The sequence below is a fragment of the Gordonia sputi NBRC 100414 genome (assembly GCF_000248055.1).
In the GTDB taxonomy this organism is placed as follows: domain Bacteria; phylum Actinomycetota; class Actinomycetes; order Mycobacteriales; family Mycobacteriaceae; genus Gordonia; species Gordonia sputi.
Genome location: NZ_BAFC01000072.1, coordinates 1 through 57,671, shown reverse-complemented (window position 1 = coordinate 57,671; position 57,671 = coordinate 1). Strand labels below are relative to the sequence as shown.

The 57,671-nt window shown below is 66.2% G+C and carries 49 protein-coding genes, 1 tRNA gene, 1 other RNA gene and 2 pseudogenes (1 of these 53 running past the window's edge); 33 read left to right on the top strand and 20 right to left on the bottom strand.

What is annotated here, in order from left to right; translation table 11 throughout:
- Positions 1–353: the 5' portion of a CHAP domain-containing protein gene (locus GOSPT_RS12070; RefSeq protein WP_082933503.1), read on the bottom strand. It extends 328 nt beyond the left edge of the window; the window shows 353 of its 681 coding nt (coding positions 1–353); the start codon lies at positions 351–353; its stop codon lies off the left edge, out of view.
- Positions 354–440: 87 nt separating this feature from the next.
- On the opposite strand from GOSPT_RS12070, the gene GOSPT_RS12065 reads away from it, so the two are divergent.
- From GOSPT_RS12065 to GOSPT_RS12035, 7 genes and pseudogenes are all read left to right on the top strand, one after another.
- Positions 441–2,015: a leucyl aminopeptidase gene (locus tag GOSPT_RS12065; protein ID WP_005206470.1), complete on the top strand. Its 1,575-nt coding sequence runs from the start codon at positions 441–443 to the stop codon at positions 2,013–2,015.
- Between the two features lie 198 nt (positions 2,016–2,213).
- A complete protein-coding gene (gene sucB / locus GOSPT_RS12060; protein ID WP_005206469.1) occupies positions 2,214–3,995 on the top strand; it encodes a 2-oxoglutarate dehydrogenase, E2 component, dihydrolipoamide succinyltransferase in 1,782 nt (593 codons plus the stop codon).
- 7 nt (positions 3,996–4,002) lie between these two features.
- A complete protein-coding gene (locus tag GOSPT_RS12055; protein ID WP_005206468.1) occupies positions 4,003–4,887 on the top strand; it encodes a TIGR01777 family oxidoreductase in 885 nt (294 codons plus the stop codon).
- A gap of 8 nt (positions 4,888–4,895) precedes the next feature.
- Positions 4,896–5,627 (top strand): lipoyl(octanoyl) transferase LipB, encoded by a 732-nt coding sequence (lipB, locus tag GOSPT_RS12050; RefSeq protein ID WP_005206467.1) that lies wholly within the window; start codon positions 4,896–4,898, stop codon positions 5,625–5,627.
- Positions 5,624–6,661, top strand: a complete 1,038-nt coding sequence (lipA, locus tag GOSPT_RS12045; RefSeq protein WP_005206466.1) for a lipoyl synthase — start codon at positions 5,624–5,626, stop codon at positions 6,659–6,661. Before lipB ends, lipA begins: the two co-directional genes overlap by 4 nt.
- Before the next feature lie 102 nt (positions 6,662–6,763).
- On the top strand, positions 6,764–7,507 hold the full coding sequence (locus GOSPT_RS12040; protein ID WP_005206465.1) for a DUF4191 domain-containing protein: 744 nt from the start codon (positions 6,764–6,766) through the stop codon (positions 7,505–7,507).
- Between the two features lie 18 nt (positions 7,508–7,525).
- Positions 7,526–7,723 (top strand): annotated as a pseudogene (locus GOSPT_RS12035) (nuclear transport factor 2 family protein); the annotation flags it as partial.
- Here the strand turns inward: GOSPT_RS12035 and GOSPT_RS12030 are convergent.
- Positions 7,710–8,207: an RDD family protein gene (locus tag GOSPT_RS12030; RefSeq protein WP_039855816.1), complete on the bottom strand. Its 498-nt coding sequence runs from the start codon at positions 8,205–8,207 to the stop codon at positions 7,710–7,712. The pseudogene GOSPT_RS12035 and the gene GOSPT_RS12030 sit on opposite strands and share 14 nt — an antisense overlap.
- Before the next feature lie 403 nt (positions 8,208–8,610).
- Between GOSPT_RS12030 and glnA (GOSPT_RS12025) the strand changes: the two genes are divergently transcribed.
- From glnA (GOSPT_RS12025) to GOSPT_RS12015, 3 genes are all read left to right on the top strand, one after another.
- Positions 8,611–10,044 carry a type I glutamate--ammonia ligase gene (gene glnA / locus GOSPT_RS12025; protein ID WP_005206462.1) on the top strand — a complete coding sequence of 478 codons (1,434 nt, stop codon included), beginning with the start codon at positions 8,611–8,613 and terminating at the stop codon, positions 10,042–10,044.
- Between the two features lie 169 nt (positions 10,045–10,213).
- The gene (locus tag GOSPT_RS12020) at positions 10,214–10,900 is read left to right on the top strand and encodes a DUF4189 domain-containing protein (protein ID WP_005206461.1); all 687 of its coding nucleotides are present in this window, start codon (positions 10,214–10,216) and stop codon (positions 10,898–10,900) included.
- 88 nt (positions 10,901–10,988) lie between these two features.
- Complete coding sequence (locus tag GOSPT_RS12015; RefSeq protein ID WP_049698283.1) at positions 10,989–11,174, top strand: hypothetical protein; 186 nt, start codon at positions 10,989–10,991, stop codon at positions 11,172–11,174.
- Positions 11,175–11,206: 32 nt separating this feature from the next.
- Here the strand turns inward: GOSPT_RS12015 and GOSPT_RS12010 are convergent, their stop codons facing one another.
- A complete protein-coding gene (locus GOSPT_RS12010) occupies positions 11,207–12,046 on the bottom strand; it encodes an MFS transporter (protein ID WP_245548713.1) in 840 nt (279 codons plus the stop codon).
- Positions 12,047–12,446: 400 nt separating this feature from the next.
- On the opposite strand from GOSPT_RS12010, the gene GOSPT_RS12005 reads away from it, so the two are divergent.
- Complete coding sequence (locus tag GOSPT_RS12005; protein ID WP_005206458.1) at positions 12,447–13,799, top strand: anaerobic C4-dicarboxylate transporter family protein; 1,353 nt, start codon at positions 12,447–12,449, stop codon at positions 13,797–13,799.
- Positions 13,800–13,817: 18 nt separating this feature from the next.
- On the opposite strand, the gene GOSPT_RS12000 is transcribed toward GOSPT_RS12005, so the two are convergent.
- From GOSPT_RS12000 to GOSPT_RS11980, 5 genes are all read right to left on the bottom strand, one after another.
- Positions 13,818–14,447 carry a biliverdin-producing heme oxygenase gene (locus GOSPT_RS12000; RefSeq protein WP_005206457.1) on the bottom strand — a complete coding sequence of 210 codons (630 nt, stop codon included), beginning with the start codon at positions 14,445–14,447 and terminating at the stop codon, positions 13,818–13,820.
- Complete coding sequence (locus tag GOSPT_RS11995; protein ID WP_005206456.1) at positions 14,444–15,394, bottom strand: endonuclease/exonuclease/phosphatase family protein; 951 nt, start codon at positions 15,392–15,394, stop codon at positions 14,444–14,446. The genes GOSPT_RS12000 and GOSPT_RS11995 overlap by 4 nt, the downstream gene beginning before the upstream one ends.
- Before the next feature lie 59 nt (positions 15,395–15,453).
- Entirely contained in the window at positions 15,454–18,462 is a 3,009-nt protein-coding gene (locus GOSPT_RS11990; protein WP_197501414.1) for a bifunctional [glutamine synthetase] adenylyltransferase/[glutamine synthetase]-adenylyl-L-tyrosine phosphorylase, read from the bottom strand.
- A gap of 57 nt (positions 18,463–18,519) precedes the next feature.
- Positions 18,520–19,860 (bottom strand): type I glutamate--ammonia ligase, encoded by a 1,341-nt coding sequence (gene glnA, locus GOSPT_RS11985; RefSeq protein ID WP_039855829.1) that lies wholly within the window; start codon positions 19,858–19,860, stop codon positions 18,520–18,522.
- A gap of 85 nt (positions 19,861–19,945) precedes the next feature.
- Entirely contained in the window at positions 19,946–21,463 is a 1,518-nt protein-coding gene (locus GOSPT_RS11980; protein ID WP_005206453.1) for an alpha/beta fold hydrolase, read from the bottom strand.
- 258 nt (positions 21,464–21,721) lie between these two features.
- Between GOSPT_RS11980 and panB the strand changes: the two genes are divergently transcribed.
- The 3 genes from panB to GOSPT_RS11965 all read left to right on the top strand — a co-directional run bounded on the left by panB (position 21,722) and on the right by GOSPT_RS11965 (position 25,215).
- A complete protein-coding gene (gene panB / locus GOSPT_RS11975) occupies positions 21,722–22,606 on the top strand; it encodes a 3-methyl-2-oxobutanoate hydroxymethyltransferase (RefSeq protein ID WP_005206452.1) in 885 nt (294 codons plus the stop codon).
- A 97-nt stretch (positions 22,607–22,703) separates the two neighbouring features.
- Positions 22,704–23,672, top strand: a complete 969-nt coding sequence (gene pip / locus GOSPT_RS11970) for a prolyl aminopeptidase (protein ID WP_005206451.1) — start codon at positions 22,704–22,706, stop codon at positions 23,670–23,672.
- 46 nt (positions 23,673–23,718) lie between these two features.
- Positions 23,719–25,215: a CYTH and CHAD domain-containing protein gene (locus GOSPT_RS11965; protein WP_005206450.1), complete on the top strand. Its 1,497-nt coding sequence runs from the start codon at positions 23,719–23,721 to the stop codon at positions 25,213–25,215.
- A 65-nt stretch (positions 25,216–25,280) separates the two neighbouring features.
- Here the strand turns inward: GOSPT_RS11965 and GOSPT_RS11960 are convergent, their stop codons facing one another.
- Complete coding sequence (locus GOSPT_RS11960; protein WP_005206449.1) at positions 25,281–26,729, bottom strand: RNB domain-containing ribonuclease; 1,449 nt, start codon at positions 26,727–26,729, stop codon at positions 25,281–25,283.
- Positions 26,730–26,903: 174 nt separating this feature from the next.
- Here GOSPT_RS11960 and rnpB point away from each other — a divergent pair.
- Positions 26,904–27,307: RNase P RNA component class A (rnpB, locus tag GOSPT_RS22830), an RNA gene on the top strand.
- 115 nt (positions 27,308–27,422) lie between these two features.
- Here the strand turns inward: rnpB and GOSPT_RS11955 are convergent.
- The 4 genes from GOSPT_RS11955 to cobC form a co-directional block, all read right to left on the bottom strand.
- Positions 27,423–28,082, bottom strand: a complete 660-nt coding sequence (locus tag GOSPT_RS11955; RefSeq protein ID WP_005206448.1) for a histidine phosphatase family protein — start codon at positions 28,080–28,082, stop codon at positions 27,423–27,425.
- Positions 28,083–28,090: 8 nt separating this feature from the next.
- On the bottom strand, positions 28,091–28,828 hold the full coding sequence (locus GOSPT_RS11950; protein WP_005206447.1) for a zinc ribbon domain-containing protein: 738 nt from the start codon (positions 28,826–28,828) through the stop codon (positions 28,091–28,093).
- 72 nt (positions 28,829–28,900) lie between these two features.
- Positions 28,901–30,073: a Nif3-like dinuclear metal center hexameric protein gene (locus tag GOSPT_RS11945; RefSeq protein ID WP_005206446.1), complete on the bottom strand. Its 1,173-nt coding sequence runs from the start codon at positions 30,071–30,073 to the stop codon at positions 28,901–28,903.
- Complete coding sequence (gene cobC / locus GOSPT_RS11940) at positions 30,057–31,154, bottom strand: Rv2231c family histidinol phosphate aminotransferase CobC (RefSeq protein ID WP_005206445.1); 1,098 nt, start codon at positions 31,152–31,154, stop codon at positions 30,057–30,059. Before cobC ends, GOSPT_RS11945 begins: the two co-directional genes overlap by 17 nt.
- Before the next feature lie 91 nt (positions 31,155–31,245).
- Here cobC and GOSPT_RS11935 point away from each other — a divergent pair, with 91 nt between their 5' ends.
- The 3 genes from GOSPT_RS11935 (at position 31,246) to GOSPT_RS11925 (ending at position 33,474) form a co-directional block, all read left to right on the top strand.
- Positions 31,246–31,932, top strand: a complete 687-nt coding sequence (locus GOSPT_RS11935; RefSeq protein WP_005206444.1) for an HAD hydrolase-like protein — start codon at positions 31,246–31,248, stop codon at positions 31,930–31,932.
- Complete coding sequence (locus tag GOSPT_RS11930; RefSeq protein WP_005206443.1) at positions 31,925–32,401, top strand: low molecular weight protein-tyrosine-phosphatase; 477 nt, start codon at positions 31,925–31,927, stop codon at positions 32,399–32,401. Before GOSPT_RS11935 ends, GOSPT_RS11930 begins: the two co-directional genes overlap by 8 nt.
- A 65-nt stretch (positions 32,402–32,466) precedes the next feature.
- Positions 32,467–33,474, top strand: coding sequence for an SURF1 family cytochrome oxidase biogenesis protein (locus GOSPT_RS11925; protein WP_005206442.1), 1,008 nt, complete (start codon positions 32,467–32,469; stop codon positions 33,472–33,474).
- Here GOSPT_RS11925 and GOSPT_RS11920 read toward each other — a convergent pair whose 3' ends face one another.
- The gene (locus GOSPT_RS11920) at positions 33,475–34,461 is read right to left on the bottom strand and encodes a cobalamin biosynthesis protein (RefSeq protein ID WP_039855808.1); all 987 of its coding nucleotides are present in this window, start codon (positions 34,459–34,461) and stop codon (positions 33,475–33,477) included.
- 22 nt (positions 34,462–34,483) lie between these two features.
- On the opposite strand from GOSPT_RS11920, the gene GOSPT_RS11915 reads away from it, so the two are divergent.
- Positions 34,484–35,308 (top strand): spermidine synthase, encoded by an 825-nt coding sequence (locus GOSPT_RS11915; RefSeq protein ID WP_005206440.1) that lies wholly within the window; start codon positions 34,484–34,486, stop codon positions 35,306–35,308.
- 116 nt (positions 35,309–35,424) lie between these two features.
- Here GOSPT_RS11915 and GOSPT_RS11910 read toward each other — a convergent pair whose 3' ends face one another.
- Positions 35,425–36,249: a maleylpyruvate isomerase family mycothiol-dependent enzyme gene (locus GOSPT_RS11910; protein WP_005206439.1), complete on the bottom strand. Its 825-nt coding sequence runs from the start codon at positions 36,247–36,249 to the stop codon at positions 35,425–35,427.
- A gap of 286 nt (positions 36,250–36,535) precedes the next feature.
- A complete protein-coding gene (locus GOSPT_RS11905; RefSeq protein ID WP_039855823.1) occupies positions 36,536–37,855 on the bottom strand; it encodes a family 1 glycosylhydrolase in 1,320 nt (439 codons plus the stop codon).
- Positions 37,856–38,099: 244 nt separating this feature from the next.
- Between GOSPT_RS11905 and GOSPT_RS11900 the strand changes: the two genes are divergently transcribed.
- The 6 genes from GOSPT_RS11900 (at position 38,100) to GOSPT_RS11875 (ending at position 43,438) form a co-directional block, all read left to right on the top strand.
- Positions 38,100–39,083 (top strand): CE1 family esterase, encoded by a 984-nt coding sequence (locus tag GOSPT_RS11900; protein ID WP_141630875.1) that lies wholly within the window; start codon positions 38,100–38,102, stop codon positions 39,081–39,083.
- 55 nt (positions 39,084–39,138) lie between these two features.
- Positions 39,139–40,107: a helix-turn-helix transcriptional regulator gene (locus GOSPT_RS11895; protein ID WP_039855806.1), complete on the top strand. Its 969-nt coding sequence runs from the start codon at positions 39,139–39,141 to the stop codon at positions 40,105–40,107.
- An 85-nt stretch (positions 40,108–40,192) separates the two neighbouring features.
- Positions 40,193–41,293, top strand: coding sequence for an NAD(P)H-binding protein (locus GOSPT_RS11890; RefSeq protein ID WP_005206435.1), 1,101 nt, complete (start codon positions 40,193–40,195; stop codon positions 41,291–41,293).
- Complete coding sequence (locus GOSPT_RS11885; RefSeq protein ID WP_005206434.1) at positions 41,293–42,003, top strand: CPBP family intramembrane glutamic endopeptidase; 711 nt, start codon at positions 41,293–41,295, stop codon at positions 42,001–42,003. The genes GOSPT_RS11890 and GOSPT_RS11885 overlap by 1 nt, the downstream gene beginning before the upstream one ends.
- Positions 42,004–42,233: 230 nt before the next feature.
- Positions 42,234–42,305, top strand: a tRNA-Val gene (locus GOSPT_RS11880).
- Positions 42,306–42,466: 161 nt separating this feature from the next.
- On the top strand, positions 42,467–43,438 hold the full coding sequence (locus tag GOSPT_RS11875) for a GmrSD restriction endonuclease domain-containing protein (RefSeq protein WP_005206433.1): 972 nt from the start codon (positions 42,467–42,469) through the stop codon (positions 43,436–43,438).
- Between the two features lie 40 nt (positions 43,439–43,478).
- Here GOSPT_RS11875 and GOSPT_RS11870 read toward each other — a convergent pair whose 3' ends face one another.
- Entirely contained in the window at positions 43,479–44,354 is an 876-nt protein-coding gene (locus GOSPT_RS11870; protein WP_005206432.1) for an aldo/keto reductase, read from the bottom strand.
- Positions 44,355–44,503: 149 nt separating this feature from the next.
- Between GOSPT_RS11870 and glgX the strand changes: the two genes are divergently transcribed.
- Positions 44,504–46,657 carry a glycogen debranching protein GlgX gene (gene glgX, locus GOSPT_RS11865; RefSeq protein WP_005206431.1) on the top strand — a complete coding sequence of 718 codons (2,154 nt, stop codon included), beginning with the start codon at positions 44,504–44,506 and terminating at the stop codon, positions 46,655–46,657.
- A gap of 29 nt (positions 46,658–46,686) precedes the next feature.
- Here the strand turns inward: glgX and GOSPT_RS11860 are convergent, their stop codons facing one another.
- The 3 genes from GOSPT_RS11860 to GOSPT_RS11850 form a co-directional block, all read right to left on the bottom strand.
- Complete coding sequence (locus GOSPT_RS11860; protein ID WP_005206430.1) at positions 46,687–47,241, bottom strand: peroxiredoxin; 555 nt, start codon at positions 47,239–47,241, stop codon at positions 46,687–46,689.
- Complete coding sequence (locus GOSPT_RS11855; RefSeq protein WP_005206429.1) at positions 47,238–47,699, bottom strand: DUF3052 domain-containing protein; 462 nt, start codon at positions 47,697–47,699, stop codon at positions 47,238–47,240. Before GOSPT_RS11855 ends, GOSPT_RS11860 begins: the two co-directional genes overlap by 4 nt.
- Positions 47,700–47,863: 164 nt before the next feature.
- Positions 47,864–48,478 carry an Rv2240c family protein gene (locus tag GOSPT_RS11850; RefSeq protein WP_231894794.1) on the bottom strand — a complete coding sequence of 205 codons (615 nt, stop codon included), beginning with the start codon at positions 48,476–48,478 and terminating at the stop codon, positions 47,864–47,866.
- Positions 48,479–48,669: 191 nt separating this feature from the next.
- On the opposite strand from GOSPT_RS11850, the gene aceE reads away from it, so the two are divergent.
- The 7 genes and pseudogenes from aceE to GOSPT_RS24130 all read left to right on the top strand — a co-directional run.
- Positions 48,670–51,564: a pyruvate dehydrogenase (acetyl-transferring), homodimeric type gene (aceE, locus tag GOSPT_RS11845; RefSeq protein ID WP_051993867.1), complete on the top strand. Its 2,895-nt coding sequence runs from the start codon at positions 48,670–48,672 to the stop codon at positions 51,562–51,564.
- 93 nt (positions 51,565–51,657) lie between these two features.
- Positions 51,658–52,908, top strand: coding sequence for a PucR family transcriptional regulator (locus GOSPT_RS11840; RefSeq protein ID WP_174273058.1), 1,251 nt, complete (start codon positions 51,658–51,660; stop codon positions 52,906–52,908).
- Between the two features lie 195 nt (positions 52,909–53,103).
- Positions 53,104–54,000 (top strand): ACP S-malonyltransferase, encoded by an 897-nt coding sequence (locus tag GOSPT_RS11835; RefSeq protein ID WP_005206425.1) that lies wholly within the window; start codon positions 53,104–53,106, stop codon positions 53,998–54,000.
- Positions 54,001–54,159: 159 nt separating this feature from the next.
- Complete coding sequence (gene acpM, locus GOSPT_RS11830) at positions 54,160–54,471, top strand: meromycolate extension acyl carrier protein AcpM (protein ID WP_005206424.1); 312 nt, start codon at positions 54,160–54,162, stop codon at positions 54,469–54,471.
- Positions 54,468–55,739 carry a KasA/KasB family beta-ketoacyl-ACP synthase gene (locus GOSPT_RS11825; protein ID WP_005206423.1) on the top strand — a complete coding sequence of 424 codons (1,272 nt, stop codon included), beginning with the start codon at positions 54,468–54,470 and terminating at the stop codon, positions 55,737–55,739. The genes acpM and GOSPT_RS11825 overlap by 4 nt, the downstream gene beginning before the upstream one ends.
- A gap of 134 nt (positions 55,740–55,873) precedes the next feature.
- A complete protein-coding gene (locus tag GOSPT_RS11820) occupies positions 55,874–57,325 on the top strand; it encodes an acyl-CoA carboxylase subunit beta (RefSeq protein WP_005206422.1) in 1,452 nt (483 codons plus the stop codon).
- 114 nt (positions 57,326–57,439) lie between these two features.
- A pseudogene (locus GOSPT_RS24130) lies at positions 57,440–57,671 on the top strand (L,D-transpeptidase); the annotation flags it as partial.

The following is a 57,671-nucleotide window of genomic DNA, read 5'->3' as shown; positions in this document are numbered from 1 at the left end:
CACGATTCGTCGACTCCCTCGGAGTACGTCGTGCCCGCCGCGTTGCGGTCGTACTCGGAGTGCACGACGTCGACGATCCGCGCGCGCACCGGATCCGCTCCGCTGGTGTCGACCGCGGGGAACGCCTGCCGTGACGAACCCACGCCGACCTTCGCGTCGGCACGCGAGAGCGGATCGTCGTCGCCAGAAGCGGCGCGTAGTCCGACCACCGCCCCGGCAGCGATCACCACCACGACCACCGCCCCGGCAGCGATCACCACCACGACCACCGCGACGAACCACCATCGACGACGACGTGTGGCAACCCCGGCCGTCGCGCGCTGCCCGGTGCGCCTCGTCGTACCCACGCTCATCGGGTCACTCTAAGCAGGGTTGCCGGTGTCGGACCCGCTCTGGGGAGATCGTGTCGGTCCGCGGAATGACGTGGCAGAGTTGAGCGGGTGAGTAAGAACGAGAGCGTCGACCGGACACGCGGTCCCAAGATCCAACTGGCAACCTCCCTCGACAAGAACGACGAGGTGCTCGTCATCGGGCTCGTATCACCCGAGAGTCCCAACCCCGAGGACCCGAACTCCAAAAACACAGACTCCAAGGACACGGACTCCGACGCGGCGCCCACCCTGTTCATCGGCGACGGGCTCCTCGACGACGCGCAGGCGTCGGCCGTCAGCGATGCGCTCGTCGCGGTCGGCGCCAGCGGCGCACACGGTGATGTGGCCACCGTTCCCGCACCTGAGTCGCTCGGCGTCGACGCCGTGGTGGCCGTCGGCCTCGGCTCGTCCGACGACGTCGAGAATCCCGAGAAGCTCCGCCAGGCCGCGGGCATCGTGGCCCGTGCACTGAACGGTCGCGAGCGAGTCGCCACCACTCTCGCCGCCGGAGGCATCGAGCCCGTCGCCGAGGGCTTCTTCCTTGGCGCATACCGGTTCGACGAATTCCGTTCCGCCAAAACGCTTCCCACAAAGACTCCGCCGACCACGGTGCGCCTGCTCGTCGAGAACACCGGCAAAACCGCCACCGCGCAACTCGACCACGCCGTCGCCGTCGCTGATGCCACCGCGATCGCCCGCGACTTCGTCAACACCCCGCCGAGCCACCTCTACCCGGAAGAGTTCGCCGAGCGCGCACGCTATCTCGGTAGCAGAGTCGGCTTGAAGGTCGAGATCCTCGACGACACGGAGCTGGAGAAGGGCGGGTACGGCGGCATCATCGGCGTCGGCAAGGGCAGTTCACGCCTGCCGCGACTGGTCCGGCTGACGCACACGGGAAAGAAGGACGCCAAAAAGGTGGCCCTCGTCGGCAAGGGGATCACCTTCGACACCGGCGGCATCTCGATCAAACCCGCAGCCAACATGGATCACATGACCTCCGACATGGGAGGTGCCGCCGCCGTCATCGCGGCCACCATCCTGGCCGCTCGCCTCGACGTCGACGTCTCGGTCACTGCGACCGTGCCGATGGCCGAGAACATGCCGTCGGGTACCGCGCAGCGCCCCGGCGACGTACTCACCCAGTACGGCGGAACCACCGTCGAGGTCTTGAACACTGACGCCGAGGGCCGCCTGGTCCTTGCCGACGCGATCGTGCGCGCATGCGAGGACGAACCCGACTACCTCATCGACACCGCGACGCTCACCGGCGCCCAGATGGTCGCACTCGGGGCACGTACACCGGGTGTGATGGGCACCGAGGAGTTCCGCGACCGCGTCGCCGAACTCTCGCAGGAAGTCGGCGAGAACGCGTGGCCGATGCCGCTCGCCGCGGAGCTACGCACCGACCTGAAGTCGCGAGTGGCCGACCTCGCCAACGTCACCAACCACCGCAACGGCGGCATGCTCGCCGCGGGCCTGTACCTGAAGGAGTTCGTCGCCGACGGCGTGCAGTGGGCCCACATCGACGTCGCCGGACCGGCTTTCAACTCCGGAGCACCGTGGGGTTACACCCCCAAGGGCGGAACCGGCGTCCCGGTCCGCACCATCGCGCGCGTGATCGAGGACATCGCCGAGAACGGCTGAGCGCACCCCTATCCGCCACCGTCCCCGACTCGCCAACGCAGTTGCGTCGACACGCCACATGGCGCGGGCCGGTGGCGGGTAGGGTTTAGCGCGTGGGCATCGGCCACCCGCCGACGCCCGTGTCCCGGAGGCGCACACACCACCGCGACAGACCACACATAACCCAGACACGTATGTCGAGTCGAGGAGTCAACAACGATGGCCTTCTCCGTCCAGATGCCAGCCCTTGGTGAAAGCGTCACCGAAGGAACAGTCACGCGGTGGCTGAAGGAGGAGGGAGACACCGTCGAGGCCGACGAGCCATTGCTCGAAGTCTCCACCGACAAGGTCGACACGGAAATCCCCGCTCCGACATCAGGTGTGCTGACGAAGATCGTCGCCCATGAAGACGACGTCGTCGAGATCGGCGGCGAACTGGCAGTCATCGGCGAAGCGGGCGAAGAAGCACCGTCGGATGATTCCGATTCGTCGGGCGATTCCGATTCGGCTGCCGGCACCGAGCCCGAGCAGGCCGCAGAACCAGAGCAGGAGCCCGAGGCGCCGTCAACCGACGCCGACGCCCCCGCCGAGAAGCCCGTCGCGCAGGCGGCGCCGAGCGGATCGACATCCGGAACCGATGTCCTCATGCCGGAGCTCGGTGAGTCGGTCACCGAAGGCACCGTCACCAACTGGCTCAAGCAGGTCGGCGACGAGGTCGCCGAAGATGAGCCGCTTCTCGAGGTCTCCACCGACAAGGTCGACACCGAGATCCCATCTCCTGTCGCGGGCACACTGATCGAGATCGTCGCCAACGAAGACGATGTCGTCGAGATCGGCGGCAAGCTCGCGGTCATCGGCGACAAGTCCGCGGCCGGCGCAACTCCCGAGCCCGAACCCGAGCCGGAGTCCGAGCCCGCCAAGGCAGAGTCCGAGCCCCAACCGGAGCCAGAGCCCGAAAAGGCTGCTCCGGAACCCGAGCCCGCCAAGGCCAGCACCGCCCCCGCGGCCAAGGAACCCTCCGATCCACCGACCGTCGAATCCACGCCGTACGTGACCCCACTGGTCCGTAATTTGGCCTCCGACAACGACATCGACCTCAACTCCATCAAGGGCACCGGTGTCGGAGGCCGTATCCGCAAGCAGGACGTGCTCGCGGCGGCAGAGGCCAAGAAGGCTCCCGCACCCGCTGCTGCTCCTGCCGCGTCGTCGACGCCGGCTGCTGCCGCGGCGTCGAGCCCGTCGGGCCACGGACCCGAGGTCCGCCCCGAGCTCGCCAAGCTGCGTGGAACCACGCAGAAGATCAACCGCATCCGGCAGATCACGGCGAAGAAGACGCGCGAGTCCCTACAGGAGAGCGCACAGCTGACCCAGGTCTTCGAGATCGACATGTCGAAGGTCGCGACCCTGCGCAAGGCTGCCAAGGAGTCGTTCAAGGCGGCCGAGGGTGTGAACCTCACCTACCTGCCGTTCATCGCGAAGGCCGTCGTCGAGGCGCTCAAGGCGCACCCGAACGTCAACGCGTCGATCGACGAGGAGAAGAAGGAGATCACCTACTACGACAAGGTGCATCTCGGAATCGCCGTCGACACCGAGAACGGACTGCTGTCCCCGGTGATCCACAACGCCGACGACCTCTCGCTCGCCGGTTTGGCGCGTGCCATCGCCGACATCGCGGCACGCGCTCGCTCGAACGGCCTCAAGCCCGACGAGCTCGCGGGTGGCACGTTCACCATCACCAACATCGGCAGCCAGGGCGCGCTCTTCGACACACCGATCCTCGTTCCGCCGCAGGCAGCGATGCTCGGCACGGGCGCGATCGTCAAGCGTCCGGTCGTGATCACCGGCGACGACGGTTCGGAGTCGATCGCGGTCCGCTCGATGTCGTTCTTCCCGCTGACCTACGATCACCGCCTCATCGACGGCGCCGACGCGGGCCGCTTCCTGACGACCATCAAGAAGCGCCTCGAAGAGGGCGAGTTCGCAGCGGAACTCGGGCTGTAAGGCTCGCATGCTGATTGCCGTCGCGGGTTCCCACGGGCTGATCGGTTCGGCTCTGGTCACCTCGCTGACCGATGCCGGCCACACTGTCCGACGCCTGGTTCGTCACGAACCACTGTCCGACGACGAATTCGGTTGGGACCCCGAGACTCTCGGGGTCCCAACCGAAGCCCTCGACGGTGTCGACGCCGTGGTCAGTCTCGGCGGGGTCGGGGTGGGCAACCAGTTGTGGACGGGTCGGTTCAAACAGGAGCTGCGCGACACCCGGATCACTCCGACCGAGGTGATCGCCGAAGCCGTGCGGAAGGCGGGAGTCCCCACCTTTCTCAGCGCCAGTGCGTCGGGCTACTACGGCGACACCGGCGAACACGCGGCGATCGAGTCCGACGGCCCGGGAAGCGGTTTCCTCGCCGACCTCGTCGTCGACTGGGAGGACGCAGCGGTGCGCAACGCGGGCGAGAACACTCGCGTCGTGTTGTTGCGCACAGCTCCGGTGCTCTCCGGCTCCGGCGGGCTGCTCGCCAAGCTGCGGCCTCTGTTCAAACTCGGCCTCGGCGGCACCATCGGGAGTGGGCGCCAATACTTTTCCTGGATCACGCTTGTCGACGAGATCCGCGCCATCGAGTTTCTCCTCTCGTCGACGATCAGTGGACCGGTGAACCTCGCGGCTCCCGGCGCAGTACCGTTCGCCGACTTCGTGTCGGCGTTCGGTCGGGCCGTGCACCGTCCGACACTCGCGCGAGTGCCCGGTTTTGCCGCGAAGTTCGTGGGCGGCGAGATGGCGCAGGAAATGATTCTGTTCAGTCAGCGCGTTGCACCAGGAGTGCTCAGCGACAACGACTTCACCTTCACCCACCCGGACATCGACTCCGGACTGGCCTACGCGAATCGGTAGGGCTCCCCATGCCACGCGAATCCATCCGTACGGATTCTGAGACTCCTTTCGAGGTACGCACCCTCGGCGTCGTCGACTATCAAGACGCGTACGAGACCCAACACGCACTCGCTGCCGAGCGTGCCGACGGCACGCTCGACCACGACCTCCTCCTGTTACTCGAACACCCCTCCACGTACACGGCGGGCAAACGCACTGAGCCGTCCGACCTGCCGACGAACGGCGCGAGCGTCGTCGACGTCGACCGCGGTGGGCGCATCACCTGGCACGGCCCCGGCCAGCTCGTGGGCTACCCGATCGTCGCTCTCGCGCAGCCGCTCGACGTCGTCGACTACGTACGACGCATCGAGTCGGCGCTGATCGCGGTCTGTGCGCGGTTCGGCGTCACCGCCGGACGCGTCGACGGCCGGTCGGGAGTGTGGGTCAGCGACGACGCGGGCGAACGCAAACTCGGCCAGATCGGTATCCGCGTGGCGCGCGGAATCACCCTGCACGGGTTCGCACTCAACGTGAACCCCGACATGAGCGCATTCGACGCCATCGTCCCCTGCGGCATCGCCGACGCCGGCGTCACCTCGCTCGCGCTGGAAGCGGGCCACGAAATCACCGTCGACGAAGTGCTCGTCGACGTCGTCGACGCGGTGCGCTCGGCGTTCGACCACCGCGACGTCGGCGCCGATGTGATCGGTGTAACGGACCCGCAGTCGACCGTCGAGCCGGGCGTAGCATCGGTGCGGTGACCGTGTCTGATTCACAAGCCTCCACACCCACCGCCCCCGACGGCCGCAAGCTGCTGCGTCTCGAGGTCCGCAACGCGCAGACCCCGATCGAACGCAAACCCAAGTGGATCAAGACGCGCGCGACGATGGGCCCCGAATATTCGGAGCTCAAGGGACTCGTGAAACGCGAAGGGCTGCACACGGTCTGCGAAGAAGCGGGATGCCCCAACATCTACGAGTGCTGGGAAGACCGCGAGGCCACCTTCCTGATCGGTGGCGAACAGTGCACCCGACGCTGCGACTTCTGCCAGATCGACACCGGTAAGCCGGCAGAACTCGACCGCGACGAACCCCGCCGCGTTGCCGAGAGTGTGCAGGCGATGGGCCTGCGGTACTCGACGATCACCGGCGTCGCACGCGACGACCTCCCCGACGAGGGCGCCTGGCTCTACGCCGAGACCGTGCGAGCCATCCACCGCCTCAACCCCGGCACCGGCGTCGAGAACCTGATCCCCGATTTCCACGCCAAGCCCGAGCTCCTCGACGAGGTATTCGACGCACGTCCCGAGGTGCTGGCACACAATCTCGAGACCGTCCCCCGCATCTTCAAGCGCATCCGGCCCGCGTTCCGGTACGAGCGCTCCCTCGACGTCCTCACCCAGGCTCGCGATTTCGGGCTCGTCACCAAGTCGAATCTGATCCTCGGCATGGGCGAGACACCCGAAGAGGTCCGCGAGTCCATCGTCGACCTACACGAGGCGGGCTGCGACATCCTCACCATCACGCAGTACCTGCGCCCCTCGCCGCGGCACCATCCCGTCGAGCGGTGGGTGAAGCCGGAGGAGTTCGTCGAGCATTCCGACTTCGCGCGCGAGGTCGGATTCGCCGGTGTGATGGCCGGACCGCTGGTCCGCTCGTCGTACCGCGCCGGGCGACTCTACGCGCAGGCGATGGCTCACCACGGCCGCGAAATCCCCGCCGCGATGGCTCATCTCGCCACCGAGGGGTCGGCGAGCCAGGAAGCGTCGAGCGTCCTCTCCCGCCTCGCGCACTGATTTCCGACGAGCGCCCACCCCGTCGGCGCCGCAAACGCCGACGCCTGAGTGCTCGGCCAACCCCCGGCGTGCCGGTCGGTGGTCGGACGTATCCTAGAGGGCATGGCAAAGGCGTCTGCAGCAAGCAAAGAGGAAAAGGCCGCGGCGAAAAAGGCTCGTCGTAAGGCCTCGCGCGAGCGTTACACGCAGCTCTGGCAGGCGTTCCAGATGCAGCGTAAAGAAGACAAGCGGCTCATCCCGTACATGGTCGGCGTCTTCCTGCTGGTCGTCGCGGTGTTCGTCGTTCTCGGTCTCGTGCTCGGTAGCCCGTGGCTGTTCATCCCGGTCGGCGTCATCCTCGGACTGCTCGCCGCGTTCGTGCTGTTCGGGCGTCGTGTCCAGAAGACCGTGTACACGCGTGCCGAGGGACAACCCGGCGCGGCCGGTTGGGCGTTGGGCAACATGCGCGGACAGTGGCGGGTCAGCCAGGCCGTCGCGGGCACCAGCCATCTCGACGCCGTGCATCGCGTGATCGGCAAGCCCGGCGTGATCCTGGTCGCCGAGGGTTCTCCCACACGGGTGCGCTCGCTGCTGGCACAGGAGAAGAAGAAGGCTGCACGCGTCGTCGGCGACACCCCCATCTATGAGGTGTACGTCGGCAACGACGACGACCAGGTACCGCTTTCCAAGCTCGAACGCCACCTCAACAAGCTGCCCCGCAACATCGACGGCAAGCGCATCGACGCCCTCGAAGGGCGGCTCAGCGCGTTGAGCAGCCGCGGCTCCGGACCCGCGATGCCGAAGGGCCCGCTGCCCGCGAACGCGAAGACGCGCAGCATGCAGCGCACCGCGCGTCGTCGTAGCTGAGGCGGTCCGCACCACCACCATGCACTGCTTTTGGCAAAGGTGTCGGGCAAGACCGTGTCCGGTTGCGACTTCCTCCGCCTCGACGACGACGGCAGAATCGTCGACTTCACGGTGATGGTGCGGCCACTGTCAGCGGCAGTCGCACTGTCCGAGGCGATGGGCGCCCAGTTCGATCGGATTCGCACAGAGGCGACGGCAGAGCTCAGCGGGTCCTGATCATCGCCGTGCCGGTCGCGCGATCATGCAGCGCGCGGCCGTTGTAGTCGTTCATGAGCGCGGGCACGATGAACACGATGAGCACCTGGCGCGCCAGCGCACGGATCGGGCCCACTGCCGCGAAGTGCTCGGAGCCGCTGACCTCCGCGGAGGTGCGATCGGGGCCGTAGTCGACGCGGGCCACCCGTGTACCCACGGCGAATTGCCCCGGCGTGAAGCCGAACAACGTCACCGTGACGACACCGACGACAAACCACACCGCCAGGATGACCGTGCCCATGTCGGGTGAACCGAAGCGGACGAACAACAACGAGAGTCCACCCGCGATCAGCCAGTCGACCATCAATCCGGCGACGCGATGCCAGCCACCCGCGAGCGAACCCGGACCGGTCTCGGGAAGCCCGAGGTCGGCGCCACGGTATTCGACGTCGACGTCCTGGCCGGCCTGCGGCCCCGACAGCCATGATCCGGTAGCGCGACCCATCGCAGGCACCCTCTCTCCTCGTCCGCCGACGGGGTGAACCCCGCCGGAATTTACGCCCGACGAGCGGTGCAGCGCGCTCGTCTCTGCACGTCAGTGTATGCCCCGCACAGGAGGGCACCGGCAGCCCCGCACACGACGGCACCGGCGCTCACCGTCGAGCATCGGTACGCATGGTCGACGAGTGGTCAGATTCACCACGCGCGCAAGGCCGGAATCAGGAATAGTTATGGTGTCCCACGTCCGCGGTGTGTAACACAGGAGAAACACGTCCTTGACGCGCGGGCAACGTCCGATCCATACGGTCTGAGCTGAGATCCGCTGCTGTCTCTCGGTGGCGGACGAGCGTGTCGGGTGACCGTCTCGTGGCCACCCGCCGGCGAAATAGTGAAGGAGTCACCGCACGGTGTACAGCAGCAAAGAAGAACTACTCGAGGGCATCAAGAAGGAAGGTGTCGAGTACGTCGACATCCGATTCTGCGACCTGCCCGGCGTGATGCAGCACTTCTCCATCCCGGCGACGGCGTTCGACGAGAGCGTCTTCGAAGACGGCCTCGCCTTCGACGGTTCGTCTGTCAGTGGATTCCAGTCCATCAACGAGTCGGACATGATGCTGCTGCCCGACCCGGCAACTGCTCAGATCGATCCCTTCCGCAAGGCCAAGACGATGAACGTCAGCTTCTTCGTCCACGACCCGTTCACTCGTGAGGCCTACAGCCGCGACCCGCGTAACGTCGCCCGTAAGGCCGAGGACTACCTGGCCTCCACCGGCATCGCCGACACCTGCTTCTTCGGTGCTGAGGCCGAGTTCTACATCTTCGACGGCGTGTCCTACGGCTCGGAGATGAACGGCACCTACTACGAGGTCGAGTCCGAGTCGGGCTGGTGGAATGCCGGTTCGCCCGTCGACCCCGACGGCTCGCCGAACCTCGGTTACAAGGTGCGCCCCAAGGGCGGCTACTTCCCGGTGGCGCCGTACGACCACTACGTCGACCTGCGCGACGAGATGTCGACCAACCTGACCAACGCGGGCTTCGAGCTCGAGCGTGGCCACCACGAGGTGGGCACCGGCGGCCAGGCCGAGATCAACTACAAGTTCAACACGCTGCTCCACGCAGCCGATGACGTGCTGCTGTTCAAGTACATCATCAAGAACACCGCATGGGCGAACGGCAAGTCGGTCACCTTCATGCCGAAGCCGCTCTTCGGAGACAACGGCTCGGGCATGCACGCTCACCAGTCGCTGTGGAAGGACGGCAAGCCGCTGTTCCACGACGAGGCCGGCTACGCGGGCCTGTCGGATCTGGCTCGCTACTACATCGGCGGCATCCTGCACCACGCTCCGTCGCTGCTGGCGTTCACCAACCCGACCGTCAACTCCTACAAGCGTCTGGTGCCGGGCTACGAGGCTCCGATCAACCTGGTCTACAGCCAGCGCAACCGGTCGGCCTGTGTGCGTATCCCGATCACGGGCAACACCCCGAAGGCCAAGCGCCTCGAGTTCCGCTGCCCCGACAGCTCGGGCAACCCGTACCTCGCCTTCGCCGCGATGATGATGGCCGGACTCGACGGCATCAAGAACAAGATCGAGCCGCACGAGCCCGTCGACAAGGATCTCTACGAGCTTCCTCCGGAGGAGGCCAAGAGCATCCCGCAGGCACCGACCTCGCTGAGCGCCGTCATCGACAAGCTCGAAGAGGATCACGAATACCTCACCGCCGGTGGAGTGTTCACCGAGGACCTGATCGAGACCTGGATCGCGCTCAAGCGTGAGAACGAGATCGAGCCGGTCCAGATCCGCCCGCACCCCTACGAGTTCGCGCTGTACTACGACTGCTGAGTCCCAGCACAACAGCACCGCACACCGCCCGCCCGACGACTCGTCGGGCGGGCGGTGTGCGTCGGGAGTCATCGACTGTGCGTTCTGGCGTCATTCACACGGCCAGACCCCGACGCCGACAACCGAACTCGGCATCGGCGCACGGACGACGCCGTGCAATGCTGTTCGCATGACCTACCCCGGATCGGGACCGAACGGACCGTGGCCGCCGCAAGGTCCTCCTCCCCAGGGCCCACCACCGCAGGGCCCGTATCCGTTCGGTCCCGGTGGTCCGGGAGCCGGAGGATTCGGGGGACCCCCGCAGCCTCCACGGCGCGGGAACGGCACGCTCGTCGCCATTCTCGCGGCCGTGGGTGTGCTGGTGATACTCGCGATCGTTGCGGTGGTCGGCGTGGTGATCTGGGCATCCAATCGCTCCGACGACTCGTCGACCGTCGCGTCGTCGACGAGTACCACGACCACGACGACCGATGACTACAGCGCGCCGACCACCCGCGACTACGATTCGACGGCCAATCCCGTCCTCCCTCCGCCCGCAGCCCCCACCACCACAGCCATCGACTATTACGGCGCCATCGCGGTGTCGACGCAGACCAACCAGATCGGTTATGCCGTCAACTCGCTGACGCGGGCGGACGCCGAGCGTCAAGCTCTCGATCAGTGCGGGGTTTCGAGTTGCCAGGCGGCCATCTGGTGGCGCAACGCCTGCGGCGCCATCGTGCAATCCCAGACCGACCTGTCGTGGGGATGGGCGTGGGCTACAACCGAACAGGCCGCCAGCGACGCAGCCACCACGAGGCTGACGGGTGGTTCGCCGAAGGTGATCTTCAGTCACTGCACCACCAACGCGGGCTAACTCTGCTGCCCTGGTGATGCACTTCACAGCGGGTAATGGGGCCTTCGTACCCTCACACCAAGTGCCAACTACACGTAATCTCTTGGTCATGACCCGCATGCTTTTTGTTGAAGATCTCGTGCCAGGTGACCGCATCAGCATCGACGGGATCAAGGCCGTCGTACGCAAGCAGGTGCCCCACGGCGAGACCCAGCGACTCATCGAACTCGCACACAGCTCCGACAGCCGCACCGACATGATCGTCGACGTCGGCGTCAAGATCGAAGTCTTCTGAGTCACTGCTCCTGAGCTGTCACTGCTCCTGAGTCACCCCACCTGTTCGTTCACGCTCTTGTCGGTGGCCTGCATGTCCGACGTCGTCGTCATGCAGACCACGAGCAGCGCCGTGGCCAGAAGCACTCCGCAGCCAACCCACGCCGCGGCCGACGCCCCATCGACGAAAGCTCCGCGGGCGGCATCGAGCACACTCGATGCCCGGTCCTCGTCGAGATGTCGCGCGGTTGCCGTTGCGCCCGCGAGGCTCGTGCCCGCCTCCCCGACTGCCGGCTGCGCCGGAAAAGCCATGCGATACACCAGGTTCAGCACACTTCCGAGCAGCGCGATACCGACCGCTCCACCGAGTTCGCTCGACGTCTCCAACAGCCCCGACGTCGCACCCGCACGGTCGGCAGGCGCGACACCCATCACGTAGTCGGCGATCAGCGACGATGCCGAAACGATCCCCGTCGCGAGCAACGTCGACCCGATCAGTGCGACGAGAAGCGTGTGCACCCCGAGCAATCCCGCGAGCACCCCGAATCCTGCTGCTCCTGTCAGCAATCCGGCGATCATCACCGTCGGTCTGCCCCATCGCACCGAGGCGACGGCTGCCAGTGGTGCGGCCACAGCGACCAACGCGCTGGGCGCGATACTCCACAGCGCGGCCTTCAGCGGCGAGTAGCCGAGCACCGACTGCAGATACTGCGTCACGATGATCGAGTTCCCGAGCAGCGCGAACATACACACGACGTTGGTCCAGATCGACACAGTGAAGCGCCGATCGTCGAAGAGGTCGAGGTCGATCATCGGGTCGTCGAGCCGTCGTTGACGCGCAACGAAGACCGCACCGAGCGTGAGTCCGACGACGAGTGCGACCGCCCCGTCCACCGACCATCCTTCCGCGGCGAACTCCTTGACCGCACCGGCCTGGTCAGACCTGCCGCGCAATAGGCGTCTTTGTCTGTATGCCAGAAAAGGAAACTCGTGACCGAATCCCGTGGATGGGTCGAGTGCACTCGGCGAATCATTTGAATTAATTCATAAATCCAATCGGCACGAAATACATACGCGCACAACATCGTTGACTCCTGCGACTCGGACAGCCGCGGATTCGTGACCAATTCAATGCGATTCCGCGCCTCGCCAAGGGATCGGCCTATTCCCCATGGCGATTGGTCTTATGGTGTGTGAACAACACAAGATCATGCATCTCGAATTGAGCTCAAGTGGCTCGACTCCAGCCACATACCCATGCCCGCGGCCGTGTGCCCGGCCGGAGGAAACACCCGTGTACGCGCTATACGTCATCGTCCAGATCCTGCTGTTTCTGATCCCTTTGGCACTAGGAGCCAAGTACGGCCCGATGGCGCTCATCGGTATGTCCGGCGTCTCGGTTTTCATCCTCGTCGAGTTCATGCGTCTGCGGCCGGCATCCCCACCGCTGACCGCCATTTTCATTGTGCTGGCGGTTATTTCGGCCAGTGCAGCGATGTCTGCGGCCGGCGGCATGGACTATCTCGTCGGCATCGCCGAGAAGGCGTTGCGGGCCCATCCCACACAGATACCCGTCGTCGGACCGCTGGTGGTGTGGCTGTTCACCGTGCTGTCAGGTACCGGCAACATCGCCTTCGCGCTGATCCCGATCATGTACGAGGTCTCGTACGCGGCCAAGATCCGGCCGGAACGAATCCTCTCGACGGCAACCACCGTCTCCCAACTCGCACTGCTGGCCAGCCCGGTGGCAGCGGTGACGTACATCTTCCTCACACTGACCGAGGGCACGGGCAACACTCTGGGCAAGATTCTGCTCGTCACCGTCCCCAGCACACTCATCGCGACGATCCTGACTTCGTTGCTCATGTCGCGGTGGGGGAAGAATCTCGACGACGACCCGGAGTATCAGCGGCGCTTGGCGGCCGGCGAGGTGGAACCACCCAGGCCGGCCGGCGAGGAGGTCGATCGCGAGCTGCCGCCGCGAGCGGCGTGGAGCGCCTACATCTTCCTGGTCGGCGTGATCATCGGTGTCGTACTGGGACTGTTCCAGTCTCTGCGCCCGCACTACGAGAAGTCGCTGTCCGACGGGACCTTTGAAGAGGCGACCGTGTCGATGACCTTCCTGATCCCGATCATCATGTTCGCCGTCGCCGGTTTGATCATGATCGTCTGCAAGATCAAGACGAAGCGAGTGCTGGAGGAAGACATCATCGGTACCGGCCTGATCGCGGCACTGTTGCTGACCACGGTGCCGGTACTGGCGGGCACCATTTTCAACGACCACACAGACGAGATCGTCTCGTTCGTCAACAGTGCCATCGGGCTGTCCGTCGTGCTCTTCGCCTTCATCCTGTTCGCGTTGACAGCGCTGATCCAGAGTCAGTCGGCAACCGTCGCGATCATCGTCCCGGCGGCACTCACGGCAGGTCTGGGTGTCGGACCTATGGCTGGCATGCTCGGCGCCACGGTCGGCAACAACGTACTCGCGTCGATGAGTGGCCTCGGCCAAGCCTGCATCCTGACCGACAAGACCGGGTCGACCAAGCAGGGCTCATTCCTGATCAACGGCTCGTTCCTGGTGCCGATGCTCTTGTGCGCGGTGTTCTCCGTCGCCGCAGGCCTGCTCATACAAGCAGTGGTGTACTGACCGGGCCTCCGGGATAGATCACGCTGCGGTCGCGTCCCCGTCGAGATCGGCAAACAGTTCCTGATTCAACTCGAACGCCGAGATCGCTTCCGCCACAAGGTTGTCGACGTCGTCCTCGTCGATGTCGAGCGCATCGATCCGGTCGCGATAGGCGTCCTTGTAGCGCTTGAGCTTGTCGATGCCGTCGAACGCGTAGAAACTCAGCGTCGACGCGTCGAGGCCGTAGTGTTCGCGCATGCGATGAGCGACAACCTGTCCGCCCGACAGATCGCCGAGGTACCGCGTGTAGTGGTGCGCGACGTACCGTGCCGGGTCGTGGACCGTCGCCTCGATCGTGTCGACATACCGTTGCACGGCAGGCAGTGGCGTGATCATCTCCGGGTCGATCCCGAGTGCGACGAGGTCGGAGCGGAGCCTTTCGGTCCGACGCAGGCGGTCGTCGAGCACGGCGTCGGCAATCGGGTCTCCGGCCAACGCCGAGCCGACCTCTTCGAGCGCGCGGTAGACGAAGTACAACTGCGCTGCCAGCCGTCCGTACTGGTCGGCGTCGAGGCGGCCCGACAGCAGATCGTCGATGAAGGTGGCACTCTCGGCCTGCTGGTGTGCGACGGCGGTTGCCTCGCGCAGCCGTTGGGAGATGGTCGTCATGATGCAACCAGTGATACCACCACGCCCCGGTGATCGGAACCGCGGAGGTCGAAGGTATCAACCGACGACGCGATGAATCCGCGGACGACGACGTGATCGAGCGCGAGGAACGGCGTGCCGCCCCACTTGTCCGTCGGATAGGTGGGCACGAAACCCGCGCCGGATTGCTCTGTGGTGTCGGCGAATCCGTTCTGGAGGAAGTCGCGGTAGCGCACCTGATCCCACGTCGCGTTGAAGTCGCCCGCCATGATTGCCCGCCCCGCCGGAATCGACTGCATCCGAGCGTGCAGCAGGCCCATGTCGCGTACCCAGACATCCGTGCGGCCTCGCAACGGGGCTCCTGGATGCATCGCGAACACCTGGGTGTCGCGTGCGCCGGGCAGATCGGTGCGCGCCTTCAGATTGTGCAGCGCGGTGTTCGGATCGATCTCTCCCTGCCCGGTCAGCGGCGTACGACTGAAGATCGCGGTTCCCATCGCGAGCGTGCCGGGCGAAGCATACGAGTACGGCAACTCCCGGCCGACACCACTGGCCTGCAATCGCGTGAGCGACTCGGGCGTCACCTCCTGAAACGACGCGAAATCGACGCCTTCGCGCGTCACCACATCGGCAAGTTGGTCGACGTCGGCGCCGCCGAACAGCAGGTTGGCCGTCAGCACGGTGAACCGCTCCCCCGCGGGCGGCGACTGCCCGACCCACAACGGCAACTGTGTGAAGCACAACGCCAGTACCGCGGCGATCGCCACCGGCAGAGTCAACCAGCGTCGGAACACGACGAACACGACGACGGCGAGCACTCCGGGCACGATCGCGAACGGCACCGCGCTGGTGAGGAAGATGGTCAGTTCACCGCGCGAGCGAGAGTAGTGCAGCCAGACCGCGACACCGACTGCGACCACCATGGCCCAGCCGACGAGCAGCAGTGCGAACCTGAAGAACCGGCGCATCAAGCCCCACCAACTCTCATCAAGCCCCACCAACTCTCATCGAGCCCTACAAACTCTCATCAAGCGCCGAAGACCTTGAGTACAACGGCTTTTGCGCGGCGGGTGACCCGGAGGTAGTGGTCGAGGAACTCGGCCGCCTGATCCTCCGGCCAGCCTGCAGCAAATGCTATCTGCCGCAACTGCTTTCCCGGGCCGGGGAGCTGATCGACGGGTTTGCCGCGCACCAGGACCAGGCAGTTGCGTGCCTTGGTCGCGGTGATCCACGCGTCCTTGAGCAGCGCGACGTCGTCTTCGGCGAGCAGTTCCGCCGACCCGATCGCGTCGAGCGACTGCAGCGTCGACGTGTTGTGCAGCGACTGGTAGCGGTGTCCGTACTTCAGCTGCAGCAGTTGGACGGTCCACTCGATGTCGGCGAGTCCACCGCGGCCGAGCTTGGTGTGGGTGGCCGGATCTGCTCCGCGTGGCAACCGCTCGGCATCGACACGAGCCTTGATTCGACGGATCTCTTTGACAGAGTCAGCGGAGACGCCACCTTCGGGGTAGCGGATGCGATCGGCCATGTGCAGGAACTCGATTCCGAGATCCTCGTCGCCCGCGACCTGGTGTGCGCGAAGCAGTGCCTGCACCTCCCACGCCTGGGCCCACTGCTCGTAGTACGCGGCGTAGGCGGCGAGCGTGCGCACGACGGGTCCGTTGCGCCCTTCCGGGCGCAACCCTGTGTCGACGATCAGCGGCGGGTCGTCGCTGGGCGTTCCAAGCATCGAGCGGACCACCTCGGCGATGGTCTGCGCCCACCGCACGGCCTTGGTCTCGTCTTCGCCGGGATTCGGTTGGCAGACGAAGAGCACGTCGGCGTCGGAACCGTAGCCGAGTTCGCCACCGCCGAGCCGACCCATACCGATCACCGCGATCCGCGCGGGTGCCGCGCGGCCCTCGACGCGTTCGGAATCCTGGATCGCAAACGTCAACGCGGCGTTGAGAACTGCGGCCCAGACACTCGACAGCGCCTCGCACACCTGCGGTACGTCGAGCAGGCCGAGAACATCCGCGGACGCAATACGCGCGAGTTCGGCACGCCGATGCGACCGCGCTGCCGCAACCGCTCGACGCAGGTCGGGCTGTCGCACTGTCGACGCGACGAGTCCCTTCGCCACGTCCTCCGGACGTACCTCGCACAGTCGTGGGCCGTCGGCACCGTCGGTGTAGAGATTGATCACCTCAGGCGAACGCATCAGCAGGTTGGCGATGTACTCCGACGTGCCAAGCACATGCATCAGACGAGCCGCGACGACTCCGTCGTCACGCAGCAGACGCAGGAACCAGTCGTTGTCCATCACGTCGCACAGCCTGCGATAGTTCAGCAGACCGGCGTCGGGATCCGGTGTGTCACCGATGTATTCGAGCAACTGCGGCAGGATCAAACGCTGCACCTGACCACGTCGACCCGACGCGGATGCCAGCGCACGGATATGACTGAGTGCCCGCTCGGGCTGCGCATAGCCGAGCGCGGAGAGGCGCCGCTGCGCCGACTCGTCTGTCAGCGTCAGTTCAGTGGTGTCCAGGCGGACCGCGGCTTCGAGCAGCGGGCGGTAGAAGAGCTTCTGGTGCAGTCGTCGCACACGGAGGCTCTGATGCTTGATCTGCCTGCGCAGCACCGACGTTGCGTCGAGGTCGCCCTCCCGCCTGATGTGCGCGGCGCGGGCAAGCCACCTCATGTTGTCGTCGTCGTCGAGCTCCGGGAGCAGGTGGGTTCGCGACATGCGCTGCAACTGCAGCCGGTGTTCGAGCAGCCGGAGGAACTGATACGACGCATTGAGGTTGGCGCCGTCGTCGCGGCCGACGTATCCACCCGCCGTCAGCGCATCGAGTGCCTCGACGGTCGAACGGACCCGCAGCGACTCGTCGACGCGGCCGTGGACCATCTGCAGCATCTGCACGGCGAACTCGACGTCGCGAATACTGCCGCTGCCGAGCTTGAGGTTGCGGTCGCGTTCTTCTTCGGGCACAAGCGATTCCACACGACGTCGCATCGCCTGGACCTCGGGCACGAAGTCGTCGCGCTCGGATGCCTGCCACACCATCGGGTTGATGGCGTCGTGATACCGCTGCCCGAGTTCCATGTCGCCGGTCATCGGTCGCGCCTTCAGCTGCGCCTGGAACTCCCACGTCTTCGCCCACCGGTTGTAGTAGGCGACGTGCGAATCGAGCGTGCGGGTGAGCGCCCCGGACTTGCCTTCTGGGCGCAGCGCGGCGTCGACCTCGAAGAAGGCCAACGACCCGACGCGCATCATCTCCCCCGCGATGCGTGCCGACGTTCCGTCTGCCGGCTCACTGACGAACACCACGTCGACGTCGCTGACGTAATTCAGTTCTCGTGCACCGCATTTGCCCATAGCGATCACCGCGAGCCTGACCGGGATCGGCTTGTCGCCACACACCTCGCGGAATGCGACGGCCAGCGCCGCGGTCAGCGCGGCGTCGGCGAGGTCGGCGAGGAGCGCTCCGATCTCGGGAAACCAGATGACCGGTTCGTCCTCGACCGTCGATGCGACATCGTGCGCCGCAACCTGCAAGACGAGGTTGCGGTAGGCCGCCCGCAACGCCACCACGGCCTTCGGGCCGCTGAATCCCGCGCGGTAGATCTTGTTGCCCCGCTCGGTCTCGCCCGGCTCGGCGACCGCGTCGACGGCCGCGAGCATCTGCCGGTTGATCTCGTCGGTGTCGGGGAGTTCGGCCGGAATCAGACGACGCCACGCCTCCGGCTCGGCCACCATGTGGTCGCCGAGGGCGTCCGACGACCCGAGGACCGCCAGGAACCGACCGCGAAAGCCCTTGTCCGTGCGCAGCAGCGTGTCGATTTCCGACCAGTCGTCGCCCACCTGCGATCGCATCCGGACGATCGCGCGCAGCGCGAGGTCGGCGTCGGGTGAGCGCGACAACGCCCACAGCAGTTCGATGGACTCCTCGTTGTTCCACCCGAGGTCGGAGAGATTCTTCTCGGCGTCAGGGTCGAGCAGACCCAGACGCCCCACCGCCGGTACGCCGCCCCGCCCTCGAAGTGTTGTCACACCTAAGAAAATAGCGCCCCGCCCACTGATACCGGACACGGGTTGCCAACAAAGCAGCTACAGCGGGAGGTAGTTCCTCAACTCGAACGGGGTGACCAGGCTGCGGTAGTTGTCCCATTCAGCCCATTTGTTGCGCAGGAAGTAGTCGAAGACATGCTCGCCGAGCGTCTCTGCCAGCAACTCCGACTTCTCCATCTGGTGTAGCGCGTCGGCAAGGCTGCCGGGCAGTTCCTTGTAACCCATTGCGCGACGCTCCGCAGGCGTGAGTGCCCACACGTCGTCTTCGGCCTCGTCGGGCAGTTCGTAATCCTCGACGATCCCCTTCAACCCAGCGGCGAGCAGCACCGCGAAGGTCAGGTAGGGGTTGCAGGCCGAATCGGGGCTGCGGACCTCGACGCGGCGCGACGACGCCTTGTTCGGCGTGTAGAGCGGCAGACGCACGAGTGCCGAGCGGTTCGCGCCGCCCCAGGTGGCCGCGGTCGGTGCCTCCCCACCGTAGATCAGGCGCTTGTAGCTGTTCACCCACTGATTGGTGACCGCACTGATCTCGTTGGCGTGGTGCAGGATTCCCGCGATGAACTTCTTGCCGGTCTCCGACAACTGCATCGGGTCGTCGGGGTTGTGGAAGGCGTTGGCGTCGCCCTCGAACAGGCTCATGTGGGTGTGCATCGCCGATCCGGGGTGATCGCTGAAGGGTTTGGGCATGAACGTCGCCCAGACACCCTCACCGATCGCGACCTCCTTGATCAGGTACCGGAACGTCATCACGTTGTCGGCCATCGAGAGCGCATCGGCGTAACGCAGGTCGATCTCCTGCTGTCCCGGCGCGCCTTCGTGATGCGAGAACTCGACGGAAATGCCCATCGACTCGAGCGCCTCGATCGCGTGCCGACGGAAGTTGGGAGCGGCGTCGTGCACGGCCTGGTCGAAGTAGCCACCGCTGTCGGCGGGCGTTGGGACGCTGCCGTCGAGGGGGGCGTCCTTGAGGAGGAAGAACTCGATCTCGGGGTGTACGTAGCAGCTGAATCCCTGGTCAGCTGCCTTGTTGAGCTGGCGACGCAGCACGTGCCGCGAGTCGGCCCAACTCGGTGTGCCGTCGGGCATCACGATGTCGCAGAACATGCGTGCCGAGTGATGCCTGCCCGACGACGTGGTCCACGGCAGGATCTGGAACGTCGACGGATCGGGCTTGGCGACGGTGTCGGCTTCGGAGACACGCGAGAATCCTTCGATGGCCGAGCCGTCGAAACCTATACCCTCTGAGAACGCGCCTTCGAGTTCTGCGGGCGCGATCGCCACGGATTTCAGATATCCCAGGACGTCGGTGAACCAGAGACGAACGAATCGGATGTCGCGCTCTTCGAGGGTCCGCAGCACGAATTCCTTTTGGCGATCCATGACCGCCGACATTAGAAGTAGCCTGTTAAATCGGTGTTACGTTCATAATTCAAACTCGACAACCTGCACATTTGGCGCAGCCATCTCAGCATGCGAGAGGCCCATTCAACTCAGCGAGATTCGAAAGGTAATCGTCGACGGCCCTGTCGACGCACCGATTACCCTGTAGCGCCGCAGTATGGCCGTATCCGTCGACTGTGATCAACGTGCCGCGGGTGCGCCGAGCAATCTCCTCGCCCACGGCGTACGGCGTCGCCGGATCATGCGTCACGGCGACGACCAGCGGCGCGGGAGACGGCACGCTCGCCGCCGCTCCGGTCTCCGACTGCATGCTCTGGCTCGACGTCGCCGCTGCGTCACTGATCGGCGGCCAGAAGGCGCACGGATCCAGCGGTGCATGCCCGGTCCCGCGACCGTCATCGGTGTAAGGCGCGGCGGCGCGCAGTCTGCGATCGAGGTCGTCATTGTCAGCACGGTCGGTGATGCGCGGACCGTCGGCGCACCCGATCGCGAGGTAGGCGTCGGCCGAGTTGTCATAGCGTCCGCCGGGTCCCCAGCCCTCCAACAGGTCGGCTAGCGACATCAGCGACTCGCCCCCGCGTCCGGCAGCGAGGTCGGCGAGTCCCGAGCGCAACGTCGGCCACAGGTCGGTGCGATAGAGCGCCATACTCGTGCCGTCGACCGCCGATTGGAAGTCGAGTGTGCGACCAGACCCGGCGGGCGCGGGGCTCCGCGTCAATGGCCGTACGAGGCGTTGGTAGTGCACCAGCGCGTCCGCGGGGTCGGCGCCGAGCGCGCACCCCGGCACCCGCGTGCAGTCACGAGCGAAGCCGTCGAACACCTCCTGGAATGACCTCGCCTGCGTCACGGCGGCGTCAATCGGAGCCGCGTCGGGGTCGACCGCCCCGTCGATGACCATCCGAAACAGGCGGTCCGGGTAGCGCTGCTGGTATTCGAGCCCGATCTTCGAGCCGTAGGAGAACCCGATGAAGTCGATTCGGGAGCGGCCCAGTGCCGCGCGGAGCCGGTCGACGTCGTCGACGACCTGGGAGGTGCCGAGGAGTCCGAGGAACTCGTCGCCGGTTCGCGTCGAACACTTCTGCGCAACGCCACGGTTCATCGCCTCGGCGGCAGCGATTCCCTGCGGCGAACGATCACCGGTGTCCGCCTCGCGCTCGGCGTCGAGTTCGGCCGCTGTCCGACACCGCACCGTCGGGACCGACGCACCGACCCCACGAGGGTCGAACGCGACGACGTCGCTGTGCGTCGTGAATCGTTGTGCCGCAGGACGATCCGCGGCTCCGAGGAGATAGTCGACGCCCGAGGCCCCTGGCCCTCCGGGATTGACGATCACCGTCGCGTCGCTGCGCTCCGACGCCCGGAGCCGGGCCACCGCGAGCGTGATCGTGCGACCGTGCGGCTTCGAGGGGTCGAGCGGCACCGCGAGCGTCCCGCACTCCACCCGCGCGGCCGACGGGCCTGCGCCCACACCGTGTGCGCACGCTCCCCAGTCGATCGTCCCGACCTCGGCGGCGCGATCGGTCGACGCGCAACCCGCGCACACCAGCAGCCCCACCATCACCGTGGTCAGCAGCCGCCCCACGCGACCCTGCCCGCACGCACGTCGAGACCGCAGAGGCCTCCGCGCGAGAAAAGAGCAGGTCACCACGGTGATGGTACGGACGCGCGTGTCGACACCGCTGGTCGAGCTTGTCGAGACCCCGAGTGCACATGCCTGCGCGATGTGAGCAATCACACGTCTATCGCGGGTTTTCACCCAGCACTTCGGTGGGACCATGGAGGCGTCCGAACACAGCCCGGGTACCCGCCACGCGGGACTCGAGGAAGAAAAGAGACAACGATGTCCCACGAGGCAGCTCATTCCGACGCGCCCATCTACGGTGGCGCTCCCACGTCCGGCACTTCAGCATCCGGCGAATCCGCACCGCGTCGACGCACCACCCGCATCCATCATCTGGCACAGATGAAAGAGCAGGGCGAGAAGTGGTCGATGCTCACCGCATACGACTATTCGACGGCCCGCATCTTCGACGAGGCCGAGATCCCCGTTCTTCTGGTCGGCGATTCGGCCGCCAACGTCGTCCTCGGTTACGACACCACCATCCCCGTCTCCATCGACGAGCTGATCCCGCTCGCACGCGCCGTCGTCCGCGGCGCACCCCACGCGCTCGTCGTCGCCGATCTCCCGTTCGGCAGCTACGAAGCAGGCCCGCAGCAGGCACTCGAGACAGCCGTCCGCTTCTTCAAGGAGACCGGTGCACACGCGGTCAAACTCGAAGGCGGAGAACGCGTTGCCGACCAGATCGCCACGCTGACCGCAGCCGGAATCCCCGTGATGGCGCACATCGGTTTCACCCCGCAGAGCGTCAACGGACTCGGCGGGTTCCGCGTCCAGGGTCGCGGCGACGCGGCGGACCAGCTCATCGCCGACGCGATCGCCGTCCAGGAAGCCGGCGCATTCGCAGTGGTCATGGAGATGGTCCCCGCAGAACTCGCGGCACAGATCACGCGCAAACTCACCATCCCGACGGTCGGCATCGGAGCGGGCAACGAGACCGACGCCCAGGTACTCGTCTGGCAGGACATGGCAGGCTTCACACACGGCAAGACCGCACGGTTCGTCAAGCGGTACGCCGACGTCGGCGGCGAGTTGCGCACCGCCGCAGCAACATACGCCGACGAGGTGCGCCGCGGGGTATTCCCCGCTCCGGAGCACAGCTACTGATCGTCTGATCTGATCCGCGCGCGGGGCGGCCGACCCGACCCGCGCGCGGATGCGATCGGCGCGGCCGATCCGAAACAGGTCGGCATAGGGTGAGGGCATGCGAAGCCTCTACCCGCCCATCGAGCCCTACGCGTCGGGACACCTGGCTGTCGATGACGGCCAGGAAATCTACTGGGAGACCTCAGGCAACCCCGACGGCAAGCCTGCGGTGTTCGTCCACGGCGGCCCCGGCGGAGGCACCGGCCCCGATCAGCGACGCTTCTTCGACCCCGCGCGCTACCGAATCGTCCTGTTCGACCAACGCGGATGCGGAAAGTCGCGCCCCCACATCGCCGACGGCGCCGACCTCTCGGTGAACACCACACCCAAGTTGATCTCCGACATGGAGTCGCTGCGCACGCACCTCGACATCGAGCGCTGGCAGGTCTTCGGCGGCTCGTGGGGTTCGACGCTCGGGCTCGCCTACGCGCAGGCGCACCCCGACCGCGTCACCGAGTTGGTGCTCCGCGGGATCTTCCTGCTGCGTCGCAGCGAAATCGACTGGTACTACAACGGCGGTGCGGCGCACATCTACCCCGACGTGTGGGAGTCCTATCTCGCGCCGATCCCCGAGAACGAACGCGACGGCGACCTTGTCGCCGCCTATCACCGACTACTCACCTCCGACGACACCGACGTCGCGGTCGCCGCCGCACGGGCCTGGACCGGCTGGGAGCAGGCGACGAGCTACCTCATCCCCAAGCCCGAGGAGGCAGCGGCGTCGAAGGAAGACGTGGGATCGCGGTTCGACCTCGCATTCGCCTCGATCGAGAACCACTACTTCGTTCATCACGGCTTCCTCGAGGATGGCCAGCTACTCCGCGACATCGACCGCATCGCACACATCCCCGCGGTGATCGTGCAGGGCCGATACGACGTCGTATGCCCGATGCGCAGCGCCTGGGATCTGCACCGCGCATGGCCGTCGGCGACGCTGCACGTCGTCGCCGATGCCGGCCATGCGTCCTTCGAACCGGGCATCGCACATCATCTCGTCGAAGCAACCGATGTCTTCGCCGATCGCTGACTCGCTCGCCTAGACTCAATTCAGCCATTACCGACAGGAGGACGAGTTGCCCGCAAGCGAGCAGGTCGAGGTGGAGCTCAAATTCGATGTCGATCCGGGCATCACGCCGCCCGACCTTCGCGTCCTCCCGGGCGTGGTGGCGGCCACGGAACCGGAGACGTTCACCCTCGACGCAACGTACTTCGACACAGAGAACCTCGACCTCGCGTCGAACCGAATCACCATGCGGCGCAGGCGCGGTGGACACGACGAGGGATGGCACCTCAAGCGCCCCGGCGATGTCCCGGGCGCACGACGCGAACTACAGGTGACTTTCGACGAGGCTCCCGCCGACGGCGACATCCCCGACGCACTCGTCGACCCGGTACTCGTCTACACCCGGCATAGGCCACTGCTACCGGTGGCGGCGATCTCGACGGTCCGCACGATCACGACGCTGCTGGGCACCGACGGCGTGAAGCTTGCCGAGTTCGCCGACGACCGCGTGACCGCGCAGTCGTTGCTGCCGGGCGGGTCGTCGCAGCAATGGTCCGAGTGGGAGTTCGAACTCCTCGAGGGCGGCACTCAGAAACTACTGAAGGCCGCGCACAAACTGCTTCGTGGCGCCGGTGGTCAGGAACCGTCGAGTGCGTCGAAACTCGCGCGCGCCATCGGCTCGACGCCCGCGGTGACACCGCCTCCCACGCTGGGGCGCCACCCATCGGCGCTCGAATTGGTGATCGCCGACGTCACGCGGCACCGCAATTCCCTCATCGCCTGGGATCCGCTGGTTCGCGAGGACGCCGACGACGCGGTGCATCAGATGCGCGTGACCGCACGCCGCATGCGCAGCGTGTTCTCCGGCTTTCCCACAGTGCTCGACGCCGCCCGCACCGAACACATCGCGGGTGAACTGAAACTGCTGGCGCGCATCCTCGGCGACGCACGCGATTCCGAAGTGCAACTGGAGATCGACAGCACTCTGCTGCGCGACGAAGTGGCATCGGAGACGCTGGTGAACGCGCTGGCGGGCACGGAATCCGCGGCACACGATCGCGCCGTCGCCGCGACCCACGCGGCGATGAACTCGCAGCGCTACTTCCGACTGCTCGACGCCATCGACGAATTGATCGCCGATCCACCAGCCGGACCGGATGCCGACCTGCCTGCGACGACCGCCGTCGACAAGGCGATCAGCAAGAGCCGCAAGCACATTCGGAAGGCACATCGCGAGCTCGCGGAGTTGCCCGAAGGATCGCACGAGTGGTCGGAGCAACTCCACACCATCCGCAAACGCGCAAAACGACTGCGCTACAGCACCGATGCCGCCGAACCGCTGCAGAAGAAGAAGTACAAGCAGATCTCGAAGACGGCGAAGGACCTCCAGTCGGCGCTCGGCGACTACAACGACTCGCGTATCAATCGCGCACGGCTGGCCGAGCTGGCGGCGTCGGGCGAGTTGTCGGGCATGGATCTGTTCGTGCTCGGTCGAATCGACGCCCGTGAACAGGCCAACGGAGAGCAGGCGATTGCCGCATACCGCAAGGCCGCCAAGGATCTCTGAGCCGAAGGCGGTCCCGGACTGCTGAGCCGAAGCCAGTCCCGGACTGCTGACGCCGAAGGCTGCCGCTAGGCGTTCGATGGTGCGAAGCGTACTTTGCGCGACGCCGGATCGGCTGCGGTCAGGGTGACGTCGATACGCGAGGCCGCGGTCGGAGTGCCGTCGCATTCGGCCAGGATCGGCGGTTGTGCGATGAAGATCTTCGCGCGCTTCTTCGCTGCCGCTCCGGTCTTCGCTGTCGCCCCGGACAGGACCACGGCGTCGAAGCGCTCGCCGACTCGGTCGGCGAGTATCACCGACTCGGCGAGGTCGATACTCTCCCGGTCGGCAGACGACCCGAGCGAGTCGGCAGAACGCAGGATGCCCGGCAGTGTCGGCAACGCACGTAACACCCAGTCTGGCACCGGGTTTCCCGATGTGACGGCCAGGCACACCTCGGTGGCGAATCGATCGCCGAGGCGTCGCAGTGGCGCGGTCACGTGTGCGTAGACGCCACCGATCGCCGAGTGGACCATCTCGTCGCGCGTTGGAGGGGCCGTGTCCGCCTCACCGGTCTGCACGCCGAGCGGGAGGTACCCCGCGCCGCGCATCAGCGAACTCGCCTGCGACATCAGGGCGAGGGTCGACGGCTCGTCGACCGGCAGTGCCGCGAGGAAATGTCCGGGGGTCGCGTCGTCGGGCCACGCGACGTCGAGAGCGTCGGCGGTCGCTCTGAGCTTGTCGACGGCGTCGGCAGGTGCCGGTGGAAGCGTGCGCAGCAGACCGATACCCGCGTCGGCCATGATCTTTCCCGCACAGGTGCCGGTGAGAAGCGACAACTGCGAGTTCCACATATCGGCGGGCGTGCGAGCCGCAAGGGCGAGCACCCATCCGTCGTCGACGCGGGTCACCTCCTGGTCGGGAAGGTCGAGTTCGATTGCCCCGCGCGCCAACGCAACTCGACGTCGGAGCTCACCGAACGCGGGCAGCGCGCTGATCGACGGATGCAGGGTGCGTGCGGCGGCGTCCGCCGTCACTCCCGCATAGTCGAGTCGTGCGACCGATTCCACGAGTGCACGCTCGAGGTGTACTCCGGTCACGTCGCCGTCCGGTGCAACGCGGATCGTCCACAGCACCGCGGGGCGCGTCACGCCGGGGAGCAGCGATCCCGATCCCTCCGACAGCACCCTCGGATGCAACGGCACCGAGCCGTCGGGGAAGTAGATGGTCGCGCCTCGACGTCGACTCTCGGCGTCGAGTGCATGCTCTGGCCGAACGAGCGCGGCGACGTCGGCTATCGCGTAGTGGACCTCGAAGCCGTCTGCGTCGAACGACATCGCGACCGCCTGGTCAAGGTCCATCGACCCCGGCGGGTCGATCGTGACCAGCGGGATGTCGCGACGGTCTACCCGCTCGGCGTGTGCGTCGACCGCGTGCTCCGCCTCGTCGAGCGCGGCTTCGCCGTAGTCCTCGCAGATCCCCAGCTCGGTGCGGATCGACTCGAAGTCGATGTCGGGGGCGGAGAATCTGCGCTGCACTCTTTCGACACTATCGCCGACCGTGCGCTCCAGAGTGCCGACTGGGCGCCTCAGACCGTCGATTGTGCGCTCCTGACCGTCGACTGGGCGCAGCAGAACGTCGGCTGGGCGCTCCCCGCAGCTCCAACGGGCGTGCTGGATGCCCGTGTCAGCGGGCTAAGCTGTACGGGCGAACGAGTCGGCCGGGCGGCCGCGGCGAGCGGAACGGCCAGATCACTGGCAATGCCGCGCGCCGAGGAAAGTCCGGACTCCGCAGAGCAGGGTGGTTGTCAACGGCAACCCGGGGTGACCCGCGGGACAGTGCCACAGAGAACAGACCGCCGATCGAAAGATCGGTAAGGGTGAAACGGTGCGGTAAGAGCGCACCAGCGACGCGGGTGACCGCGTCGGCTTGGTAAACCCCACCCGGAGCAAGGCCGAAGCACGGACCGCGAGGTGCGTGTGCACGGATGATCGAGGGCTGCTCGCCCGAGTCCGTGGGTTGGCTGCTCGAGGCACCCGGCGACGGTGTGTCCAGATGGATGGTCGCCGCCGACTTCGTGTCGGCACAGGATCCGGCTTACACGCCGACTCGTTCGCCCTCGGTCCGGATATACCCACTCGGCACGACACGACGCCCACTCGGCTGTACACGACACCCAGTCGGCAGTACGGGACGCCCAGTCGGCAGTACGGGACGCCCGGTCGGCAGGGTCAGTTCAAGTGGGCGGTCTCGTTGACCGAGCGCACCACCGAGCCGCCGTCCGGGTAGAACTCGGTCACCGACACCGACGCGAGGTCGAGGTGGAGGTGGAACAGCAGCTCCGGTCCGACTGTCAGCGCATGTTGGAGCAGCGTCTTGATCGGTGTCACGTGCGACACCACCACCACGGTCCGCCCCGAATACTTCTGGACCAGTTGGTCTTTCGCCGCGATCACCCGCTCAGCAACCTGCGCGAAGCTCTCGCCGTCGGGTGCCGGGGCGGTGTAGTCGCCGAGCCAGCGGGCGTGTACCTGCGGGTCGCGGGCCGCGGCCTCGGAGAACGTCAGCCCTTCCCAGCCACCGAAGTCGTTCTCGATGAAGCCTGCATCCTCGATCACCTCGCCGCCGATCCGGTCGACGACGGCCTGCGCAGTCTGGCGTGCGCGGTCGAGTGGCGAGCTGACCACGGCAGCGACGTCGGCCTCAGCGGCGATGCGCGACGCCGCGGCGAGTGCCTGCTGTTCCCCCAGCTCGGTCAGCCGGGGGTTGCCCCGGCCCGAATAGCGTCGTTCGATCGACAGCGGCGTCTGGCCGTGTCGCAGCAACACCAGGCGCGTCGGTTCTGCACGCTGCCCCTGCCACGACGGCGTGGCCGCCGAACCGGAGCTCACGGTTGCGCCTACAGACCGGACTCGTTGGTACGGACGAGAACTGCGCCGCATTCCTCGCACCGGACCACGTCGTCTGCGAGGGCAGCGGCGATCGAGGCGAGGGTTCCGCGGTCGAGCTCCATCCGGCACGCTCCGCAGCGTCGCGCCCGCAGCAGTCCCGCACCGATCTTGCCCGCGGCGCGCTGCCGGTCGTAGATCGCCAGGAGGTCCGCGGGAATGTCACCGGCGATCGCCTCGCGGCGTGTGATCGCGACCTCGCGATCAGCGTCGACAGCAGCCTTCGCCTCGTCGCGTCGCTTCTCGGCGTCCGCGAGCTGGGTCTGCAGATGTTCGACGGTCGCCGAGGCGCGCTGCCGTTCGGCTTCGACGGCTTCCTGTCGTTCCATGACGCCGAGCAGGTCGTCTTCGAGTACGGAGCGGCGGCGGGCGAGGCTACCGAGTTCGTGCTGCAACTCCGACAACGCCTTGGGCGCCAGTCCCCCACCGGCGAGCAGCGCGGAGTCCTTGCGCTCGCGGTCGGCCATTCCGGTCACCTCGCTGTCGACGCGTCGATACTCGCGGGTGAGGTCTTCAGCGGAGATGTCGGCGCGCACAAGGTCGTCGCGAGTCGAGTCGATCTTGGTGGTCAGCTCGGCGATCTCGGCCACCTCCGGCAGCGATTTGCCGCGATGGTCGACGCGGGCAACGGCGGCATCGGCGTCGGCAAGGTCGAGCAGATGTCGCTGCGCGGACGGGTCGGCCTTCACTCGGCATCGACTTTCATGGGGGCCTCCTGGAGTTCACACGTTCGGTCAACGGTACGCGGTACCCACCGTCGCTCAGCAATCCGCATGCAGCGTGAACGGGTCGGTTGGCGTCGCGAAGACCTCGACGTCGAGTGCGAGCCTGTTCGCCAACAGTTCGGCAACCTGTGTGCACCACGGGAATTCGGTGGCCCAGTGCCCCGCGTCGACCAACACCGGTCCGCCCGCACGCAGCGCCTCGTCGACCGGATGGTGCCGCAGGTCGCCGGTCAGATACAGGTCGACGCCGAGGCCACGAACCGTGTCGAGCAGCGAATCGCCCGCGCCACCGCACACCGCAACGGTCTCCACGACGCGGCTGCGCTCCCCGGTGGCACGCACTCCCCACGGCGAGCGCAGCGTACCGGCTGCTCGCGTCACGAACTCCCCGACGGTCGACGGCGATGCGAGCCGCCCGACCCTGCCGAGACCCGTGTCCGAGTCGATGGCTTCTTCGGCAAGGATGTCGAATGCGGGCTCCTCGTAGGGGTGAGCGGCACGAAGTGCAGCGAGCACGGACCGGCGCAGACCGCGCGCCGCGACCATTTCCACCCGCGCTTCGTCGACATGCGTCCGTTCTCCCAGCGACCCGATCGTCGGATTGGCCGCACCTCGCGCCTCGAACTGACCGACGCCCACCACCGACCACGCGCAGTCGCGGTACTCACCGATAGCCCCGGCTCCCGCCGCGAACATCGCCTCGCTGACCTGCTCGGCGCTGCCCTCGGGCACCATGACGATCCACTTGTCCATGGGCGCCAACGGCGCGGGCTGCAGCGGTGAGGTGTCGACGACGCCGAGTACATCCGCGAGCGCATCCGACACTCCCGGACGTGCACTGTCGGCATTGGTGTGTGCGGTGAACAGCGCCGTGCGCGCGCGGATCAGCCGATGCAGCACAGAGCCTTTCGCGGTATCGGCGGCAACCGAGTCGACCCCGCGCAACAGCAGCGGATGGTGCGCGACGATGATGTCGACGTCGCCTGCGACCGCCGCGTCGACGACGGCATCGGTGACGTCGACGCAGATCAGCGCCCGCGCAACGGCTTCCGTGCGATCCCCACACACGAGTCCCACCGAGTCCCATGCCTCCGCCAGCCTCGGCGGGTAGACGCGATCGAGCAGATCGGCCACCGATCCCACCGATATCCCAGCATCTGATGTCCCGGTCACCGAAGTCACCGTTGTGGACTCATCCTTGTGCGTCATCGTCGACGTCCTTTCGTGCGCGGGCCAGTGCGTCGACCATTGCGGTGACGGTGGCGTTGTCGCGCACCGCGAGCCGCAGGTGATCGCCGTCGAGGCCGACGAAGTTGGCGCAGCTTCGCACACCGAAACCCGCTGCGCGAAGAGCATTCTTGACCGCGATGCCGTTCGGCGTCTCGATGAGCACGAACGGCGCCTCGGGTTGTGTGCACGTCCTGATCCCCGCCAGTGCGAGCCGGTCGAGCATGAAGTCTCGCTCGGCCGCGACGGCGCGCGCAGCGTCGTCGCAGAACCGTTGTCCCGCAGGGCCGACGCACTCGGCCAGAGCAGCGAGCGCGGGCGTCGACAACGGCCAGGGTCGACGTCCCCGGCTCAGCCGTTCGACGATCTCGGGCGACGCCAGGAGGTACCCCGCGCGCAGGCCGGCGAGTCCGAAAGTCTTTGTCACGCTGCGTAACACGACGATGTCGTCGTTACGCATCGACGCGAGGGACTGCGGCTCACGCTCGCCGGTGACCGGATCGACGGTGAGATCGGCGAACGCCTCGTCGACGACGAGTATTCGTCCGGGCCTGCGCATCGCATCGAGCGCGGCTCTGCTGTGCAACACCGACGTCGGGTTGGTCGGGTTGCCGACGACGACGAGGTCGGCATCGTCGGGGATGCGGTCGGCGATGTCGTCGGGGTCGATGCACCACGGCGGCGGCAACTGCACCTGGGTGATGGGGATTCCGGCTGCCCGCAGGGCGATCTCCGGCTCGGTGAACGAGGGTTGGACGAGCGCGGCGTGCCGAGACCCGAGCCGTGGCAGCGCCTCGAACCCGTCCGCGGCGCCCGCGAGCAGCATGACCTCGTCCGGATCCCGTTGGTGTAGTGCACAGATCGCAGCTATCGCGGCATCGGCGTGCGCGGTGCTCGGATAGGACGCGAGACGTGCACAGGCGTCGGCGATCGCGGCGCGGACGAACTCTGGCGCCTCACCGCGCACGTTGACGGCGAAATCGACGACACCGGCCTCCACGTCGACATCGCCGTGTCGGCTGAGGCGGTACACGCTGTCCTGCGGGGTCGTGCCTGCTGTCATAACCGTCGAGCCTAATGGTCGAGTGCCGACGGATCGGCCGACAGCAACACGCCATTCGGACACCCGCTGCGGTACATGTCACGATGGAGCCGTGACCTCTCCGGCAGATCCGCATGATCCGCGGACCGTACTGTTGTTCGACCTCGACGGCACGATCACCGACAGCTTCTCCGGCATCGTCAACAGCTTTCGCCACGCACTCGCCGAGGTCGGGGCACCCGAACCACCCGACGACGTCGTCGCGGGCGTCGCGGGACCACCGATGATCGACACGCTCATCGGCCTCGGACTCGACCAGGAGACCGCCGACGACGCGATGCGCGCCTACCGCAAGCGCTACACCGACGTCGGATGGCTCGAGAATTCGGTCTTCCCGGAGATACGCGAGCTCGTCGACGATCTCGCGACCCAGGGCCGGACGATGACGATCGCGACGTCGAAAAACGAGAACACGGCGCGAGCCATCCTCGAGCATTTCTCCCTCGCCGACCGCTTCGCGGCGATCTGCGGTGCCAGCGACGACGGCTCGCGGCGCAGCAAGACCGACGTGATTGCGTGGGCACTGAGACAATCGGGCATTACACCCGACCCGGACACCGGACTTCCCGACCATCCCGTCGTGATGATCGGCGATCGGTCGCACGATGTCGAGGGTGCCGAGAGCTTCGGAATCCCGACAGTCTTCGTCTCGTGGGGCTACGCTCGGGCCGGGGAAGGGGACGCTGCCTCGTGGCGCGTCGATTCTGTTGTCGATCTGCGTGAGGTCTTAGGTGTCTGATCAACTACACGTCTGTTTCGTGTGCACGGGCAATATCTGCCGGTCGCCCATGGCGCAGAACATTTTCCGATCTGCCATCGACGACGCCGGTCTCTCCGACCGGGTCCGCGTGACCAGTCGGGGTACCAGTAGCTGGCATGTCGGCGAACCCGCCGACAATCGCGCACGCACCGAGCTACTCGCCCACGGCTACTCCGACGCCCACACCGCAGCCCACCTGGCTCCCGACGACTTCGACGCCGACCTGCTCGTCGCGATGGATTCCGGCCACGCCAAGGATCTCGAACGCAAACGGCTCGGCGATCGTGTGCGGCTGCTGCGCAGTTTCGATCCCGACGCAGGCGACGACCTCGACGTCGCCGATCCCTACTACGGGACACAGGGCGATTTCGCGCTCACCCGTCAGCAGATCGAGGCGGCCGTTCCGGGCATGTTGGCCTGGGTCAACGACCGCCTGGGCAATACGTAGCCGCCGCAGCGTCGTACATTGCCCCACACCGCCGATGTGTGCGGGCACCTCGGTACCGTTGAGGCATGCGCGTGCTCCGAACCTTCCTGCGACCTGGGTGGATTGCCCTGGCTGTGGTGGTCGTGGCATTCGCCGCGCTGTGTTTCTCCATCCTCGCCCCGTGGCAACTGGGCAAGAACAGCAGAACGAGCGAGCGCAACCACCTCATCGAGCAGGCCGTGTCGATCGCGCCCGTTCCGCTTGCGTCGGTCGCACCGGCCGGTAACGGATTCCGACCCGACACCGAGTGGCGCGAGGTGCACATCACCGGCACCTTCCTGACCGACAAGCAGGCCCTGGTCCGACTGCGTTCGGTCGAGGAACGTCCGGCCATCGAGGTCTTGACGCCCTTCCGGGTTGCGGGTTCGGACAGGGTGCTCGTGGTCGATCGCGGCTACATACGACCCGACCAGGGACAGACACCGGTCATACCTGCGCCGCCTGCGGGTGAGGTGACCATCGACGGTCGGATCAGGGCTGGCGAGGGCACGACGCCCGGTCGAGGCGCGGCGGTCGTCGACGGCGCCCTGTCGATGTACACGATCGATCCCACCGAACTGTCGCGCGCGACCTCCACCGGCATGGACCCGTTCTATATCCAGATCTCGCCGAACCAGCCGGGATCGCTCGGCGAGATCCCGCTACCCCAACTCGAGTCCGGCCCCTACCTCTCCTACGGGTTGCAGTGGCTCGCATTCGGGATCATGGCTCCGCTCGGAGCCGGATACTTCATCTACGCCGAGATCAAGCAGCGTCGTCGGGCACGTGGCACGGCGAACACCGCGACCACCACCTCGACGGATTCCGCTGCGGCAACCACGGATGCGCAGACTCCCGCCGCCCCGACCGCGGCGTCGGCGAGTGTCACCTCCGACCGCGCCGCGCGCCGCAAACGATTGCGCGCGGAACTGCGTGGCGACACCGTCGTCGACGACGCCGACCACTCCGACACGACGCGGATCGGTTTCGGCCCGGACACCGAACACGCACCCGACGACGTCCGCGACAAGCTCACCCAGCGCTACGGCGGCTGATCACCGACGCCGTCGTAGTGCACCTATCGCGTACGCGATCAACGCACTCGACGCCAGAGCTCCGATCTGGACCCGCCGCGACAGACGCGTCGTCGAATACAGATCCGCAACCTCCGGCAACCGACCGTCTCCGAGCGCAGGACGTTCTTCGACGCCGTGTGGGTACACCGTCCGACCCCCGAGACGAAGCCCGAGCGCCCCGGCGAACGACGATTCGACGACGCCCGCGTTCGGACTCGGATGCGCTGCGGCGTCGCGTCGCCATGCACGGAGGGCGCCTGCGCGGTCTTCTCCGAGCACGACGACCAGCACCCCGGCGAGCCGTGCCGGTACGAGGTTTGCAAGGTCGTCGAGACGCGCCGAAGCCCAACCGAATCGTCCGTACCTGTCGTTGCGGTAGCCGACCATCGAATCGAGAGTGTTGACGGTTCGATACGCGACCAGCCCGGGCACACCGGCGACGCCACCCCAGAACAGTGGAGCCACGGCAGCGTCTGAGGTGTTCTCGGCGATCGATTCGACTGCGGCACGCACGATTCCGGCAGCGTCGAGGCTCTCGGGGTCGCGACCGCACAGGCTCGGTACCAGTGCGCGTGCGGCGTCGATGTCGTCGACGGAGAGATCATCCGCGACCTCGCGGCCGACCCTGTTGAGAGTGGTGCCACCGAGCACGGCCCACGTCGCCACCGCGACGGCCGCAATCCGCACAGGTGAGGAATCGGCGCGCCGGGCGGCTCTGTCGACACCGACCCCGAGGGCGATCGACGCGCACACCGACGTCGCGGCGAAACCTACGCCCACCGCGCGCGAGTCGGCGTACACGGCCCGCTCGAGTCGACCGATCGCGCGCCCGAGACCCGCGACGGGATGCCACCGGCGTGGGTCGCCCACAGCGCGGTCGAGGAGGTAGCCGACGCACAGCCCGACCGGGACGTCGAGTGCTCGACCCACCGCGCGCGGACTGGAACTGGATGGGGCTCGACGCACCGCGTGATCGTATCGTCACCTCATGGCCAAACCCCGTCCCGCACCCGTCCCGGGTAGCCACCCCATCGACACCGGCACCGCCGAGGTGGTTGCCGATCCCATCTCGGGTGGCTGGCTGCTGCTGATCAACGGGACCCACAGCTCGCACATCCACCCCGACGATCCGTCAGCTCTCGATTTCGAATATCTCCGCCAGATGGCCGCGGTCATCGACGATCGGTATCCCGATACCTCGACGCCGCTGCGGGTTCTCCACCTCGGCGGGGCAGCCTGCGCGCTTCCGCGCACTCTGGCCGACCGCTACCCGCAGGCCAGGCAGGTTGCTGTCGAGATCGACGCGGAGTTGGCCCGATTGGTGCGCGAATGGTTCGACCTGCCGCGTGCGCCGCGCTTACGTATTCGCGTGGGCGATGCGCGGGCGGTGACCGAGTCGCTGACGGAGGGTTCGCGGGATGTGGTGATCCGCGATGCCTTTGTCGACGCGCGCACACCGTCGCATCTGACGACCGTCGAATTCGTACAGGCGGTCAAAAAAGTGTTGACTCCCGGTGGGCTCTATCTCGCGAACTGCGGCGATGCGCGAACTCTCGATCTGGTGCGCGCCGACGCCGCCGCCGTCGCGGAGGTGTTCGCCAATGTCATGCTGATCGCCGATCCCGCGATGCTCAAGGGACGGCGAACCGGCAACGTCGTCGTCGTGGGCAGCGACGGCGACCTCGGTCCGTCGTCGGCACTGGTGCGCACCCTGCTGAGCGACCCGCTCCCCGCACGCACGATTGCAGGAAGCGAAGCGCGCGCGTTCGGGCGTGGGAAATACCTTCGCGATCCCGAACAAGGTGTGCGATAGGCATATTTTTAATCCGCCGATACCCTCGGAATCGACCGTTCGAATGACATGTTCTTGGACACCTAGCATCGATTGATGCGATATCTCGAAGCCTGGTAGAAAGTCCGTTCGAGGCTTCAGATCACATAGTCGATCCGGTCGAGCACGGCCTTCGCCAGCGCCTCGTCACCGGTGACGATCACCGCGCTCGGATCGGCATTACGCCGACCTCCGGCCAGACGCGCCAGGTCGACTCCGTCGACGCGCAGGGTGACGTCCGCGGCGTCATCACCACCGTCGAATGACTCGACGAGCCCCGCGCGACCGTCCACCGCGACCCTGACCTCACGAGGTGCGACACCGGTGATGTCGAACCGAACCCTGCTGCCGTCGGGCGCCGACGCGCGCTTGCCCACGACGAAGGGCAACGACGACGAGATCTCGTCGAGTGCGACGCCCGCCGTAACGGGATCCGACGGCGAGCCGTAGGCAAGGGCGTCGCGCAGGTCGACCTCGTGAATCCAGCAGTCGAAGACGCGGATGCGCATGAATCGTCCGTAGGTGTCGGGGCCGGCCGGGGTGGCCGTCTGCGCGTCGAACTCGTCCTGCGTCATCGCCATGAGTGCCGCGGTGCGCACCTCGATGATCTCGTCGAGCGCAGCGAGCACCTCCTCCCGAGACTCGTCACGGAAGTAGTCGGCCCATCGCTCGTTGAGCTCGCCGATCGGATTCTTCACATGCGTTCGCGAGGTGATGTCGGCTGCGGCCTCCACATCCCGACCGTCGAGCATGCTCTCCGTGCCGATGATGTGGGCGACGATGTCGGCGTTGGTCCAGCCAGGGAGCACCGACGGTGCCGACCACTGCTCGTCGGTGAGTTGCGCCGCGAGTGACTGCAGCGCAGCCCACTCGGTGGTCAGAGCTGCGGTGATCGAATCCTTGTCGACGACGGTGAGCGGCATGTTCTCATCCTTCTGGGGGCTGTCGGCGCTGCGCGCCTACATGGCTGTCAGCGCATCGGCCGACACTAACGGTTCTCGAGGGATTGCAGCATACTGAGCAGCCGGAGCCGGGGCAGGAACTTCCTCGAGCGCGTCGCGGAACTGTTGCATGCTGACCCGCTCGGCCGAACCCCGAGGCGCGCGCATCGCTCGAACGAAGGGCGGCAGCGGGTTCGTCGCGCACCATCATGCGCTGACCGATGGCGTCGAGTTCAGCGGCGGTCGGCTCACGCAGACGCGATGGGCGTCAGCGCACCGGTTGGCCACAACTCGCGGGAGCGGCGGCCAGCGAACACCACTGGGCCGGCCGGGTCGGGCGATACGCCGACCCCACTCCGTTGCGCGCGGTGATGTCGCGATAGGCCGGCACCGCGTCCGTCGGTTGTCTGCGCAGCGTCGGATCTGTTTTGACGTCGACGGTGTACAGCCCGAATCGTGGTGTGTACGAACCCCATTCGTAGTTGTCGGTGAGGCTCCAATAGTTGAATCCGATGACCGGAATGCGGTCTGCACGCGCCCGCCCGACCCAGTAGACGAGGTCACGCAGATGATCACCGCGACGATAACCGTCGGGGCGCGGCTTGCCATTCTCGGTCGGCATGCCGGTCTCCACGACGTAGAGGGGTTTACCCGGGAAGCGCCGCGCGAGATCACGCAGCGAGTAGTAGATCCCGTCGGCCGATACCGTTGCGTTCCAATTTTTTCCCGTGGCGGCGTTGACCGCGCTCAGGTCGGTGACCGACGCCGAGTAGTAATAGTCGAGACCGATGAAGTCGAGAGAATCGCGCACCCGATCGGCAAATGCGGTGTCGACGATCGGCTCAACAGTCGGGACGTAAGCGATGTTCGACGACACCATGGCGGCGGGCTGACGCTGGTGGATGTATCGGTAGATCGACGTGTGCACGTCGACGAGGCGGTCGCGCATCGTTGCACTCGCAGCCGCGGGGAGTCCACCCATGCGCAGCTCGTTGACGATATAGATCGTCGGCTCGTTGATGGTGATCCACAGCGGATTGTCATGGGCGTACCTGTCGACGACAAAGCGCGCGTTACGTAGCCACGCCTGCGGCGTCGAGGCATTCGCCCAACCGCCGCGCGCTGCAACCCATCCCGGATAGACCCAGTGATCGAGGGTGATCATCGGCCGCATTCCCGCGCTCACGATTGCCGCGATCATGTCGTCGTAGTACGCGAGCTCGCGACGGTCGATCACTCCCGGCTTCGGCTCGATGCGCGCCCACTCGACACCGACGCGATAGACCGTGACACCAAGGGACTTCGCGAGGGCGATATCCGAGCGATAGCGATGACGAGAGTCGACGGCGGACCCCACCTTGTCGTCGGTCTTACCCGCGGCGACATATCTGGTCCAGTTACTGTCCGGCGACGACCCCTCGGACTGGAAACCCGACGACGACACACCCCAGAGGAATCCCGGAGGCAGGGTTCCGGGGTCGGCGGCCGGCAGAGGCTGCGCCCCCGGCGGCTGCGCACCCGGCGGCTGCGCTCCCGCCTGGGCGGGAAGTGCACACACCGTCGCGACTAGCGCGACGACCAGCAACATCAGCGGCACGCCTGCGCCTTTCCTACCAAGAACCTCATGGGCTCCGCTACCTGCGGCTCTGCGACGCACCATCATGGCGCTCAGCATCGCAAACAAGACGCTCCGGTCGCGGCCGAATCGGCACGACTGCACCAGAATGCTCCGCGGGACCTGAAGAGACGGCCAGCCGTCGACAACATCGACAGCACGTGAATCCTCCGCCCGGATCACAGCCCCGCGTGTGCCGACCCTCTATCCTTGGCGAGTGCCGCGATCCGCCCGACGCCGTGCCTGGCGCACTGCACTCTCACTTGTCCTCGGTGTTCTCACCGCCGTCACTGTTGTCTCGGTTGCCGGGGCCGTCCCGGCGGCGAACGCCGTCGAACCGCTTCATCGGGTGGCCGACCTCTCCGGATGTGCCGGGCCGAACCGTCTCGCACCGGGGACGTCGAAGCATACGACGACCGTCGACGGCGTCGAGCGCACCTACAGCGTCAACGTGCCCGCCGGTTACAGCGGGCAGTCGACGTACCCGTTGATTCTGGCGTTCCACGGGCATGCCGAACCCGCGGCGACCTTTGCACGGTTCACCGGTCTCGCGCAGCTCCCGGCAATCGTCGTCTATCCCGAGGGCCTGCGCGGCACCGACGGACTCGTCTCTTGGGAGGGAGCGCCGTACTCCTCGCCCCGTGCCGACGACATCGCGTTCACCCGAACGATCCTGCGTGAGCTGCGGGCGGCGGCATGCATCGACTCGAGCCGGACGTACGCGGCCGGCCGATCGAACGGTGGCGGACTCGTCGCGATGCTCGCGTGCAGGCTGCCCTCCGAGTTCGCCGCCTACGCGGTGGTCAGCGGTGCATTCTACGACGCCGGTCGTCCCAACTGCCCCGGCGCCCCGCCCGCATCCATCATCGATTTCCACGGCACCGCCGACCGAACGATCCACTACACCGGCGGCGTGCGACACGGCGGAGCCTATGTCCCCGTGATGGATTGGCTGTCGGGGTGGGCCGCACGCGACGGTTGCCTCACCCAGCCACTCGAGTTTCCCGTCAATCGCTACGTCACCCGTATCGACTGGCCGTTCTGCGCAGCGTCGGGTCACGAGATCACCCACTACCGCGTCAATGGCGGCGCGCACGTGTGGCCGGGCTCCACCGGAAGCCCGTCACAGGCCGGGCAGATGAGCAATTCGATCTCGGCAACGTCGTTGATCTGGCAGTTCTTCACCCGCCACACAAAGTGACACGATCAGCGCATTGCGGACCACAATTGTCCGCAATGCGCGCGACAATGACCTCATGCTCGATTCGTCTGCGCGACTACTCCAGCTCCTGTCCCTGCTCCAGATGCGCCAGGAGTGGTCGGGCGACGATCTCGCCACGCGACTGAACATCACCAAGCGGACGGTCCGCCGCGACGTCGACAAGCTGCGCGACCTCGGATATCCCGTCGACTCGACAGTCGGTGTCGGAGGCGGGTACCGGTTGGGCGCGGGCGCGGAGATGCCCCCTCTGTTGCTCGACGACCAGGAGGTCCTCGCCGTCGCGCTGGGACTCAACGCGATCAGCAGCGCCGCCGTCAGCGATATGACCGAGGCGTCTTCGGGTGCACTGGCCAAGTTGCGACAGGTGATGCCCTCACGGTTGCGACATCGACTCGACGCCCTCACGCTCGATTCCCTTCCGCAGGGACCGCGCGACACCGAAGTCGCTGCAGAGGTGCTGTCCGACATCGCGACCGCCTGCCACCGCACGGAACGTCTGCGATTCGACTATCGACGCCACGACGGAACCGAGAGTCGACGCGAGGTCGAGCCGTACAGACTGGTGCGCAAGGGATCTCGGTGGTATCTGGTGTCCTGGGACCCCGACCGCGACGACTGGCGTTCGTTTCGCGTCGACCGCATGACGGTCAAGACACCCAACGGGGCACGTTTCGTCCCTCGTGAACTCCCCGAAGGTGGTGCCGCCGCATATCTGGCGCGCAGCCTCGGCGCTGCGTATCGGTCCGCCACCGCGCGGGTTCGCATTCACGCACCACTGGCCGTTGTCGAGAAGATGGTCGACGATGCTTGGGGCACAATCGAATTCGGCGATGGTTCGAGCTGCGAGCTCACGATCTACAGCACCTCGCTCACCTCGATCGCACGCTGGTTACACGCCTTCGACTCCGACTTCTCGGTTCTCGAACCCGCGGCACTGCGCGACGAGTGCCGGGCCGTCGCGGAACGCCATGTGCAGCTCGCCGAACGCTACCGCCGCGCCTGACCCCCGCGCGATGTCGCCGTGATGCGTCCGTGATGCCGTAATCACGAGTGGGCCACGCCGCGGTGTGCTGGCTAGTGTGGCGACAATGCGGCTCCTGGTCACCGGTGCAACCGGATACGTCGGCTCACGACTCGTCGACGCCCTTCTCACGTCCGACCACGAGGTGGTCGTCGCGTCACGATCGCCAAAGCGGTTGTCGCGGTACGGATGGTCCGACGACGTGACCGCGGTCGAGATGGACGTCGACGACGCCGATTCAGTACGTGCCGCCATCGACGCGGCCAGCCCCGACGACCACCCGGTCGACGCCCTGTACTACCTCGTACACGGCATCGGGCAGGCCGACTTCGCCGACGGCGACCGCGCCGCCGCACGGGCCGTCGCACAGGCGGCGCGCAGTCGAGGCATCCCCCGCATCATCTACCTCGGCGGTTTCGTGCCCGACGGCGACGAGATGTCGGCGCACCTACAGAGCCGCGCGGACGTCGGTGAGGGACTCGCTATCGACGGCGGCGCCGAACTCGTCTGGTTGCGTGCAGCGGTGATCCTCGGGGCGGGTTCGACGTCGTTCGAGATCCTGCGCTACCTCGCCGACCGCTTCCCGGTGATCCCCGAGCCCGGCTGGATCGACAATCCGATGGACCCGATCTCCATCCGCGACGTCATCCACTACCTCGTCGCGGCCGCCGACCCGTCACTACCGGCGGGCTCCTACGACATCGCCGGCCCGGACACCGGCGTCTACCGATCGATCCTCGACGAGTATCTCCGCGCGGTCCGCATGCCTCGACTACGCGTGCGCGTTCCGTCGATCAGCACCCGGCTCGCGGGTAAGGTCGGGGGCATCATCACGCCAGCCCCAGCAGCATTGACCGAAGAACTGGTCACGTCGCTGCAGTATCCGATGCGCGCATCCGAGCACCGCATCACCGAGTTCGTGTCCCCACCGACCGGAGGTCTCACCACCATGCGAGACGCCATTCGCGCGTCGGTCGAGTCGCCTTATCCCCGTCCGGTTTCCGAGCTCGACGATCTGCACCACCTCGCCGACACCGACCCCGACTGGGCGGGCGGCGACCTACTGCGAGCCCGCCGCGCAGCGCTCGGCGCGGTGTTCGGCGTGATCGGAACCGTAGCGGGCGTGACGCTCGTCGCCCGGCGTGTTCTCGGGCAGTTCCTGCCCTGATGTCGACCGCCTCCCTGCCCCGGTCGGTGACCCGGCTCCTCGACGCTGTCGCCGTCGACCGCAACACAGACCAACCCATCTATTCGACGCGCCGTCGGCTCGCCGTGGTCGGATTCCTGCTCATCGGCGCCGTCTTCCTGGGGGTCTCTCTCTCGGTGACACCCGGCGACACCGCGTTCTACCCGCTGACACTCGGCCTCGCGGCCACCTGGATCATCGGGGCGATAGCCACCAGCAGGCTCTCTGCCGGAAGGTTCTCCCTCGACGGCGATGGCTCGACGTCGGGCGCCGTTGCGCTCGGAGTGGTCGCGGGCGTCGCGATGGGCGCGGTGTTCGTCATCGGAGCGTTCCTCACGAAGCTGATCGGACCGCTCAGCGAACTGGTCAGCAACGTGCTCGCCTTCGCCGACTACGGCAGCATCGCGATCGTCACCGCGATCACCCTGATCAATGGCGCCGCAGAGGAATTGTTCTTCCGCGGCGCGGTGTACTCGGCGGTGCGGCCGCATCACCCGGTCGTCGTGTCCACCGTCGTCTACACGATCGCGACCCTGGCCAGCGGAAACGTGATGCTCGGGTTCGCCGCGATACTCCTCGGCGCGGTGTGCGCGATCCTGCGTCGCTGCACCGGCGGCGTGGCGGCACCGATCTGCACACACGTCGTCTGGTCGACGATCGTGCTGTTCGCCCTGCCGCCGATTTTCGGGTGACCCCGGTTTGCTGCTGCTGACCCCAGAACTTTTCCGGCCCTCCGCCGCGGACCCGCGTCGTAGATGAGTGTCCGATCGAAGGATGTGTGTGCTGCAGCATCCACATCCTTCGATACGACACACATTTAGGGTGCCGCTTGGCTGCCTGGGGCTCGCAGTTTGGGTTCCGACCTGCCGACCGGCTAGATTCGTGTGTTGACGCGCGAGGCTTGGGCCCGACGACGCGTCGAGCGCGTATAGCTCAGCGGTAGAGCTCTGGTCTTACACACCAGCGGTCAGGGGTTCGAATCCCTTTGCGCGCACCGTCACATCCTTGCCGGCCTCCGGCCGGTGTGCACCCACTGTGTTTGAAAGAGATTCACGCGGGCGCACCCATCAGCATCCCAGCAGCGTGATCAGGGCATCTCACCTCCGCGCCCACTCGCTCAGGCTCGCTGTCGGTACGGGCTGATACGTTTCCGCCATGCTGATCAACGACCGGCCGATCGACGGCACGCAACACGACGGCACGCAACACGACGACGCGCGGAACGTTCGCGCCTCTCGACGCGCCGACATCGTCTGGCCCATCGCGGTGACCGTGCTCGCCGCAGGCGCGCTGGTCCCCGCCGCGACGGCACACGCCGCGCCCGCGCCGGTCACGCCATCTCAGGTCGCTGAGTCAAGCGCGCGCACGACGCTCGAGTCGCTCGCAGTAAAGGGCCGCGCACCGAAGACCGGTTACGAGCGATCACAGTTCGGGCAGGCATGGTCCGACGACGTCTCGGTCGCCGACGGCCACAACGGGTGCGACACTCGCAACGACATCCTCCGACGTGACCTGTCCGGCGTGACCCTCAAACCCGGAACCAACGGATGTGTGGTGCTGTCGGGAACGCTCGACGATCCGTACACGCGAACGTCGATCGCCTTCACGCGCGGCTCGGCGACGTCGTCGAAGGTCCAGATCGACCATGTCGTCGCGCTGTCGGACGCGTGGCAGAAGGGCGCGCAACAGCTTTCGGCCGAGCAGCGCCGCAACCTCGCCAACGATCCGCGCAATCTGCAGGCCACCGATGGCCGCACGAACCAGGCCAAGGGTGCCGGCGATGCCGCGACGTGGTTGCCGCCCAACAAGTCGTATCGATGCACCTACGTCGAGCGGCAGATCGCGGTCAAAGCCATCTACCACCTGTGGGTGACGGCGGCGGAGAAGCAGGCCATGATCCGCATCCTGTCGAATTGCTCTGCACCCGAAGCTGATTCACCCAAGCCAGCCCCGGCCCCGCAGAGCGCTCCGCCAGAGGCCGCCGCCCCGCCGCAGGTCGCACCGTCGAACACCACCTACGCCAACTGCGCTCAGGCGCGCGCTGCCGGCGTAGCGCCCCTGCACCGCGGGCAGCCGGGCTACTCCGCGAAACTAGACCGCGACGGAGACGGCGTCGCGTGCGAATGAGCTAGGCACGACGGCTGCGCAGCACGTTGAGCCTGCGGGCTCAGTCAGGCGCGCCGAGGTTCATCTCGTCCGGGTGTATCCCCACCCGCTGACCGTCGTCGAGAGCGGCGATCCGAGCCATGTCCTCGTCGTCGAGTTCGAAATCGAACACGTCGATGTTCTGCTTGATGCGATCTTCGTGCACCGACTTCGGGATCACGATCAGTCCGAGCTTGATGTGCCAGGCGAGGACCACCTGGGCGGGTGACCGTCCTAATTTGATCGCGATGTCGCCGATCGTCGGGTCGGACAAGACGGTGTTGGGCTTGGAGTTGGGACCCCACCCCGACCCCGACGTTCCGCCGAGCGGGCTCCACGACTCGATCGCGATTCCGTGCTCCGCCGCGAACTCGCGCAGTTCGCGTTGCTGGAGGTGCGGATGCAGTTCCACCTGGTCGACGGCGGGCAGCACTCCCCCGCGATCGATGAGCCATTGCAGGTGATGCGGCTCGAAGTTGCAGACGCCGATCGAGTGCGCCTTACCGTCGGCAAGGATCTTCTCCATTGCGTCCCAGGTGCGCAGCAGTCGGTCACGATCCTGCAGCGGCCAGTGGATCAGGTACAGGTCGACGTAGTCGGTTCCGAGCGCGCGCAGACTGGTGTCGATCGCCGCGAGAGCGCGGTCGTACCCGTGATCGGAGTTCCAGAGCTTCGTCGTGACGAACACCTCTGTGCGCAGCACCGACGCGGAGGCAATGCCCTCGCCGACGCCCGACTCGTTGCCGTAGGCCGCGGCCGTGTCGATGTGTCGATAGCGGGCCTCGTCGATCGCGAATCGGACGGCGCGCTGCGCCTCCTCCGGAGTCGACTGCCACACCCCCAGTCCGAGCTGTGGGATCTCGATGCCTGAATTCAGTTCGATGAGGGGAGCACTCATCTCTCCGGTCTACCAGAGGCAGACGCCCTGTCGGCCGCACCGTGGCACACCGCCCCGCGCCCGCCCTGCTCACGTATCGTCACCGTCAGTGTCGCGTGACCGCCGGCCGCGGTCGTCTCGCCGCGCTCACTCGACGAGAAGGGACGTTGATGACCGGGACCATCTCCCCCGGCGATCCGTCGATCCTCGGAGCGACCGTCACCGACCGCGGAACCAACTTCGCCGTCAGTTCGGGCGGAGATGCGGTGTGGCTCTGTCTCTTCGACGACGCCGGCGCCGAGACCAGACTCCTGCTCCCAGGGCGCGAGATCGACGTGTGGCACGGCGTCGTCGACGGCGTGCGTGCCGGAACCCGATACGGATTCAGGGTCGACGGCCCCTTCGCACCCGAGCGCGGTCGGCGCTACAACCCTGCCAGACTCCTCCTCGATCCCTACGCCCGACGCATCGTCGGGGACGTGGAGTACTGCGACGCGCTCCTCGACCACGACGTCGACGATCCCTCACGTCCCAGTGCGCTCGACTCGGCACCGTTCGTGCCGCGCAGCGTCGTCGTCGAGCAACCGCCACAGGCAACGACCGCCACTGCACCGGGCCCGCGCCGACCGGCATCGGAGCTGGTGATCTACGAGGTGCACGTCCGCGGGTTCACGCAGTCCCACCCCGACATTCCAGCCGAACTCCGAGGCACATTCGCCGGACTCGCACACCCGGCCGTGCTCGACTACCTGACATCGCTCGGAGTGAACGCCGTAGAGCTACTTCCGATGCATCGCAGCGTGTCCGAACGCGAACTCGCCCAACGGCACCTCACGAATTACTGGGGTTACAACACCATCGGCTTCTTCGCCCCGCACAACGCCTACAGCGCCGCCGACCGCGCCGGCCGGGGTGACGAATCCATCGCCGAGTTCCGCCACATGGTCGACGCTCTGCACGGCGCCGGGATCGAGGTGATCCTCGATGTCGTCTATAATCACACCGCAGAAGGCGACGACTCCGGCCCCACACTGTGCCATCGCGGCCTCGACAATCGCGCGTATTACGTGCTCGACCCGGACGACGGCTCGTACGTCGACACCACCGGATGCGGCAATTCCGTTGCGGTGGCGCACCCGACGACGCTGCGCATGGTCACCGACTCCCTACGCTACTGGGCGTCGCTGGGCGTCGACGGATTTCGCTTCGACCTCGCGCCCACCCTTGCGCGTCAAGGCACCGACAGTGCCCGAAACGATTGGGCCCGAAACGATTGGGGTGGTGGACCTTTCGACCCCACTGCAGCGTTCCTTCGGGTACTCGGCCAGGACGACGTGCTGTCGCGGGTGCGGCTGATCGCCGAACCCTGGGACGTCGGTCGAAACGACAGTCATCAACTCGGCGCATTCGGTCCGGAATGGGGCGAGTGGAACGACCGCTACCGCGACAGCGTCCGCGATTTCTGGCGCAGCCACGAGGGCCTGCTCGCACCGATGGCACGACGCCTGACCGGCTCGGCCGACATCTTCGGGGGCCGTCGTCACAATCCTGCAACGGTCATCCGACGCCGCGCGGCGTCGATCAACTATGTGACGTCCCACGACGGTTTCACACTGCACGATCTCGTGTCCTACGAACGCAAACACAACGCGGACAACGGTTCCCACAATTCGGACGGCACCGACGACAATCGGTCGTGGAACTGCGGAACCGAAGGGCCAACCGACGACGAGGCCATCGTCGCGCTACGACGACGTCAGATGCGCGCCATGCTCACGACGCTACTGCTCTCTGCGGGAACGCCGATGCTGCTCGGCGGCGACGAGCGAGGCCGAACGCAACGCGGCAACAACAATGCCTACTGCCAGGACGATGAGACCAGTTGGTTCGACTGGACCTCGGGCGACGAGGCGCTCGTCGCCTTCACCCGCGACCTCATCTCACTGCGCCTGCGTCACAGCGCCCTGTGCCGGGCGGCGGTCGAACTCTCCGACGCGCCCGACTGGTTCACCCCGGACGGCACACCCATGTCCGACGACGACTGGCAGGACGAGGCCGCGCGCAGCGTCGCATGGTCGCTCAGGCCACCGCAATCGGCCGGGACCCGAACACTTTTGGCGACCAACGATTTCGTCGTCCTACTGAACTCGTGGTGGCGGGGCGTCGACTTTGTGCTGGCACCTGTTCTCGCACAACAGAAGTGGGACGTCGTGGTCGACACGTTCGCACCCGACGCGCCGTCGTCGATCGTCGACTCCACATGTCACGTCCGGCCGCGATCTATCGTCGTTTTGCGTTCTGTGGTTCCACGCTCCGGCGGATAATGCGCCTCCGCAAAGTCACTCGGCGCCGCTCACTGCGTGGCTGCCGCGGCGAGCGCGATCTCCCAATGGGTTTCGGTCCGCGCCTCACCGGGCCCCACGACGTCGCGAAAGACGATCCGGCCGTCACGCCCGACGAGAAATGTCCCGCGCTGGGCAAAGCCACGACTCTCGTCGAACACCCCGTAGCTGCGTGCGACCTCACCGTGCGGCCAGAAGTCGGAGAGAATCGGGAAGAGGAAACCCTGCGCCGATGACCACACCTTGTGTGTGGGCGGCGGTCCGACCGAAACAGCAACTGCCGCAACCTCATCGTTGATGAACCGATGATAGTGGTCGCGAATGAAACCAAGCTCTCCCTGACACGTTCCGGTGAAGGCGAGCGGAAAGAACACGATGAGCACCTGACGCTCTTCGAGCAACCGCGAGAGGCTCACCCGCTGATTGTTCTGATCACGCAGCTCGAAGTCGGGTGCGACGTCGCCGACTGACAACACGGCTTGCGGCTGGGTTGGAACAACATCGGTCGTCGCCACATCGGTGGCGCGAGCAACCGAATCGACCTCGGAGGTCGAGTCGTCGCTCATGCTCGCTTTCCGGACCGCGCCTTCGGCTGCACCAGGCGTGAACCCGACCATTCACCCAAACTCACGACGTTGGTCTGCGTGAGCCCGGCCGTCGGAGCGGCCTCGGCGATCTCACTGGGATCGACATACCCGGGGTTGCCGGTCTTGGGTGACACGACCCAAACGTATCCGTCGTCGGCGAGCGGTGTGATGGCGTCCATGAGCCGATCGACGAGATCACCGTCGTCATCGCGCCACCACAGCCATACGACGTCGACCACGTCGATCGCGTCCTCGTCGAGCATCTCGGCATCGATCGCGTCCTCGATGTCGGCGCGCAGGTTGTCGTCGGTGTCCTCGTCCCAACCGAGTTCCTGCACCATCATTCCGGGCGCGAACCCGAGTTTCTGGGCGTTGCTGCCCTCGGAGCTACTGCCCCCGCTGCCCTCGGAGCCATTGCTCCCTGTGGCGGCTACCACCGCGTGTCGACCTCCTACCGGTACGTTTTCAGATTTCATCGCTTCTCAGCTTACGAGACAGCGTAGTGGACCTCAGTGCAACACGAGGACACTCCGCGCGCCAACTGGCGACACGAACTCCGACACCACCCGAACGGAGGACATGACCCAGACCAGGGAAGCCGTCAGCCCGTCGGCCGCGGCGACGATGTGGCCGGTGCCGACGAGCCGGGGTTCGACTGCGGCGCCGCGGTCGCCGATGTCGCAGGAGGTGTCGGGAGGTAGGCACGGCAGGTGTCGAGCACCGTTCGCCTGTCACCCGTCCAGCGGGTCGACGCAGAGTTCAACTGGGCGGTCTGCCGGCGGCCGATCACATCGCCCAGCGCGCTGCTGCTGGTCACGAATGATGCGACGACGGTCCCGAGGTCACCGGGAACCTCGGCTGTCTGTTTGGGCTTGACCATATCGGTGCCCGCGATCATCGCGGCTCGGGCTTTGTCTCCGAGGTCGCCGACCTTGTCGTAGGACTGCACCTCGTTGAGCCGCGCGACGAACGCGTTGTACCCGCGCAGCATCACGACCATCGACTTCGTCGACGCCTCGCAGAGTTCCGCCCCGGCCCTCAGCGACTGGGCCTGGCGGGACGTCGACACATCAGATCGATAGGCCGCGGCCTCTCCCGGCGCGGGACCCGCGCTGCCCCCGACCGCCGAACAGCCCTGCACCGCGAACGTCGTCAGTGCCGCAGCGAGCAGCATCAGACGCGTGCCCGTTGCGCGGCACAGCAGTCCTCTTGTCATGTCTCCCCCACGGCTGTTTCCCCGACGGCCGTCGCCCATATCTGGCACCAAACACCGAAACGCTACCGCAGGAGGCGTCGACGATCCCGGGCAAGACCGTCCAGACCGGTGCCAAGCGACGTGACATGGGGCACGATATGGATGGACGACGGAGTCCGCACACCAACGCGACCCGTCGCCGAATTGTCGTCATGCCGGGCACCACCGTGCCCAGGCCAAACGAGGGAGTGGGCATCACCGTGACCGAACAGGCAGCCAGCACCAACACCGGAACCACCGACGTTGGGAGCGGGACCGCAGACGCGTCGAACAACGCTGCCGCGTCGAATCAGGTCGGCAGCCAGCAGACCACCGGGGTACGCGTCATCCGCGAAGGAGTCGCCTCGTACCTTTCCGACAACGATCCCGAGGAGACGAGCGAATGGCTGGAGTCATTCGACACACTCGTCGCCGAACAGGGTCCTGCACGTGCGCGCTACCTGATGCTCCGACTACTCGAACGCGCAGGTGAGAATCGGGTCTCGATTCCGGCCCTCACCTCAACCGACTACGTCAACACCATCGCCACCGAGAACGAGCCGTACTTCCCCGGCGACGAGGAGATCGAGCGGCGGTTCCGCAACTACATCCGCTGGAACGCCGCCATCATGGTGCATCGTGCGCAGCGGCCAGGCGTCGGCGTCGGCGGCCACATCTCGACGTACGCGTCGTCTGCCTCGCTCTACGAGGTGGGGTACAACCACTTCTTCCGCGGACTCGACCATCCCGGTGGCGGCGACCAGGTCTTCATCCAGGGGCATGCCTCACCGGGTATCTATGCGCGCGCCTTTCTGGTCGGCAGGATCAGCGCCGATCGCCTGGACGGTTTCCGTCAGGAGCACAGTCATGCCGGGCTCGGCGGCGGGTTGCCGTCGTATCCACACCCCCGGCTCATGCCCGACTTCTGGCAGTTCCCGACCGTCTCGATGGGTTTGGGCCCGATGAATGCGATCTACCAGGCCCGCTTCAACCAGTATCTGCACCACCGCGGCATCAAGGACACTTCCGACCAACACGTGTGGGCGTTTCTCGGCGACGGCGAGATGGACGAGCCGGAGTCACGCGGACTTCTCCAGTTGGCCGCGACCAATGCGCTCGACAACCTCACCTTCGTGGTCAACTGCAATCTGCAGCGCCTCGACGGTCCTGTGCGCGGCAACGGCAAGATCATCCAGGAACTCGAGTCGTTCTTCCGCGGCGCGGGCTGGAACGTCATCAAGGTCGTCTGGGGCCGCGAGTGGGACGAACTCTTCCACAACGACAAAGACGGCGCGCTGGTCAACCTGATGAACGCGACCGCAGACGGCGACTTCCAGACATTCCGCGCCAACGACGGCGCCTACATCCGAGAGCACTTCTTCAACCGTGATCCACGCACCAAAGAACTAGTCAAAGACTGGTCCGACGATCAGATCTGGAATCTCCACCGCGGCGGACACGACTACCGCAAGGTGTACGCCGCGTACGCGGCAGCGATGGCGCACAAGGGGCAACCGACCGTCATCCTCGCGCACACCATCAAGGGCTACACGCTCGGTCCGCACTTCGAGGGCCGTAACGCCACCCACCAGATGAAGAAGCTGACCCTCGACGATCTCAAGGCGTTCCGCGACCACACCGAGATCCCGATCAGCGACGAAACCCTCGAAGCCGATCCCTACCTGCCCCCGTACTACACGCCGGGGCCCGATGCGCCCGAGATCGAGTACATGATCGAGCGGCGCAACGCGCTCGGCGGATTCATGCCCAATCGGCACACCGCTCCGAAGGTCCTCAAGGCCGATACCGGCCGGATGCTGCAGACGATGGCAAAGGGCTCGGGCAAACAGCAGGTCGCCACCACCATGGCACTGGTGCGGGTCTTCAAAGACCTTCTGCGCGACAAGGAAATCGGCAAGCGCATCGTGCCGATCATTCCCGACGAGGCACGCACGTTCGGGATGGACTCCTGGTTCCCCACCCTGAAGATCTACAACCCGTTCGGACAGCTCTATACCTCAGTCGACGCCGACCTGATGCTCGCCTACAAGGAGAGCCCGGACGGCCAGATCCTGCACGAGGGCATCAACGAAGCCGGATCTGCAGCATCTTTCACCGCCGTCGGCACGTCGTATGCGACGCACAACGAGCCGATGATCCCGCTCTACATCTTCTATTCGATGTTCGGTTTCCAGCGAACCGGCGACAGCTTCTGGGCGGCAGCCGACCAGATGACCAAGGGCTTCATCATCGGTGCGACCGCAGGCCGGACGACGCTCACCGGAGAGGGTCTGCAACATGCGGACGGGCACTCGCCCCTTCTCGCGGCCACCAACCCCGCTGTGGTGTCCTACGACCCCGCGTTCGCTTACGAGCTCGCGCACATCGTCGACGACGGCCTGAGGAGGATGTACGGCGAGGATCAGGAGAACATCTACTACTACCTGACCGTCTACAACGAGCCCATCACACAACCGGCGGAACCCGAGAACCTCGACGTCGCGGGTGTCCTCAAGGGCATGTACCTCTTCCAGCAGGCGCCGTCGGACAAGCAGCTCTACGCCAACATCCTCGTCTCCGGCGTGACGATGCCCGATGCGTTGAAGGCCGCGGCGATACTCGCCGACGACTGGGGCGTCGGAGCGAACGTCTACTCGGTCACCTCGTGGGGCGAGCTTGCTCGTGACGGGATCGCGTTTGACCGCGCCGCCGTGCGCGAACCGGGCGTCACACACCCTGAGCCTTATCTGACCGAGGTACTAGCGCAGACCGTCGGCCCGTCGATCGCGGTCAGCGACTACATGCGCGGCGTCCAGGAACAGATCCGCGCATACGTTCCGGGGACCTATCTGACGCTCGGCACAGACGGTTTCGGGTTCTCCGACACGCGCCCCGCTGCACGCCGGGTATTCAACGTCGACGCCGAGTCGATCGTCGTCGCGACGCTTGTCGGCTTGGCACGCGACGGCAACATCCCGTTCACCACCGCTGCAGAGGCCGCCGAGAAGTACCAGATCACCGACGTCCACGCAGCCAAGGTGTCCTACGCCGACACCGGCAGCGCCTGAGCGCAGCAGGGTCTCGGCGACGAGCGACGGTTCAGCGTCGAGGCCCGGCGACCTCGTGGTCGCGACTACATTGAGGGTGTGTCCGAGCCCAACATGACGCCCCCGCCCGTCGATGTCTTCGGCGCGCGGGGCGCTCATGTGCCCGCACCGGCAACCGTCCACGACGCACTGCCCGACACCCTGTTGCGCCGCGTCAAGCAGTACAGCGGCCGACTGGCGACCGAGGCCGTGCATTCGATGGCCGATCAGCTGCCGTACTTCTCCGACCTCGACGCCGCGCAGCGCGCGAGCGTGCAGTTGGTCGTCCAGACCGCCGTCGTGAACTTCGTGGAGTGGATTCAAGACCCCGAGGGCAACGTCAAGTTCACCGTTCAGGCGTTCCAGGTGGTTCCCCAAGACCTCGCACGACGCATCTCGCTGCTTCAGACGGTCGAGATGGTTCGCGTCGCCATGGAGTTCTTCGAGAAGTGGCTGCCGTTGCTCGCGCGCAACGACACACAACTACGTGCCCTGACCGAATCGGTGCTGCGCTACGGCCGTGAGATCGGGTTCGCCGCGGCATCGATCTACGCGTCGGCGGCGGAATCGCGCGGAGCCTGGGATTCGCGCCTTGAAGCGCTCGTCGTCGACGCCGTGGTCCGCGGAGACAGCGGACCTCAGTTGATGTCGCGCGCGGCGGCCCTCAACTGGGACTCGGATGCGCCTGCGACCGTGATCATCGGGGCGCCCCCTCCAGAACAGAACGTGTCGGTGCCGCTCGCCATCCACAACACGGCCAAACAGCACGATCGCGCCGCGCTGTCGGTCGTGCAGGGGTCGATGCTGGTGGCCATCGTCAGCGGACCGATCGTGACGGGCGACGCCTTCGGCGCCGCACTCCTCGATCACTTCGCCGACGCCCCGGTCGTCATCGGACCGACAATGCCCAATCTGACCGCCGCCCACGCGAGCGCCAACGAGGCAATGGCCGCGATGGCCGCCGTCGACGGCTGGCCGAACGCCCCGCGTCCGGTACACAGCGTCGAATTACTCCCAGAGCGCGCGCTGAATGGAGACCCGTCGGCGACCACGGCACTCATCGATACCCTCGTTCGGCCACTCGCCAAGGGTGGGCCCACGTTGGCGACGACCCTCGAGACCTATCTCGACACCGGCGGCTCCGTGGAGGCGTGCGCACGCGAACTGTTCATTCATCCAAATACTGTTCGCTATCGCCTCAAGAAGGTCGCCGAATTGACCGGACGTGATCCAACACACTCCCGAGATGGCTATGTCCTACGCATCGCCGCCACAGTAGGACGTTTGACACACTTCAAGAACGAATCATCGTCACGAGCCACATGAGAAACATCGTTAACAAGACCTCCGTACCGTTTTCGCAGGCAGACGCGTTTTGGGCACATTTGTGTAACGAATCTCAGAGTGGTGACGATGGGATAGCCACTGAGGTCACCATTGTGGGAACTCCACAAAAACTCTCGTGAAGGTTCATCGACCTCAACACCCACAAATTCACGCCAGAGGGTGTTCTCTGGTCACGTGCTTTCCTTGCTAGCGCCCGGACAGGGCTCACAGACACCCGGCATGCTCGCTCCTTGGCTAGAGCTTCCCGGCGCGCGTGACCAGCTGGCCATCTGGTCCAAACTCGCGGGACTCGACCTCGAACGGCTCGGGACGACCGCAACTGCCGACGAGATCACCGACACCGCGGTCACCCAGCCGCTCGTCGTGGCGAGTGCGCTTCTGGCGTTCAACGAGTACGCCAAGAACCACGAGCTACCCGACGACGCTGTCGTCGCGGGCCACTCCGTCGGAGAGCTCACCGCGGCAGCCATCACCGGTGTGATCACCTTCGACGAGGCCGTTACGCTCGCCGCCGTGCGCGGCGCCCAGATGGCCAAGGCATGCTCGCTGCAGCCGACCACGATGGCCGCCGTCCTCGGAGGCGACGAGCAGGAAGTCCTCGCACGTCTCGACGAGCTCGATCTGGTCCCGGCGAACCGCAACGCCGTCGGCCAGATCGTCGCAGCCGGTGACGTCGCAGCGATCGACGAACTCATCGCCAATCCGCCCGAGAAGGCACGCACTCGCAAACTGGCTGTCGCGGGCGCCTTTCACACGCGCTTCATGGAACCGGCACGCGACGCCGTCGCGCAGGCGGCCGCGTCGATCACCCCCTCCGACCCCACGCGCACGCTGCTGTCCAACTCCGACGGCCAGCCCGTCACAACGGGAACCGAGGCCCTGAGCAAGCTCGTCGAGCAGGTCACCTCGCCGGTCCGCTGGGATCTGTGCTCGGCCTACATGCGCGATGCGGGCACCGACAGCATCATCGAGCTGACGCCGGCCGGAACCCTGGTCGGCATCGCCAAACGCGAACTCAAGGGTGTCGGTTCGGTGGCGCTCAAGGTCCCCGCCGACATCGAAAAGATCTGACCGAGAAAACGTGACCGAGAAGGTCGACAAGCTTGGATAGCGGTCGCGCTCATCCGCGACCCCCGGAAACCGGACGAACCGGTTGTCCAAACATCAGTGGCCACGCGCCAGCGATGTTCCGGAGTTCACATTCACAAGCACAACGAAGGGAACCACACAGTGGCTGCCACCCAGGAACAACTCATCGCCGGCATCGCCGAGATCATCGAAGAGGTCACCGGCATCGAGCCGTCCGAGGTGACCATGGAGAAGTCGTTCGTCGACGATCTCGACATCGACTCGCTGTCGATGGTGGAAATCGCCGTGCAGACCGAGGACAAGTACGGCGTGAAGATCCCCGACGAGGACCTCGCGGGCCTGCGTACCGTCGGCGACGCCGTCTCGTACATCCAGAAGCTCGAAGCAGAGAACCCCGAGGCTGCGGCCGCGATCCAGGCACAGGTCGCGTCCGATCAGAAAGCCGGCTCGTGACCTCATCGCTCCGCGATTACTCCACGCTGGGGGGCAACTTCCCCAGCGTGGTGGTCACGTCGATGGTTGCTTCGACATCGCTGGGTGAGGACCTCGATTCGACCTGGAAGGGTCTTCTCGCAGGCGAAACCGGCATTCGTGAGCTGACCGACGACTTCGTCACGAAGTACGGTGAGCTCCCCTGCCGCGTCGGTGGCCGCATGGTCAAGGACCCAGCGGAAGAGGTGACCCGGATCGAGGCACGTCGCATGGCGTACGTCGAGCGCGTCGCCCACGTCATGAGCAAGCGCCTCTGGGCGCAGGCGGGCGAGCCCGAGGTCGATCCCGATCGGTTGGCCGTTGTGATCGGCACCGGACAGGGTGGCGGTGACGCGATGGTCGACGCCGTCAAGGCAATCGAACAGTCCGGCAACTACCGCAAGGTGTCGCCGCTGGCCGTCTCGATGGCCATGCCGAACGGTCCCGCGGCGGTCGTCGGACTCAACATCGGCGCCCGTGCGGGCGTCATCACCCCGGTCTCGGCGTGCTCGTCGGGTGCTGAGGCGATCGCGCATGCATGGCGTCACATCGTGCTCGGCGAGGCCGACATGGTGGTTGCCGGCGGCGTCGAAGGACACATCGATGCGATCCCTATTGCGGCGTTCTCGATGATGCGCGCGATGAGCACCCGCAACGACGACCCGGCAGGCGCTTCGCGCCCGTTCGACAAGGATCGCGACGGCTTCGTCTTCGGTGAGGCCGCAGCCATGCTGATCATCGAACGCGAAGAGCACGCCAAAGCACGAGGTGCGCATATCCACGCGCGCATCCTCGGTGCGGGTATCACGTCGGATGGCTTCCATCTGGTCGCACCTGATCCGAGTGGTCAGGGCAACGCGCGGGCGATGACCCGCGCTATCCAGACGGCGGGCCTGCAGCCCTCCGACATCACCCACATCAACGCTCACGCCACCTCGACCCCCATCGGCGACACCGCCGAGGCAGCGGGTATCGCGGCGGCGATCGGCAATCACGCCGCCATCTACGCGCCCAAGTCCGCTCTCGGTCACTCGATCGGAGCGGTCGGTGCGCTCGAGTCGGTGCTGACCATCAAGAGCGTCGAAGAGGGCGTGATTCCGCCGACACTGAATCTGGAGAACCTCGACCCCGAGTGCGGCGATATCGACGTCGTGCACGGCGAGTCTCGGTATGGGCAAATCGATTACGCCCTGAACAACTCGTTCGGATTCGGTGGACACAACGTGGCATTGGCCATCGGTCGCTACTGAGTAGTACCCCGACCGGTCACGCTACCGGCCGCGACGTCGACGTCTCCGGTGTAGTACCCATACACCGGATGGTCGACGTCGCGGCCGGCGCCACCACACCTCCCCAACTCGCAACGCAGCAGTAGGAGACAGCGATGACCACACTGGCGCCCATCACCGGCCACGAGGACGCGGTCGATCCCCGCGATCCGATGCTGCGACTGACCAACTTCTTCGACGAGGGCGCCCTCACGCTCCTCCACCCGCGTGACTCTTCAGGTGTGCAGGCAGCGATCGGGCTCGTCCACGGCGTGCGCACCGTCGCCTACTGCACCGACGGCACCGTCATGGGCGGCGCAATGGGCATCGTCGGATGCGCACACATCGTCAACGCCATCGACACCGCCCTCGCGGAACAGGCCCCGGTCGTCGGGATCTGGCACTCGGGCGGAGCTCGCCTCGCCGAAGGCGTCGAAGCACTGCACGCCGTCGGCGGAGTGTTCGAGGCGATGGTGAGGGCCTCCGGCTACATCCCGCAGATCTCCGTGGTCGTCGGCTTCGCGGCAGGTGGCGCGGCATACGGGCCCGCACTGACCGACGTCGTGATCATGGCCCCCGCCGGACGTGTCTTCGTGACAGGCCCCGACGTCGTCCGCAGCGTGACCGGCGAGTCCGTCGACATGGAGTCGCTCGGCGGCCCGCACACCCACGGCAAGAAATCCGGCGTCAGCCACATCACCGCCGACTCCGAACCCGACGCGTACTGGCGCGCACGACGACTCGTCTCGACGTTCGGCAAACAGGGCCACTTCAACCGAGAGCAGGCAGAAGCAGGCGACTCCGACCTGCAGGCCCTGCTACCCGAATCTCCACGACGCGCCTACGACGTCCACCCCATCGTCGCGAAACTCCTCGACACACAACTCGCCGCCGACGGTGAGACCGAAGTGTCGAGTTTCGAAGAGCTACAAGCGAAGTGGGCTCCCAACATCGTCATCGGCTTCGGCCGACTCTCCGGCCGCAGCGTCGGCGTCGTCGCCAACAACCCGCTGCGCATGGGCGGCTGCCTGAACTCCGAAAGCGCCGAGAAGGCCGCGCGCTTCGTGCGCCTCTGCGACGCCTTCGGTATCCCACTCATCGTCATCACCGACGTCCCCGGCTACCTGCCCGGCGTCGACCAGGAGTGGAACGGCGTTGTTCGACGCGGCGCAAAACTGTTGCACGCCTTCGCCGAATGCAGCGTGCCCCGCGTGACCCTGGTGACCCGCAAGATCTACGGCGGCGCCTACATTGCGATGAACTCACGCTCGCTCGGCGCGACCGCCGTATTCGCCTGGCCCGGCTCCGAAGTCGCTGTCATGGGCGCCAAAGCCGCCGTCGGCATCCTCCACAAGAAAGCACTCGCCGCCGCGCCAGACGACGAACGCGACGCACTCCACGAGCGCCTCGCCGTCGAGCACGAACAGATCGCAGGCGGACTCGACCGGGCGCAATCGATCGGCGTCGTTGACGAGGTCATCGACCCCGCCAAAACCCGCAGCATCATCGCCGAGGCTCTCGCGTCCGCCCCCGCGCGACGCGGGAGACATAAGAACATACCTTTGTGATTGGCGGCCGCATCGGTCGCTTTCCCTCTTTTCAGACCAACGCGATTCGGCCCCGGCAGTACGGCGGGTTCACATGATCGTCGCAACACTCTCAGGTGAGAGGTTGCGGCGATCATGTCGTTTCAGGAGGACTGTGTTCGGTTCGGTGACCAGTTGGCGAGGCTGGTGGATGCCGGGGTGCCGGTGAAGGAAGCCGCTGTTTCGGTGGGTATGCCGCGGCATCGGTGCTACGCGATTCTCCGGGCGATCGGTCGGCCGGTGGGGCGGCCTCGTGGGCCGGGTAAGCCGGCTGATCCTGGACGGATCGTGGCGGTGTTCGATCGGACCGGGTCGATCAACAGGGCTG

Bases quoted from the DNA above. Each gene is read 5' to 3' on its own strand.
- GOSPT_RS11840 (WP_174273058.1), top strand. From the start codon at position 51,658: ATGACGCCCCCGCCCGTCGATGTCTTCGGCGCGCGGGGCGCTCATGTG.
- GOSPT_RS11905 (WP_039855823.1), bottom strand. From the start codon at position 37,855: ATGTTGCTGGTCGTCGCGCTAGTCGCGACGGTGTGTGCACTTCCCGCC.
- GOSPT_RS12020 (WP_005206461.1), top strand. From the start codon at position 10,214: ATGACCTACCCCGGATCGGGACCGAACGGACCGTGGCCGCCGCAAGGT.
- GOSPT_RS11995 (WP_005206456.1), bottom strand. From the start codon at position 15,394: ATGCGCCGGTTCTTCAGGTTCGCACTGCTGCTCGTCGGCTGGGCCATG.
- GOSPT_RS11850 (WP_231894794.1), bottom strand. From the start codon at position 48,478: ATGACAAGAGGACTGCTGTGCCGCGCAACGGGCACGCGTCTGATGCTG.
- GOSPT_RS11870 (WP_005206432.1), bottom strand. From the start codon at position 44,354: ATGAGTGCTCCCCTCATCGAACTGAATTCAGGCATCGAGATCCCACAG.
- glgX (WP_005206431.1), top strand. From the start codon at position 44,504: ATGACCGGGACCATCTCCCCCGGCGATCCGTCGATCCTCGGAGCGACC.
- GOSPT_RS11860 (WP_005206430.1), bottom strand. From the start codon at position 47,241: ATGAGCGACGACTCGACCTCCGAGGTCGATTCGGTTGCTCGCGCCACC.
- GOSPT_RS11915 (WP_005206440.1), top strand. From the start codon at position 34,484: ATGGCCAAACCCCGTCCCGCACCCGTCCCGGGTAGCCACCCCATCGAC.
- GOSPT_RS12030 (WP_039855816.1), bottom strand. From the start codon at position 8,207: ATGGGTCGCGCTACCGGATCATGGCTGTCGGGGCCGCAGGCCGGCCAG.
- GOSPT_RS11875 (WP_005206433.1), top strand. From the start codon at position 42,467: ATGCTGATCAACGACCGGCCGATCGACGGCACGCAACACGACGGCACG.
- GOSPT_RS11910 (WP_005206439.1), bottom strand. From the start codon at position 36,249: ATGCCGCTCACCGTCGTCGACAAGGATTCGATCACCGCAGCTCTGACC.
- GOSPT_RS12015 (WP_049698283.1), top strand. From the start codon at position 10,989: ATGACCCGCATGCTTTTTGTTGAAGATCTCGTGCCAGGTGACCGCATC.
- lipB (WP_005206467.1), top strand. From the start codon at position 4,896: ATGCCACGCGAATCCATCCGTACGGATTCTGAGACTCCTTTCGAGGTA.
- glnA (WP_039855829.1), bottom strand. From the start codon at position 19,860: ATGGATCGCCAAAAGGAATTCGTGCTGCGGACCCTCGAAGAGCGCGAC.
- GOSPT_RS11895 (WP_039855806.1), top strand. From the start codon at position 39,139: ATGCTCGATTCGTCTGCGCGACTACTCCAGCTCCTGTCCCTGCTCCAG.
- GOSPT_RS11890 (WP_005206435.1), top strand. From the start codon at position 40,193: ATGCGGCTCCTGGTCACCGGTGCAACCGGATACGTCGGCTCACGACTC.
- GOSPT_RS11945 (WP_005206446.1), bottom strand. From the start codon at position 30,073: ATGACGCACAAGGATGAGTCCACAACGGTGACTTCGGTGACCGGGACA.
- GOSPT_RS12040 (WP_005206465.1), top strand. From the start codon at position 6,764: ATGGCAAAGGCGTCTGCAGCAAGCAAAGAGGAAAAGGCCGCGGCGAAA.
- cobC (WP_005206445.1), bottom strand. From the start codon at position 31,154: ATGACAGCAGGCACGACCCCGCAGGACAGCGTGTACCGCCTCAGCCGA.
- sucB (WP_005206469.1), top strand. From the start codon at position 2,214: ATGGCCTTCTCCGTCCAGATGCCAGCCCTTGGTGAAAGCGTCACCGAA.
- GOSPT_RS11820 (WP_005206422.1), top strand. From the start codon at position 55,874: ATGACCACACTGGCGCCCATCACCGGCCACGAGGACGCGGTCGATCCC.
- GOSPT_RS12055 (WP_005206468.1), top strand. From the start codon at position 4,003: ATGCTGATTGCCGTCGCGGGTTCCCACGGGCTGATCGGTTCGGCTCTG.
- GOSPT_RS12000 (WP_005206457.1), bottom strand. From the start codon at position 14,447: ATGACGACCATCTCCCAACGGCTGCGCGAGGCAACCGCCGTCGCACAC.
- GOSPT_RS11885 (WP_005206434.1), top strand. From the start codon at position 41,293: ATGTCGACCGCCTCCCTGCCCCGGTCGGTGACCCGGCTCCTCGACGCT.
- aceE (WP_051993867.1), top strand. From the start codon at position 48,670: ATGCCGGGCACCACCGTGCCCAGGCCAAACGAGGGAGTGGGCATCACC.
- panB (WP_005206452.1), top strand. From the start codon at position 21,722: ATGTCCCACGAGGCAGCTCATTCCGACGCGCCCATCTACGGTGGCGCT.
- pip (WP_005206451.1), top strand. From the start codon at position 22,704: ATGCGAAGCCTCTACCCGCCCATCGAGCCCTACGCGTCGGGACACCTG.
- GOSPT_RS11925 (WP_005206442.1), top strand. From the start codon at position 32,467: ATGCGCGTGCTCCGAACCTTCCTGCGACCTGGGTGGATTGCCCTGGCT.